Source organism: Desulfoconvexum algidum, from assembly GCF_055382125.1.
This window is the reverse complement of record NZ_AP042394.1, coordinates 4,322,057-4,379,727: the sequence shown is the minus strand read 5'-3', so window position 1 is coordinate 4,379,727 and position 57,671 is coordinate 4,322,057. Positions and strand designations below refer to the sequence as shown.

General features: G+C 44.9%; 47 protein-coding genes, 1 tRNA gene, 1 other RNA gene and 1 pseudogene (1 of these 50 cut by a window edge). 28 read left to right on the top strand and 22 right to left on the bottom strand.

Features of this window, described 5'->3' with window-relative positions; translation table 11 throughout:
- Positions 1-671 precede the first annotated feature (671 nt).
- The 3 genes from ACZ45G_RS19835 to ACZ45G_RS19825 all read left to right on the top strand — a co-directional run bounded on the left by ACZ45G_RS19835 (position 672) and on the right by ACZ45G_RS19825 (position 3,982).
- On the top strand, positions 672-1,553 hold the full coding sequence (locus ACZ45G_RS19835) for a hypothetical protein (RefSeq protein WP_464172231.1): 882 nt from the start codon (positions 672-674) through the stop codon (positions 1,551-1,553).
- A gap of 53 nt (positions 1,554-1,606) precedes the next feature.
- On the top strand, positions 1,607-2,200 hold the full coding sequence (locus ACZ45G_RS19830) for a TIGR02594 family protein (RefSeq protein WP_464172230.1): 594 nt from the start codon (positions 1,607-1,609) through the stop codon (positions 2,198-2,200).
- A 291-nt stretch (positions 2,201-2,491) separates the two neighbouring features.
- Entirely contained in the window at positions 2,492-3,982 is a 1,491-nt protein-coding gene (locus ACZ45G_RS19825; RefSeq protein ID WP_464172229.1) for a DUF445 domain-containing protein, read from the top strand.
- 1,340 nt (positions 3,983-5,322) lie between these two features.
- On the opposite strand, the gene ACZ45G_RS19820 is transcribed toward ACZ45G_RS19825, so the two are convergent.
- The 10 genes from ACZ45G_RS19820 to ACZ45G_RS19775 form a co-directional block, all read right to left on the bottom strand.
- Positions 5,323-5,691 (bottom strand): LysE family translocator, encoded by a 369-nt coding sequence (locus ACZ45G_RS19820; RefSeq protein ID WP_464172228.1) that lies wholly within the window; start codon positions 5,689-5,691, stop codon positions 5,323-5,325.
- A gap of 85 nt (positions 5,692-5,776) precedes the next feature.
- Entirely contained in the window at positions 5,777-6,919 is a 1,143-nt protein-coding gene (locus ACZ45G_RS19815; RefSeq protein WP_464172227.1) for an MFS transporter, read from the bottom strand.
- A gap of 2 nt (positions 6,920-6,921) precedes the next feature.
- Entirely contained in the window at positions 6,922-10,638 is a 3,717-nt protein-coding gene (locus ACZ45G_RS19810; RefSeq protein WP_464172226.1) for an SIS domain-containing protein, read from the bottom strand.
- Positions 10,639-10,669: 31 nt separating this feature from the next.
- Positions 10,670-12,061, bottom strand: coding sequence for a penicillin-binding transpeptidase domain-containing protein (locus ACZ45G_RS19805; protein ID WP_464172225.1), 1,392 nt, complete (start codon positions 12,059-12,061; stop codon positions 10,670-10,672).
- Positions 12,062-12,150: 89 nt separating this feature from the next.
- Complete coding sequence (gene metG / locus ACZ45G_RS19800; protein WP_464172224.1) at positions 12,151-14,079, bottom strand: methionine--tRNA ligase; 1,929 nt, start codon at positions 14,077-14,079, stop codon at positions 12,151-12,153.
- A gap of 16 nt (positions 14,080-14,095) precedes the next feature.
- The gene (locus ACZ45G_RS19795) at positions 14,096-14,887 is read right to left on the bottom strand and encodes a PSP1 domain-containing protein (RefSeq protein ID WP_464172223.1); all 792 of its coding nucleotides are present in this window, start codon (positions 14,885-14,887) and stop codon (positions 14,096-14,098) included.
- 12 nt (positions 14,888-14,899) lie between these two features.
- Complete coding sequence (locus tag ACZ45G_RS19790; protein WP_464172222.1) at positions 14,900-15,940, bottom strand: DNA polymerase III subunit; 1,041 nt, start codon at positions 15,938-15,940, stop codon at positions 14,900-14,902.
- Positions 15,941-15,943: 3 nt separating this feature from the next.
- Positions 15,944-16,219: an HU family DNA-binding protein gene (locus ACZ45G_RS19785; RefSeq protein WP_464172221.1), complete on the bottom strand. Its 276-nt coding sequence runs from the start codon at positions 16,217-16,219 to the stop codon at positions 15,944-15,946.
- Positions 16,220-16,296: 77 nt separating this feature from the next.
- On the bottom strand, positions 16,297-16,821 hold the full coding sequence (locus ACZ45G_RS19780; RefSeq protein ID WP_464172220.1) for a UpxY family transcription antiterminator: 525 nt from the start codon (positions 16,819-16,821) through the stop codon (positions 16,297-16,299).
- Entirely contained in the window at positions 16,818-19,040 is a 2,223-nt protein-coding gene (locus ACZ45G_RS19775) for an LPS-assembly protein LptD (protein WP_464172219.1), read from the bottom strand. The genes ACZ45G_RS19780 and ACZ45G_RS19775 overlap by 4 nt, the downstream gene beginning before the upstream one ends.
- 155 nt (positions 19,041-19,195) lie before the next feature.
- Between ACZ45G_RS19775 and ACZ45G_RS19770 the strand changes: the two genes are divergently transcribed.
- The 3 genes from ACZ45G_RS19770 (at position 19,196) to ACZ45G_RS19760 (ending at position 22,827) form a co-directional block, all read left to right on the top strand.
- On the top strand, positions 19,196-21,523 hold the full coding sequence (locus ACZ45G_RS19770) for a cysteine synthase (protein WP_464172218.1): 2,328 nt from the start codon (positions 19,196-19,198) through the stop codon (positions 21,521-21,523).
- A gap of 32 nt (positions 21,524-21,555) precedes the next feature.
- Positions 21,556-22,530, top strand: coding sequence for a hypothetical protein (locus ACZ45G_RS19765; protein ID WP_464172217.1), 975 nt, complete (start codon positions 21,556-21,558; stop codon positions 22,528-22,530).
- A 108-nt stretch (positions 22,531-22,638) separates the two neighbouring features.
- Positions 22,639-22,827 carry a 4Fe-4S binding protein gene (locus ACZ45G_RS19760; RefSeq protein ID WP_464172216.1) on the top strand — a complete coding sequence of 63 codons (189 nt, stop codon included), beginning with the start codon at positions 22,639-22,641 and terminating at the stop codon, positions 22,825-22,827.
- Positions 22,828-22,921: 94 nt separating this feature from the next.
- Here ACZ45G_RS19760 and ACZ45G_RS19755 read toward each other — a convergent pair whose 3' ends face one another.
- Positions 22,922-23,683 carry a dimethylarginine dimethylaminohydrolase family protein gene (locus ACZ45G_RS19755; protein ID WP_464172215.1) on the bottom strand — a complete coding sequence of 254 codons (762 nt, stop codon included), beginning with the start codon at positions 23,681-23,683 and terminating at the stop codon, positions 22,922-22,924.
- A 14-nt stretch (positions 23,684-23,697) separates the two neighbouring features.
- Positions 23,698-24,594: a DMT family transporter gene (locus tag ACZ45G_RS19750; protein WP_464172214.1), complete on the bottom strand. Its 897-nt coding sequence runs from the start codon at positions 24,592-24,594 to the stop codon at positions 23,698-23,700.
- A gap of 178 nt (positions 24,595-24,772) precedes the next feature.
- Between ACZ45G_RS19750 and ACZ45G_RS19745 the strand changes: the two genes are divergently transcribed.
- The 8 genes from ACZ45G_RS19745 to ACZ45G_RS19710 all read left to right on the top strand — a co-directional run bounded on the left by ACZ45G_RS19745 (position 24,773) and on the right by ACZ45G_RS19710 (position 31,982).
- Positions 24,773-25,561 carry an outer membrane lipoprotein-sorting protein gene (locus tag ACZ45G_RS19745; RefSeq protein WP_464172213.1) on the top strand — a complete coding sequence of 263 codons (789 nt, stop codon included), beginning with the start codon at positions 24,773-24,775 and terminating at the stop codon, positions 25,559-25,561.
- Between the two features lie 41 nt (positions 25,562-25,602).
- Positions 25,603-28,377, top strand: a complete 2,775-nt coding sequence (locus ACZ45G_RS19740) for an MMPL family transporter (protein ID WP_464172212.1) — start codon at positions 25,603-25,605, stop codon at positions 28,375-28,377.
- A 35-nt stretch (positions 28,378-28,412) separates the two neighbouring features.
- On the top strand, positions 28,413-29,864 hold the full coding sequence (locus ACZ45G_RS19735; protein ID WP_464172211.1) for a hypothetical protein: 1,452 nt from the start codon (positions 28,413-28,415) through the stop codon (positions 29,862-29,864).
- Positions 29,852-30,220, top strand: a complete 369-nt coding sequence (locus tag ACZ45G_RS19730) for a histidine phosphatase family protein (RefSeq protein WP_464172210.1) — start codon at positions 29,852-29,854, stop codon at positions 30,218-30,220. The genes ACZ45G_RS19735 and ACZ45G_RS19730 overlap by 13 nt, the downstream gene beginning before the upstream one ends.
- Before the next feature lie 38 nt (positions 30,221-30,258).
- Positions 30,259-30,330, top strand: a complete 72-nt coding sequence (locus ACZ45G_RS19725; protein ID WP_464179977.1) for a hypothetical protein — start codon at positions 30,259-30,261, stop codon at positions 30,328-30,330.
- A gap of 201 nt (positions 30,331-30,531) precedes the next feature.
- Positions 30,532-30,738, top strand: a complete 207-nt coding sequence (locus ACZ45G_RS19720; RefSeq protein ID WP_464172209.1) for a dodecin family protein — start codon at positions 30,532-30,534, stop codon at positions 30,736-30,738.
- A gap of 53 nt (positions 30,739-30,791) precedes the next feature.
- Positions 30,792-30,977, top strand: a non-coding RNA gene (ssrS, locus tag ACZ45G_RS19715) — 6S RNA.
- A gap of 606 nt (positions 30,978-31,583) precedes the next feature.
- Positions 31,584-31,982 (top strand): hypothetical protein, encoded by a 399-nt coding sequence (locus ACZ45G_RS19710; protein WP_464172208.1) that lies wholly within the window; start codon positions 31,584-31,586, stop codon positions 31,980-31,982.
- A 246-nt stretch (positions 31,983-32,228) separates the two neighbouring features.
- On the opposite strand, the gene ACZ45G_RS19705 is transcribed toward ACZ45G_RS19710, so the two are convergent.
- From ACZ45G_RS19705 to ACZ45G_RS19685, 5 genes are all read right to left on the bottom strand, one after another.
- Positions 32,229-32,438 carry a rubredoxin gene (locus ACZ45G_RS19705; RefSeq protein WP_464172207.1) on the bottom strand — a complete coding sequence of 70 codons (210 nt, stop codon included), beginning with the start codon at positions 32,436-32,438 and terminating at the stop codon, positions 32,229-32,231.
- A gap of 802 nt (positions 32,439-33,240) precedes the next feature.
- Positions 33,241-33,317, bottom strand: a tRNA-Arg gene (locus tag ACZ45G_RS19700).
- Positions 33,318-33,705: 388 nt separating this feature from the next.
- Positions 33,706-33,876, bottom strand: coding sequence for a bacterioferritin-associated ferredoxin (locus tag ACZ45G_RS19695; RefSeq protein ID WP_464172206.1), 171 nt, complete (start codon positions 33,874-33,876; stop codon positions 33,706-33,708).
- Positions 33,877-33,880: 4 nt separating this feature from the next.
- Positions 33,881-34,051 carry a ribbon-helix-helix domain-containing protein gene (locus ACZ45G_RS19690; RefSeq protein WP_464172205.1) on the bottom strand — a complete coding sequence of 57 codons (171 nt, stop codon included), beginning with the start codon at positions 34,049-34,051 and terminating at the stop codon, positions 33,881-33,883.
- 613 nt (positions 34,052-34,664) lie between these two features.
- Positions 34,665-36,299: a hypothetical protein gene (locus ACZ45G_RS19685; protein WP_464172204.1), complete on the bottom strand. Its 1,635-nt coding sequence runs from the start codon at positions 36,297-36,299 to the stop codon at positions 34,665-34,667.
- A 394-nt stretch (positions 36,300-36,693) separates the two neighbouring features.
- Here ACZ45G_RS19685 and ACZ45G_RS19680 point away from each other — a divergent pair, with 394 nt between their 5' ends.
- A complete protein-coding gene (locus ACZ45G_RS19680; protein WP_464172203.1) occupies positions 36,694-37,983 on the top strand; it encodes an IS701 family transposase in 1,290 nt (429 codons plus the stop codon).
- A 772-nt stretch (positions 37,984-38,755) separates the two neighbouring features.
- Here ACZ45G_RS19680 and ACZ45G_RS19675 read toward each other — a convergent pair.
- The 3 genes and pseudogenes from ACZ45G_RS19675 to ACZ45G_RS19665 form a co-directional block, all read right to left on the bottom strand.
- On the bottom strand, positions 38,756-38,878 hold the full coding sequence (locus tag ACZ45G_RS19675) for a hypothetical protein (protein ID WP_464180063.1): 123 nt from the start codon (positions 38,876-38,878) through the stop codon (positions 38,756-38,758).
- Between the two features lie 36 nt (positions 38,879-38,914).
- Positions 38,915-39,172: pseudogene (locus tag ACZ45G_RS19670) on the bottom strand (HU family DNA-binding protein); the annotation flags it as partial.
- A 146-nt stretch (positions 39,173-39,318) separates the two neighbouring features.
- Positions 39,319-39,675 carry a hypothetical protein gene (locus ACZ45G_RS19665; protein WP_464172202.1) on the bottom strand — a complete coding sequence of 119 codons (357 nt, stop codon included), beginning with the start codon at positions 39,673-39,675 and terminating at the stop codon, positions 39,319-39,321.
- 51 nt (positions 39,676-39,726) lie between these two features.
- Here ACZ45G_RS19665 and ACZ45G_RS19660 point away from each other — a divergent pair.
- The 6 genes from ACZ45G_RS19660 (at position 39,727) to prxU (ending at position 46,500) form a co-directional block, all read left to right on the top strand.
- A protein-coding gene (locus ACZ45G_RS19660; protein ID WP_464172201.1) for an IS3 family transposase occupies positions 39,727-40,865 on the top strand; the annotation gives its coding sequence in 2 pieces (ribosomal slippage) (positions 39,727-40,002 and positions 40,005-40,865; 1,137 coding nt in all).
- Between the two features lie 674 nt (positions 40,866-41,539).
- Positions 41,540-43,135 carry an arylsulfatase gene (locus tag ACZ45G_RS19655; protein WP_464172200.1) on the top strand — a complete coding sequence of 532 codons (1,596 nt, stop codon included), beginning with the start codon at positions 41,540-41,542 and terminating at the stop codon, positions 43,133-43,135.
- A gap of 62 nt (positions 43,136-43,197) precedes the next feature.
- Positions 43,198-43,437, top strand: a complete 240-nt coding sequence (locus ACZ45G_RS19650) for a hypothetical protein (RefSeq protein ID WP_464172199.1) — start codon at positions 43,198-43,200, stop codon at positions 43,435-43,437.
- Between the two features lie 3 nt (positions 43,438-43,440).
- A complete protein-coding gene (locus ACZ45G_RS19645; RefSeq protein ID WP_464172198.1) occupies positions 43,441-43,719 on the top strand; it encodes a hypothetical protein in 279 nt (92 codons plus the stop codon).
- A gap of 634 nt (positions 43,720-44,353) precedes the next feature.
- Positions 44,354-45,736, top strand: coding sequence for an MBL fold metallo-hydrolase (locus tag ACZ45G_RS19640; protein ID WP_464172197.1), 1,383 nt, complete (start codon positions 44,354-44,356; stop codon positions 45,734-45,736).
- 38 nt (positions 45,737-45,774) lie between these two features.
- Positions 45,775-46,500: a thioredoxin-dependent peroxiredoxin gene (gene prxU, locus ACZ45G_RS19635; RefSeq protein WP_464172196.1), complete on the top strand. Its 726-nt coding sequence runs from the start codon at positions 45,775-45,777 to the stop codon at positions 46,498-46,500.
- 83 nt (positions 46,501-46,583) lie between these two features.
- Here the strand turns inward: prxU and ACZ45G_RS19630 are convergent, their stop codons facing one another.
- Positions 46,584-46,787, bottom strand: coding sequence for a hypothetical protein (locus tag ACZ45G_RS19630; protein ID WP_464172195.1), 204 nt, complete (start codon positions 46,785-46,787; stop codon positions 46,584-46,586).
- Positions 46,788-47,055: 268 nt separating this feature from the next.
- Positions 47,056-47,295, bottom strand: coding sequence for a hypothetical protein (locus ACZ45G_RS19625; RefSeq protein WP_464172194.1), 240 nt, complete (start codon positions 47,293-47,295; stop codon positions 47,056-47,058).
- Positions 47,296-47,486: 191 nt separating this feature from the next.
- Between ACZ45G_RS19625 and ACZ45G_RS19620 the strand changes: the two genes are divergently transcribed.
- The 7 genes from ACZ45G_RS19620 to bamA form a co-directional block, all read left to right on the top strand.
- On the top strand, positions 47,487-48,320 hold the full coding sequence (locus ACZ45G_RS19620; RefSeq protein WP_464172193.1) for an SDR family NAD(P)-dependent oxidoreductase: 834 nt from the start codon (positions 47,487-47,489) through the stop codon (positions 48,318-48,320).
- A 48-nt stretch (positions 48,321-48,368) separates the two neighbouring features.
- Positions 48,369-50,063 (top strand): thiamine pyrophosphate-binding protein, encoded by a 1,695-nt coding sequence (locus tag ACZ45G_RS19615; RefSeq protein WP_464172191.1) that lies wholly within the window; start codon positions 48,369-48,371, stop codon positions 50,061-50,063.
- Between the two features lie 81 nt (positions 50,064-50,144).
- Positions 50,145-51,071, top strand: a complete 927-nt coding sequence (locus tag ACZ45G_RS19610; protein ID WP_464172190.1) for a bile acid:sodium symporter family protein — start codon at positions 50,145-50,147, stop codon at positions 51,069-51,071.
- A 117-nt stretch (positions 51,072-51,188) separates the two neighbouring features.
- Entirely contained in the window at positions 51,189-52,964 is a 1,776-nt protein-coding gene (gene xsc / locus ACZ45G_RS19605; RefSeq protein ID WP_464172189.1) for a sulfoacetaldehyde acetyltransferase, read from the top strand.
- Between the two features lie 205 nt (positions 52,965-53,169).
- Positions 53,170-53,568 carry a PGPGW domain-containing protein gene (locus ACZ45G_RS19600; RefSeq protein ID WP_464172188.1) on the top strand — a complete coding sequence of 133 codons (399 nt, stop codon included), beginning with the start codon at positions 53,170-53,172 and terminating at the stop codon, positions 53,566-53,568.
- A gap of 61 nt (positions 53,569-53,629) precedes the next feature.
- Entirely contained in the window at positions 53,630-57,667 is a 4,038-nt protein-coding gene (locus ACZ45G_RS19595) for a translocation/assembly module TamB domain-containing protein (protein ID WP_464172187.1), read from the top strand.
- A protein-coding gene (gene bamA / locus ACZ45G_RS19590) for an outer membrane protein assembly factor BamA (protein WP_464172186.1) crosses the window boundary here: on the top strand, positions 57,664-57,671 show its 5' end (the start). It continues 2,872 nt past the right edge of the window; 8 of the gene's 2,880 nt are visible here — the first part of the coding sequence; it begins with the start codon at positions 57,664-57,666; its stop codon lies off the right edge, out of view. The genes ACZ45G_RS19595 and bamA overlap by 4 nt, the downstream gene beginning before the upstream one ends.

The window sequence follows — 57,671 nt, the reverse complement described above, 5'->3', positions numbered from 1 at the left end:
TATGTGTCTGTCCAAAAAGGAAGCGTAGTGGCAAAGAAAAAGTTAAACACCATTAAAGAAATCTTGTTTTGGTCGTATATTAATCTTGCCATGGCCCATACTGAAGTTGACAGAAAACAAAATAAGTATGCTCCTTTTAATTAGATGATTAGGGCAAAATATTCAAAGGTCTCAACGAAGGGTCAATGAATATCCGAACACTTTTCGGTCGCTAATGATACTAAGACGCTATTCGAAATTAGTGGCCCTCTGTGTAAGGATAGATGTCGCCTCAATTAAAAATTGAACTGGGGCATTGAGGTGATAAATATGATATATCCTACCCGTTGTTCCATAGTCTCATTGTATCCATGTTAGGCTGGGTGCATGTTTCAGTTTTTTAAATTTTTTTCATATTTCAATTGACAAAAAGCGACTTTCTATCTATTAATTGAAGAATATATCCTCATTGTTCACATAAAAAGCCCATATGTATACTCAGTTACTTGCTCTTATTTCTGTGATATTCTTACGGCATATCAGTACTCACTAACATAAAAGAGTATTCCTGTTGAAGTTTTTTTGAGTTCCTTAGAAGGCGATTACTTCTCACCAATTAGAAACATCGCCTGGTCATTTACGGAAAATATTTACTATTGCGTGCTACTTTTTAATTATTTGGAGGAACATAATTGAAAAAATATGAGAAGACTATTTTTAGCCAACACTTATTCATATTTAGAAGATTTGGTGTCGTTTTGGTGTTAGTTTGCCTTCTGGCTGGTTGTTCCTCATTTTCCGGCTATCCTGATAGAGCGGTATCACAGGATCAGCTTATTAAAGAAGCGACACCACTACTCACTCGCGTGAAAATTGAAGAATGTATGGATAGTGAGACGGTGGTCTGCAGAAATAAAATTATTTCGACGGGCATCCTGGTTGTGGACACGAATTTCTCTTTGTTTGAAAAGGCTCTATTTACGGAGGCCCGAGGTTCCTCTTTCCTTGCAACTGTTACTACGCTTGGACTCAATGTAGCCGGAGCTGTTAATCCTTCCGCCACGATTTCTGCTATATCTGGGGGGATAATAGGCGCCAAGGCTGCTTTTGATAAAGAAGTTCTCTTCGATCAAGCCGTTCTGGCGATTCACACTCAGATGAGAGCTGAGCGTAACAAGGTGGTCCTGCGCTTGCGCAGCGGTATGAGAAAAAAAATCGAAGTATATCCTCTGGGCATAGCTCTTGCCGACCTTGAAGTATATTACGAAGCTGGCACACTGCTCAGTGGATTCATTGGCATTGCCGAGTCGGCAGGTGTCGAGTCCAAGGCGGCTGAAGTGGCGTTACAGAAGGAGCTTAGTTTTTCCCTCTTGGATAGTGCTGGGAGTAAGTTTGAGCAAGCGATTTGTCGTGGCGAAGCAAATTGTCCCAAGCCTGATGTGACAAAGTTTGCCGAAATTAAATCTTGTTGGCCAAAAGCCAATGTTCCGGCAGAAACATTGATGATAGATTTTATACTTCAAGAAAAATTTGCAGAGCAGAGAGCCATGGTTGCTATCTGCATGGGACTGTAAACTTTCACTTTTTTGTGTTTGTGCTGCAAAATCAAAGAGAAGGGGGATTGAAAATGAGTATCACACGAATAATTACCAATATCCCTCCGGAGCGGGTCAATTTCGTAATCGCGCTGATCCGTGCTGACGGTGGGACTTTCGAGCAGGAAGTTGAGCCAGATGGAGAGATAACTATCATCGCAACTTATTCAGCTAACTCTGAATTCGAGCAAGAAAATGCGACGATAGCATCGCCGGAGTTCAAGTGGATGGAAGTCGCTCGCGCTGAACTCGGACAGACCGAGGGCGGTGCAAGCGGCAGCAATCCCCGCATCGAGGAGTATCACGCGACCACAAGGGGTGGAGTGGCACCAGATTCTGTTCCTTGGTGCTCCTCTTTCGTTAACTTCTGCGTAGAGAAAGCAGACATACAGGGAACTAAGTCCAAGGCGGCACGCTCATGGTTGGATTGGGGAATCGAAGCGGATGATTTCGTTCCTGGTTGCATTGTTGTGCTCAAACGAGGCCAGCCTCCTAGCGGTCACGTTGGGTTTTATGTTGGTCGTGAAAGTGGTCGCATTGTTCTTATGGGGGGGAATCAGCGTAATAAGGTTGACATCGCCAGCTTCGATGTCGATCGTGTCATAGCTCGGCGTGTAGTAGCTTGAATCTGTGAGAGGGGTGAGGTGAGACGTTGAGGCTGCAAAACAAAATTGCCAAATAAGATTCGGAATAAAATTTAGACAAAAAACGACGCTAAACCAATGTAAAACGATTCTAATCATAAGAAATTGCAATATTTTTAAAAAAATAGAATTCAAAACCTCTGACCGAAATTAAAATTTTGGATAGGCGGAAAGGAATTTTAAATTTTTTAATTATAGACCTTGATACTGAGACAACATTATTAACGTTGACTTACGAGCAAATTCTATTCCGAGGCCATTTAAAGGAGTTCTATGGCAAATAATGATCCAACCGGCCATGCGTCTGGAAATACATGGGATACCCTGCACAAATTTTTTACTGCGGGATTGGCCTTGGCCACTATGCTGCTCGGATTTTGGCAATTTATTGCGAACAATAAATTAACCGCAGTAAAGCTGGATATGGAAAAAAATAAGACCGAATTCACGCAACAGCTAGAAAAAAAACAAGCCGCACTCAAACAGCAGGTTGAAAAAACCACACTGGTTGATCAAATGCTGAATCGAATTGAAGGGTATATTGAAAAGCAACCGACTCTGAGTGAAGAAGAAAGCATTGATAAAAAAAAACGGGGTTTGACTGCAACAGATAAAATGCAGATCCTCATATCACTGCTAAAAATAAAAACCGAGGTCCATTTACAACAGACAGGCCAGCTTGAAAAAGATGAGCAAAAAGACCTGGTCAAGGCCATCCCGCTCTACTTTGCTCTTCTCTCGGAAAACGACGAAATGCTCGTCACCATAGGTTCAAAGCTCGAAGATCTTGCCCTGTGGGTACCCTTGGCTAGGGCGACTGCAGATCCAGGCGTAAAAGAAACTGCTGCCCGGGGCCTAGAGAGAATCGCCGCCTTGACAACCGATAATAAAGTCCGTGCCTTCATCATTGAATCGCTATTGGAATTAACCGTAGACTGGCAGGTTCCAGAGCTGATCAACCCGATTGCAAAAGCCTTAGGCAGTGTTTTGACAAGAATTGTCGAGGAAGACCGGGAAGACTCACCTGAACTTGCTGAAGCATTCAAAAAAGCAAATGAAAAGTGGGACTTGTTCAGGGTCGCACAAAAAACAGTTCCTGGCACACCCGGCTCATCAGAAAAAATAATCCCAAAGGATGTAAAACCTGAAATTGTTGAGCAGGTCAGTCAGGTTTTTCAGGAATATCAGGCACCTTTACAGGCTGATCCGAAAATCCAAAAATTGATTGATCGGCTTGAGTCGAAGGATAAAAATGTCCGGCGTTCAGCCCGGAGCGAACTGGGGAACGCGGCCGAAAAAGCCGTACCAGAATTGTTAAATATTCTCAAAACCGACAGAGGCAAAGTGTATCGAATTCGCCTGGGTGTGATCACGGCCTTTTTACTCATGGATCAACCGGTAGAAATCCCAGCCGACAGAATTTATCTGCTCACCGACTTACTCAAAGACAAAGACAGCACGATCCGGAAAAACACCGCCAGTTTTCTGATCGCTTATATAGAATCGCTTGGCAAACGACCACCCAAAGACAGCACCCTGTCCATAGAGAGCACAATTGCCGATCTGTTCAGAAACCTGGGCGATCGTAATAACAAAAACGGGGTCTACAATTCCATTGTAGTATTGGGAGAAGTAAAAAACAAATTACCAGACAATTCCCCCGAAATGATCAAGAACCAGCTAAAGAAGACAAAAGAGGATCTGACAAATGACCCACAGGACTGGCGCAAGACCATTTCTCTGATTAATCGACACATAAAGTAGGGAAACCAGAAAATTTGATTGCAATTGGTCAAATATAATTAAGATTCCATTCAGCATAATTGGAGAAAGACCATCGTTTTGGGGAGGACATCCTGAGCTTCTGGAATTAAAATCCAGAAGTTAACAAAAGTATACATCTATTGGGGTTCGTTTCTTAAAACCATTTTGTGCAGCTCTTTTTTACCCTCTGGTATCTTTGTTCCTGTACTCAGGCCCCCGTGGAGAGGTCAACACCCATTCCAAAAAATATCTCTGCGTTTGCATGGTGTGCTAGCTCGGGTCTCAGCACCGCAAGATTCCTGCTTTATCATCAGTTTTTATGTGTATACTTCATATGGTTGCTCCAAATGTTAAGTTTTGTAAGGTTCTCATGAGGCTTGTAGGGCTCAGACCACGGCCCGGACTAAATCATTTTTAATTACTCCACAACTTGTGACTAAAACTGTGATCCGTTTCTATTAGACCGGATTTTATCCAGTCCTCACATCAGTAAAACACCGAATTCTCACGCATGTGTAGACTTCAAAAAAGCCCTGTTTTGTCACCTTATCGTCACCCTTTTATGACCAAATATTCACAGTTGAACATTCTCCCAAGACAAGCTTACACCAGTTCATTTGTGTGGTTAGTCATCTACGAACCTAACACTCGACCCGGTTAACTTGTTCTCAAGGACTGGTTGGAAGGTTTTGGCAAACGATAGGTTTTATAACACAAGGCGTTCATGGCGGCTGAGCCGCATTACACTATATGGGCCAGACCCAGCATCGAAAGTCATTCTTTCAGATTAAAGTGTATAATATAAAAAATTTACTGAGGAAGGTATTAATTCATGTGCTATGAATTATCGTCAGGGTATCTTTTTAAAATATCCAACCACAATATCAGGAAATTTGCAAAGGGAGAGGCAGTGGAGGGGGGCAGGTTCCTATCGGATTTGAATGGCAGCGTGCCCCACGGACGGGGCCAAGCGCCATTCATCTCGGAGCCGGACAGGACGTTCGGTGAGAATGAAGCGAAGAGCCTTACCCCCTCCGTCGCCGGCACTTGTTGGAATCCTTTAGGGGTTATGGCAAGTATCGAAATGTCTTTTGTTATTTTCCAATTGGCTCAGATATTGGATAGGTATCTGTTTTTGTTTTTGTTTTTGTTTTTGTTTTTTTATCCCGATATGTCCTTAATTTGAAGCCACGATACCGATTCCCAGGAAAATAAAAGACCCGCCAACGATTTTATTAAAATAGTTTCCTGTGGTGGGTCGGGTAAAAGTGTCTGTAATCCTCGCCCCGCCCAGGGCATAAATCATCATACAAGCAAAGGCAATGGTGCTTAGGGGACAATTAGAACCAGGTATTGGGCGAGGGGGAAACCGTGGGATCGATAAACTGGGGAAACAGAGCGGAGAAAAAGACAATGGCTTTGGGGTTGGCTGTCACATAAAATCCCTGGGAAAACCGTTTGGAAAAGGAAGAGCCCGCAATTGAATTCCCGTGATGGGAAGGTTCGAGGGGCATGGGTTTAGAACGCCAGATACTCAGTTCCAAATAGATGAGATATGTGGTGCCAACATATTTGAGTGTGAGGAACAGAGGGCGTGATGCCGTTAAAACAGCTTCCAGCCCTGCAATGGAAATACTGGCCTGGATTATGCTGGCACAGGTGTTGCCAAGGGCGGTTGCCATGTTTTTTTGTGCCGTATTTAACCCCATGGGTCAGGGCCAGGATCATGCTGGGGCCCGGAATGATGGATGCCACAAAAACTATTGTCATATAAATCACAAAAAAATTCCATTCTTATCCCTTTTTGGGGTGGGAGGGAATGAATTGTACGAGACACAGGGAGATGAAACTGAAAACCGCCCCTGCCAAAAAGGGAATTTTATAATTCACCATCCATAACACACCGCCAACAACCGGGAGAATAACCGCGGCAATATGGTTGATGGTAAAACCGACGGCGGCACTGGCCGCAATATCCCTGGGATCGGCAATCTTGTGAAAATAGGTTTTAATGCCCATGGCAAAGCTGAAAAATATATGGTCCAGGACATAGAGGAAACCTGCGAGCATCTTTGATTCCACAAAGGCATAGGCAATAAAGACCAGGATGAGGACCAGGTATTCCATGGACAAAAGTTTGCGTTCACCAAACCGGAGGATAAATCGTCCGATCATGGGGTTGATAAAAAATTTAATCACATTGTTGATCAGGAACAAGATGGTAACATCCTGGACGGAAAAATCAAACCGTTTTACCAGCAAGAATACGGCAAATGCCATAAAAATCTGACGCCTTGCCCCGGCCATAAAGGTTAGAAAATAATAGAGCCAATATTTTTTCTTGATCACCATCCTTTTTTTTTGGGGGACAATTGTCTGTTTAGATGGTTTTTTTGTAAAGGCCCAGATACCACAGCCACTGATGAGGCATCCAAAGAGAATAAACATGGCTTGATAGCTTAAAAAAGGGGCCATAAGAAAGATAGCGATTCCCACAAGAATACTGGCAACAGCTGCAAATTGCTGCTGCTCGGCAAATACGATGGGAGATGTCTGCTTGTCAAAGTATTGGAGGGTCAGCGACTGGCTGCAGGTTTCATAATAGTGAAACCCGAAACTCATGATCATGGTGGTGATGGCAAGGCCTGCAAAACTGGGCAAAAAACCGGTAAGAAAGATCCCGGCCCCCAGGAAGAGTATGGAAAGGGCGGCCAGGCGATGTTCTTTAATCACCAGCAGCACATAGGTCACCAACAGTGCCAGAAATCCGGGGATTTCCCGGATGGATTGCAAAATTCCGACATGGTGACCGTCAAGCCCCACCACGTTGACGCCAAAATTATCAAACAGTGTCCGCCAGCATTGGAGGCCAACAGTGGAGCAGATGGTCAGAACGATGAGATAGGAATACATCTGCTCTTTTCTATGGGTAGCCATGGTTATTTTATTTTTTTAAGAATGGTTTCCACTACTTGTTCAGCCGTGTCGCCAAACAAGGTTTCAACGGCAACCAGATTTAAGAAGTTATCATCCCACTGGATGTTTTCACTTTCAAGAACCCAATCTTTTAGCCGGGTATATTTTCCCCCCAGGGCCTTTATCTTTTTCAAAAGAGAAACTTGTCCGGGTGTTTTAAAGGCCACATTCAACGATAGAATATATTCAATGATGTTCGGAGTTGAGGGTGATTTGGAGATGACCGGAATCACCAATATGCTTTTATTGTCCTTTCTTCCCTTTCCAATATAGACATTGCCTTCCCTGACAATGATATTTTTGGTCCCCTTCAGCCGGGGGTCACTTTCCACCCGGGAGGTTTCCTGGGTGAGAGAACCGGTTTTGCCGATAACCTTGATTTTTGTTTCCGGGGTGACCTCTCCCAAGAGGCTGAGCCCTGAGATCTGGTATAAAAGGCCTCCCTTAACCGTTGAGATCACTTCCTGGAGGTTTTTGATGACCAATACATTCTTGTTGGTCAACTGGGATATCTGAATATCATTGGCGTTAAGTTCATCAAATATGGTGCCTTCAAATACTTCAGAGATTCGGCTGGTACCCACGGTAACGGTTTTTGCCTGGTGTTTGATGGCATCCACCGGTCTTGCCAGGGTATTAATGGCCGTTCCCATATTATCAAAAAAGGTGTTGAGCATGTTGGAGGGGGTCCCCTTTATCTCAAAGTCAATTTCAAAATCAGAAACCGGTAACCTGCCGGACAGGTATTTTAACAACAGGGTGAGATTGGCCACCGTATCAAGGCCCATGGAACTAGGGAAAAATTTCTCCCGCCTTTTTTTAGAGAATTTATTGTAAACAATGGCTATTTTCTCACGGAAATTTTTTTCCAGCAACACCTCGTATTCATCGTGGCCTATGGCCGTATGTTCATCCAGAACATCCTGGATTTCCGCCCTGCAGGTGTACAAAAATCTTGAGCCTTCATTAATGGTAAGGGCGGCATAATATCCCCAGAGATGACCCACCAGGGTGTTGAGCACCGGGGCCAGGTGTTCGCTGATTTCCGGGATTTTAAAGACATCTTTTGCATAAAGGTCAAACCGGTCTTCTCCAACCGTCGTGATCACCACGGGCCAGGCTTTATGGGCATGGAAAATAGCGCAGTCTTTGATGATATCACCCAATACACTTTCCCGGGTACCGGCGGCACAGACAATGATCAAGGGTTCAGAGGAAAGGTCAATGTGTTTTTTGTCTTCCACAAAATCAGACGAAATCGTTTTATAGCAAAGCTCTGATAATTTGATTCTGATCTCATCGGCTGATGTTTTGTTGGCGCCGGACCCCACGGTTGCCCAATAGTTTTTGGCGACTGCCAGGCGGGAGGCAGAGGTCTTGATTTCTTCTCGCATGTTAAGGATGGTCTGCATCTTTTCAGGCAGGCAGATCAGTTCTTGTATGCTTTGGGTAATAAATTCACTGGACCTTGCCCCCAAAATTTTTGAAAGATGGAGGCCTAGGATGGCGCCTGCTGTCAGCTGGGAATAGAAAGCCTTGGTGGAGGCCACGGACATTTCAATATCCCTGCCGGAACTGGTATACAGAACACCGTCGGTTTTAAAGGTCAGGTCGGAATCTCTTCGGTTGACAATGGCAATGGTTCTGGCACCGTAGCCTTTTACCATGTCAACGGTGCGGTTGGTATCTGTGGTGGTGCCGGACTGGCTCATGGCAACCACCAGGGTATTGGCCATGGCATTTTTATCCGCTCCATTGTCAAGAATACTGAACCCGGACAATTCCGATGATTTGAGTGCCCTGATGGTAAGTTCTTTGTCTCCCAGGTAATGGGTTAAAAGGGTGGCACATCCCTGGGCAGCTATTCCGGCGGTTCCCTGGCCGATGAAATAGATTTTTTTAATCGTTCCTTGTTTCAATTGTGTTTCAAGGTCTGCTGGAATCACCTGTTCTCCCAGGTTGGTTTCAAAGAAACCAGTGTCGGGGATCAGGGTAAATTTGTTTTCAAGGGTCTTTGCAACGGACAGGGGCGATTCTGAAATTTCCTTGAGGAAATAATGGGGAAAGTCCTGACGGTCAATGTCCCGGGAGGTGATCTGGCTTGTCAATACATCGGCGGCATCCAGCAAAATGGGCCGGCTGTCATAATAAAAAGAACGAATTCCCTCCACCCCACCGGATGAGTTCTGGTCAAGGACAACAATCTGGCCGTTTTCTTCTCCATTGAGTTTGATATAATCCTGGGTCTCTTCAACAACCCCATAGAGCTCCGAGGCGGCTATATAATGGTCCGGGGCAATCCCCACAAAAATGGCCTGACCGCTGCCTCTCTGGGCAAGAAACAGTTTTCCGGGGGCGAGGTCCGTGTGCATGCTGATGGCATGGGAACCCTCGAAATCATTGACGGCAAGCCTGAAGGCCTCTTCAATGGGAGCGCCTTGCTTTAAGTGGTGTTCAATCTGAAGGGGAATGAGCTTTGTATCGGTATTGATGGATTTATGGATCTTATCGTACCGGGCCTCATATTCTGTTTTCAGTTCAAGATAATTGTCAATATCTCCGTTGAGGCACACATGGATGATACCGGTTTTTTCGATTTCTTTGTCCGTGGGGGTGTTGTCAACCGGGTGGCAGTTGGCAACCGAGATATCCCCCACTGAAGCCCACCTTGTATGGGCGGAAACTGAGTTGGATCTTACCGTGTAATTGGCCAGCAGCTGGAGCAGATGGTCATTTTTTATCTGGCTTCTGATAAAGGCGATGTTATCACCCAAAGCGCCAATCTCTGCTGCAAATTTATATGCAAAGGAAATGCTGACCAGATGATCTCCGGTGATTTCTTCGACGGTATCATTGATATTGATGCTGTTGTTGGACAGGACCAGGTGATTGGTCCTGGTTTTCAGACTATCGGAAAGTCCCGCGTGGACGAGTCCTGTGCGGAAATTTTCAAATTCAGCTTTTGTAAGGGTAAGGACAACAGAGATTCCGGCAGAGTCCCTTCCCCGTACTTCAAGCCGGTCAATGCTGTTTAGAACCGAGTTGATCCGTTTGAAAATGATCAATCCTTGGGGGTTGGCATCCGGGGTTATTCCCCTGGATAGTTTTTTTACGGCACTTATATTGTCCAGAACTTCATTTTTCAGGCACCAGAAAATATCCTTGAGCTTTTCGATGCGCATGGAAATGATCTCCACATCCGAAGAAGTGAGAAGGGGCCCTGTTCGTTTAAATTCCTTTTCCTGGTCTGCTATGGTTTGACGTAAAGAATCAATGATGTCGGTGAGCTGGGCAAGTTTATCATCTCTGAAAAACAGGGTGCTGAAAACAGATTCTAATTTTAAAGTCTGGGCTGTTTTAAATAATTGCTCAAGCACCTGATCCCCGCCAAGATATTCATTTATAATGGAGGGGGAAACGGTTTCCGGGTTTGTTCCTGTTGGCAAAAGAATCTTTTGCTGCAATTTTGATATCTCTTTTGAAAACTGAACCAGATCAAAACTTATCTCTTTTTTTCCACCCTTAAAGGCCACAAAGGCTGAAATGCCGCAGGATAAAACCGTTGGGTGGTATGGAAATAAAATAAGGCTGTTTGTTTTTGCCCTGGCGAGCGATTTTCCAACTTCAATGTGGGCCAAAGCCCTGTGGATTAGATTGAAAAGACCTTTTATTGCCGACATTTATTTTCCTCCACCAAGCGTTTTTTTTAGGTTAATCCTTATCTGCTTTGTCCAATTGTGCTGTCCTTACGGGTATTTTTTTGAAATAGGTTTTCAGAATTGTCCTGGCATAGCTACTGGCCCGGGTTCCGATATATTTTTTGTGACCCACAACAATGGCAACCGCCAGCGCTTTTTCTCCGGTTTTTTCTTTGCCAAATCCGATGAACCAGTCATATTTAACAGTCCTTTTCCGGTTATACAGGGAACCGGTTTTTCCGCCAATGACAAGCTTTGACAACACTTTGTCCCGTGTGAATCCCCGGAAAGATTTTTTGGCAGTTCCCCTGGTAACGGTTTTTTCCATGAGCCGGATCATTGTGGTTGCTGTTTTGGGCGTTATGGCAGTTTTATAGTCTTCTTTTTTCCCTTTGTAAATGATTTGTCCATTGCTGGTTGTAACCTGGTTGACAATACGGGGGACAAGGGAAGTCCCTGAGTTTAGAATGGTGGTCACGAGCATGGCCCCGAATATGGGCGAGATCATGGTGTCTCTGTTAAATCCGCAGCCAAGTTCCGCCAGATGGTAATCACTTTCTGTAACGCTGAACCTGCCGGATTCAAAGGCCAGTTCCGAGTCCGGCTCCTGGTTAAATCCAAAGGCATGGGCATAGGTGGAAAGTCTTGTTCGTCCCAGATAGTTTTTTCCGATTTTACCAAAAATAGGATTTATGGACTCTGCAAAAGCTCTGGAAAAGGAGATTTTTGACGTATATTTGTTTCTAGTCTCAGCGAGCTGGCGTTTGTAGAGGGTATACTTGTTTCCGTTAAAATACAGGGGGGTCTGGGCCGTGTACCCTAAAGAATCGATGGCTGCAGATGCGGTGATGATTTTGAATATACTGGCTGCCGGATAATCCGATACCATACAGGGATTGGCATCTAAATTGTCCAGGTCAAAGCCTGCCATTGCCTTCAGGCTTCCATTGGAAGGGTCCATGGCAACTATGGCAATTCGTTGGGGTTTTCCCCTGTTAAGGGTTTTTAGCCGGGTCATGGCTGCTGCAAGTGTTTTTTGCAGCCTTGTGTCCAGGCTGGTGGTAAGGGTGTAGCTTTTATCTGGGGTGTCCACAAAAAATACGTCTCGATCGGCATTGAGAAACACGGTTTCTTGAATCAACCCTTTTAAATCAGTTTTGGACAGGGTTATTTTGGGTGGGGCCTGTTCTTTTACCGGGTATGATGCTGAAGCGGTTTGTGGGTGCTCTTGTTTGAACAAGGGTTCCAAATCTAAAAAATGCCAGGCGCCAAGGATTAAAAGACTGGGTATGGAAAGCATTATTGCGAGTCGGACATATTTTTGGAGCAATCGTTTCTTTTGCCGTTTTAAAATAAACGCAGATTGATGAACTTGCCAGGTGTTTTCTTTTTTATGGGTATACAAATAATTGTCCGAAGGGCTTTAGCCCGGAAGAATAACCTTCCAGGCAGGTTTTTTTTGTGAATAGGGATACAATTTTATCGGTTGCAGCACTATTTGACGGAATTCCCTGGTAAAAGATCCTTTTCAAATCCAGACAAAATCAACTCTTTTTTATGGCTTGCGGCAAGCACCATGCCCTGGGAGAGTTCTCCCATGATCTGGGCTTCTTTCAAATTGGCCACCACAATGACCTGCTTGCCCACCAACTCCTGGGGGGTGTAGCTTTTTCCTATGCCCGCAATCACCTGACGGGTTTGCGCTCCCAGGTCGACCACAAGTTTCACCAGCTTATTGGAGGTTTCAATTTTTTCAGCCGATAGAATCGTTGCCGCCCGTAAATCTATTTTAGAGAAATCCTCAATGGAGATTTCTTCTTTTAATGCCGGTTTAAAGGCCTTTGCCTTTTTAACCGGTGCATTTTTAGGGGACGCGCTTTTCTTGATGTCAATGCGGGGAAACAAAATTTCCGGTTTATCAAGGGACGCTCCTTTTTTTATTTGGGCCCAGGGTAAAATCTGGTCCAGGGCAAAAAAACCTTTGGTCGGGATTTCTAAACCAAGTGCCCGCTGCATTTTATGACTGGTTGCCGGCATCACAGGATAGATGAGGCAGGAAACCACCCGGACTCCTTCTATCAGGTTATATAACACCGTCCCGAGTGCAGATTCTTTTGAGGGGTCCTTGGCCAGGGACCAGGGTTCATTTGTGTCGATATATTTGTTCATGGTGCTGATAAATGCCCAGATGGATGCCAACCCCTTGTGAAATTGACAGCGTTCCATGGCCTCTTTAAACCCGTCAATGGCCGTTATTGCATTGGCTTCAAGACTAAATTGTGCCGCAAGCGCTGGATCCTGCCCCATTATCTCGCCCTTAAAGTATCGAGTGTTCATGGAAAGAATCCGTGAAAACAGATTGCCCAGGTCATTGGCAAGATCTGCGTTAATGCGTGCTACAATGGCATCTTCCGTGAAATTGGCATCCAGTCCAAAGACCATCTCCCGCATGAGAAAATACCGGAAGGGGTCCACCCCGAATTCCTTTGTCACTTCAATGGGATCGGTCACATTACCGATGCTCTTGGACATCTTGCTGCCTTTTACATTCCAGAACCCGTGGACATTGAGACCCTCATAGATATCGATTCCTGCTGCCTTGAGCATGATGGGCCAGTAAATCCCATGGGGTTTGATGATATCTTTTGCTACAAAATGCCGTGTTGTGGGCCAGAAGCGCTTGAACTTATCCCCATCGGGATAGCCCAGGGCCGAGACATAATTTACCAGGGCATCAAACCAGACATAGGTCACATAGTCCGGGTCAAAGGGCAGGGTGATCCCCCAGGTAAGACGGGTCTTGGGCCGGGAAATACATAAATCCTCCAGGGGCTCTTTTAAAAACGAAAGAATTTCATTTTTATATTGATCGGGCTGTATGAAATTTTCGTGGGTGTTGATGTGATCAATGAGCCACTCCTGGTATTTGCTCATTTTAAAGAAATAATTGGATTCCTTTATTTTCTCCGGGGCCACGCCATGGTCGGGACACTTTCCGTCCACCAATTCGCGTTCCTGGTAAAACCGTTCACACCCAAAACAATACAGGCCTTCATAACTTGCAAAATAAATATCTCCGGAATCATGAATTTTGGTTAAAATAGCGGTTACCACCTGTATATGCTCCGGGTCGGTGGTCCGGATAAACTGATCATTTTTAATCTGGAGCAGGGGTAAAATATCCTGGAAGAGTTGGCTGATTTGATCGGCATAGGCCTTGGGCGAGGTGTTTTGTTTCTCTGCGGCCTGGACAATTTTATCCCCGTGTTCATCCGTGCCGGTTAAAAAATAGGTTTCCTGGTTATCCATTTGTTTGAACCTTGTTGCCACGTCGGCGGCAATGGAGGTATAGGCATGTCCCAGGTGGGGTTTTGCATTGACATAGTAGATGGGGGTTGTAAAAAACTGACGCTTTTTTTCCATGGGGTCGTGTCCTGTCCTATATATTTTTCAATTCACTGATTTTTTTTTCAATTTCCGTTCTGTCTTCCAGGCGTAGGGTAATACTTCCTTTGAGCACATTCTGCCTTACCACTTTCCCCAGGCCTTCTTCAACGGTAATGATCTTGCCCAATTTGGGCATTTTCCTTTTCAAATACTTGTAGGTACTGTTTTCAAAGGTCAGACAGCACATGAGTCTGCCGCACACCCCGGATATCTTGGTGGGATTCAAGGAAAGCCCCTGCTCCTTGGCCATTTTTATGGAGACGGGTTCAAAGGTATGCATGAAGGATGAACAGCAGATCTCTCTTCCGCATTTACCCAGTCCACCGCAATGCTTTGACAGATTTCGGATACCCACCTGGCGCATTTCAATGCGAATGCTGTATTCTTTGACCAGTAATTTGATGAGTTCTCTGAAATCGATTCGGCCATCGGCTGTATAGAAAAAGGTCAGCTTGTTCCTGTCAAAGGTACTTTCAACACTGAACAGGTTCATTAAAAGGCCCAGGTCATTTATGCACCGGGCACAAAATTCCTGTGCCCTGATTTCAAGCTGTTCGAGTTCTTCTCTTTTGATGAAATCTTCTTGGGTGGCCACCCGGACAATCTGCTTGAGTTTTTTTTCAATTTTTTCTATTTCAACCGGTGGCCTGGCAATGGTTCCAAAGCCAAGTCCCTGTTCGGTTTCAACAATGACGTGGTCCCCCTGCTTCAGGACAAAGGCATCACTTTTGAAATCATATATTTTTCCTGCGGTCTTAAATTTTACACCGGCTACTTTAATCATATATATAGGTTCCTATACCATTGATAATTTCAGGAAAAAGCGATCCAGAGTCAACCGGATTGAACTGTTTGATGCCAGTCGTCGTTCGGTTTCATGAAAATCTTTTACCCATCCAAGAAATGTATTGTAAACATGCATTTGACTAATATCTTTAAATGCGTCAAAAAAATCAAGGTTAACTATTTTTTCAGGGCTGTATTTAAATACACAAAGATCCCTGAGAACCATATTAATGATGGTCATGGCTTCTAAAATTATGTCGGGATCCATACTCAGTTTTTGTGCGAGCATAAGTCCCCTGTGGATTTTGGATTCATTTTGAGAGGTAACAAGGCCAATGATTTCTTCAATAATCCAGGTGCGCTGTTTTTGCCAGTCTCTTTCGATTATTTGCTTTCCATCTGCGTCCAGGTTCAAAAACATAAGGGCTTTTTTCAGGTCTGACCCTGCTGTCTGGGAGAAAATGTAGGCTTTTTTCGGGACAATCCCATACTGGTGGACGAGTGTCTCCTGAATCTCATGGCAGGAAGGGGGACAGAACCTAAATTGTCGGCATCTTGAAAGAATGGTGGGTAAAAGAGTGGGGGTATGGGTTGCCGTCAGGATAAAAAAAGTATTTTCCGGTGGTTCTTCCAACATTTTGAGCAATGCGTTTTGGGCCTGGACATTCATTTTGTCTGCATCCTCGATCAGGACCATGCGCTTTCGTGCTTCATTTGGCTTTGCAGTCAATAACAGCCCAATTTCCCGGATCTGGGAAATTGAGATTGCTTTTTTTTTTTCGGACAGAGAAACCTGGAGGATATCCGGGTGCATGCCTGCATTTATTTTTTTGCAGGGCAGGCAATCGTTGCACGGTCTGAGGGTGTCAGCTATACAATTACAGGTTTTTGCAAATTCAAATGCCCTTTTAATTTTTCCGGTATTTTTTTCCCCGGAGAAGAGAAGGGCATTGGGAATTTTGTCTGCCTGAATGATATACGCTAATTCAGAACCTATCTGGGAGATGTCGGTTTTTTGATCAAACGCCGACATCCCTTGATCAATGGACATCGGTTAGTAATCTACCCGCTCCTTCAACTCTTTCCCACATTTGAAAAAGGGCAGTCGTTTGGGGGGAATTTGAACCTTTTGTCCGGTTTTGGGATTCCTACCGGTATAGCTTTTGTATTCCTTGATATGAAAGCTGCACAAGCCTCTTATCTCAACCCTCTCCCCATTGACAAACGCGTCTGCCAGGGAATCAAAAAAAAGTTTAATCACTTCTGCGGCTTCGGCCTTGGTCAGGTTCGCCCTTTCCTTTAACGTGGAAATCAATTCAAGTTTATTCATAAATCCTCAATATGCAATTAAAAAACGTGTTTCATTTTGTCTGACTTTTATTGAATATTTAATAAAAAGTCAAGGGGTTATGATAGGAAGTCGGGAATTTTTTCAACATTTTCTCCATCCATCTCCACACCGGCATATTGACCGAGAAGATCAATTTTAATGATGACACGTCCCCTTCCCTTGTGCCGGGTAAACTCTCCTTTTATGCCTGCCATGGGACCCTCTAAAATCATCACAGGATCCCCTTTTTGAAGTAAAGTGGAGCTTCCTGTAATGAGATCCACATTGGCAGCAGTCATAAGCTGCAAGGATTTTATCTGGGAATCGGGAATGGGAACCGGTCCCTGGGTATTTCCCAACAGCCGGACAGCACCAAGTGTCTTAAGAATATTGAGCTGGGCCGATGGCGCTAGGGTGGATTTGACAAACAAATACCCAGGGAATAAAGGGACCTCAATCATTAGTTTCCGGTCTTTTCTTTTGCTTTTTTTCCTTGTTCTGGGTAAAAAAGCATCTATTTTTTTTCCGGTAATAGCATTGTAGACGGTCTGCTCAAAATTGCTTCGGGTCAAAAGAGCAAACCAGTTTAAGCATGTGTTCATTGGGTGCCAAATCCTCCAATTCCGTTAAGGGTGACCAGAAAGGAGATACTAGTGTCCGCAGAGGTATCTTTAAATTCCATTCCTATTCCCCAGCAGTCTTGTTTAATGGTAAACCCCACAATGCTTTCAACGTTTTCGTTTGTCATTAAATTGGCTTCATATGAACAATAGGCCACCAGGGAATCGGTAAGCGTCACATTCAGCCGGGTGTACCAGGTTTCCAAAGAGTCTTCAGTATACTGGTAGCTGGTACGGATGGAATCCCCCCGGTTGTCACTTATGTTTGCTCCCACCTCGGTTTCTGTGAAGTTATTGTCGTAGGGAGACCAGTCAACATCTGCGGTTATGGAAAAATATTGAACAGGGTTGAATTCACTTTCAAAGGAGAGGTCCGTCCAGGGACTTGAGTCGCGATCCGTAATGCTATAGCTTTGGGATAATTTTATCCAGAGAATTTCCTTATACTTATTTGACTGGGTTCCATCCTTGTTTTCAACAGCGTTTCGGGTGATAAAGCTGTTGGTCAGGGACCAGGTAACAAGATTTTCCTCATCAAGGCTGTCAATGGTGTCAAAATAGGGCAAATCGTCCTGATCTACATTGGGCTGATAGGCATATTCAAGCTTTGGCACCAGGGAATGCTTGATTTTTTCTGCAAACCCATTGTTCAGGGTGAAAATTTTGTTGATGGTGGTGGACAGCTGGGCCCCGACGTCGTATATGGCACGGGTCCTGAAGGTTTCGTCATTGCCATCATCATCGGTATAGTCGTCCGTTGTATAGGCTGTTCCCCGGGTGCCGATATAGGGCTCAAAGAAAAAGGATTTGCCCAGCTGGGTGGGAAGGTAGAACTTGGGGTATATGTCAAGTCGTTGGCCGTTCACAAGGGGCGTGCTTGCATCCGGGTCGGTGTCCTGCCGGTAAAAGGATCGAAATTCCGAGTCCAGATTATAATAGACACTGGATGCCCCGATCTGCTGTTTGGACGCATCAAATTCAAAGCTGGGAAGGGTTTGCAAGGTGGTGTCATCTGTGTCGTCCTGGCGTGCCTCAACATCGTCATACCAAAGGGCCTGGGCATTAAAGCTATAGGTGGACCAGTTCTTACTGACGACCAGGCTGTTTTTTCGGGTGGTGTCATCATATTCATCCAGGCTTCTGCCAAAGGCGGTTCCAAAATACTCATTGGTCTCATCATATCCGGTAAACCCGCTCTGGAATTCCTGGAGATAATCGGCATCGCTGACAACATCTATATCCAGTTTCGCTGTGAACCCGTTGGTCAAATCCTGGTTATGTTTCATTCGAAACCAGTACCGGTCAGTGTTGGTCCGATCGGCCGTGCTGTCATAGCTGTAATTTTCGTTTGCCTCTGTGCTGTCACCTATTTTTGAGTCATCCAGATAGTCCATAAACATGGCACCTTTGGAGGCGCTATCCAGAACATACCTGAATTCACCGGCAACTTTTGTGCCCCGGTCCGACATATAATCGGCATAAATGCTGGCATCCATATTTTTTGAAATGGCAATAAACAGGGACTGCTCGTATTCATACCCTTTTCTGTCTGAACTGGTTACCCTTGGGATTAAAAGTCCTGTCTGGCGTTTGACCTTTACGGGAAAGGAAAGATAGGGAGAATAGAGGGTGGGGATTTTTTTTGCCCACAGGATCGTATGGTTGGCACTGCCATACCCTTCAATCGTTACCTTGATGTTTTTACCGGTGATTTTCCAGTCCGGGGTATCTCCTTTACAGGAGGTGATGGACCCCTTGTCTGCACTATAGGAAAATTGCCCTGTTTTTTTGATGTTTTCGCCACTGATATAAAAATTATTTTCCTGGATAAAAATGGTCCCTTTGTTGATGGTCCCTTTTTCTGTCAAAAGATTGATCTGCATGGCATTGCAGGTGATGGAATCCTGGCCGGAAATAAGTAGGACATTGCCCTGGGCAAAGGCATCCTTTGTGATGTTTGAAAATTCCACATAATCTGCTTCCAGTCGTGTTGTTCCGCCGGTGATCACCACATCATCTTCAGCAATATAGAGTTTGCGTTCATCGTCATAGGTCACCATGAGAGCGGAAATATGCCAGGAGATCTCCTTGGGGTTTTCAGGTAGCGGTCCGGCAATGACTCCCCTGGCTGAAACCAGACAACAAAAAAAAGCAACTGCCCCCATCAGCGACAGTCTTCTTTGTAAAAATAAACAAAACATGGCGATCCAGTAATAAATTGCACATCAATTAAAATTACTGTATAAAGCCATTTTATAGTGCAAAAGTCAAGTCAGAATAAGCTTGGAAAGATCCGGCAAGACATATTAAATTGACCCGGTAATGGATATGGATTGCCGGGGTTGAAAGGACATTTATGACCACATCCATCATAGCCTCTATCGGCAATACCCCCATGGTTGAAATCAAGAGGTTAAATCCGGTTCCCGGCGTGAAAATTTTTGCCAAACTGGAATATATGAATCCGGGCGGATCCATTAAAGACAGGTCGGCCCTGTATATGATCACGGCAGCCGAGGCGGCCGGTCACCTTTCTTCGGAAAAAACCGTGATTGAAGCCACCAGCGGTAATACCGGGATCGGGCTTGCCATGATCTGTGCGGTAAAGGGCTATAAGCTTGCCTTGACAATGGCGGAAAATGCCAGTGAGGAAAGAAAGCGAATATTGCGGGCCCGGGGTGCCCGGATTATTTTAACCCCCCAGCACCTGGGATCTGACGGTGCCATTGAAGAGGCCTACCGCCTTGCCAGGGAAAATCCGGATCAGTATTATCTCGCGGACCAATATAATAATGAAGCAAACTGGAAAGCCCATTATCATACCACAGGCCCTGAGATCCTTGCCCAGGTCAAGGACCAGAATCAGGGCCGGGTATCCAGTGTTGTGGCAGCCATCGGCACCTCGGGAACCCTCATGGGTCTCGCCCGGTATTTTAAAGAGGTTGATCCAAGCATCAAGATTGTTTGTGCTGAACCCTATCTGGGGCACAAGATCCAGGGGTTGAAAAATATGAAGGAATCCTATACCCCCGGGATTTTTGATAAAAGACTATTGGATACCACCATCCGTGTGGCCGATGACAAGGCCTTTGAAACGGCCCGTCAATTGGCCCGTCATGAGGGCTTGTTTGTGGGTATGAGCAGCGGGGCGGCCATGGCTGTCGCCATTGAGGAAGCCCATAATATCCAAACGGGGGTGGTGGTGGTCATCTTTCCCGATAGCGGGGAACGATACCTTTCCACCTCTCTTTTTTGTGTGGAAAAAAAGATTGACCTTCGGGTGCACAACACTCTGACCCGGCAAAAAGAGCAGTTTGTACCCATTGAACGGGACAAAATAGGCATCTACACCTGTGGCCCCACCGTTGACCGGCGTCTGCATGTCGGGTTGCTTCGGCGCTTTGCCTTTACTGATTTATTGGTTCGGTATCTTGAGTTTCATAAATTTACCGTCAACCATGTCATTAATATAACCGATTATGATGACAAGACCATTAAGGGATCGGGGGCGGCAGGCCAGTCCCTTGATGCCTTTGTCCTCCCCTACATAGAGGCCTTTAAATCAGATCTGGCCCGTTTGGATATACGACCGGCCCAGGCCTATCCCAGGGTGTCTGAGCATTTTACGGAGATGACGGATCTGTCACGGACCCTGCTTGCCCGTAACCATGCCTATGAGAAATTGCACTCGGTCTATTTTGATATTGCCAGCCAGCCCGAGTATGGTGATTTCTCAAAGGTGGACCTCAATAAGATTAAACTTGGTGCCACCGTTGACCTGGATGAGTATGAGAAACTCAATCCCAGGGATTTTACCCTGTTAAAGCGGGTGAGCCTTTCAGAGCTGAAACGGGGGGTGGGGATAAAGACGGAGTGGGGGAATGTTCGGCCATCTCTTCATTTACAATGTTCGGCCATTGCCATGCGCTATCTGGGCAAGCAGTTTGATATCCACACCGGTAGCCGGGAGCTTTTGTTTCCCCACCATGAAAATGAGATTGCCATTGCCAGGGCAGCCGTAGGATCCACCCTTGCCAATGTGTGGATGCATTGTGATCCCACCCAATATGACGGTTCCCTGGACGAAGAGAAGTTGGAAGAAATAACCCTTGATACCCTTGCCCAACAGGGGTGGGATATGAAAACCATTCGATTCTGGCTGATTTTCAGTCATTATAGGAAACAGTTGATCCTGTCTGCCCAGGCCTTGCGGGATGCAAAATTTACCTTGGCCAAAATGAACAGATGCATTGAAACCCTGGGTGCCATCACCCGTTCGGACAGGGGTGGCGGGACAGATCAATCTGAAAATGCTAGTGATTTGGAAAATAATGATCAATTGATTTATGACCTTCGTCAGGGCGTCCTGTCGGCAATGGCAGATGACCTGAAGGTCTCCAATGTAATTTCCTGCCTTCTTTCGGGGGTCAAAAAAATAAACCGTCTGATTAACCTGGACCAGATCACTCCCTTTTTTGCCAAACAATTGCTCAATTGTTTCAAGGAAGTGGACGCCATGTTAAAAATATTTGATTTTAACACAAAAATGGAATATTCCAATACTGCCCAAGAGCTCATCGAGGAACGTGATGAGGCCAGGCTTAAAAATGACTGGGTTCTGGCGGACAAGATGCGGGATGAGCTTGTGACCATGGGGGTTTATGTCCATGATAAAAAGGTGTGACCTCCTCTATGAATAAAAATAGGAATAAAAATATGCCAGAAAATATGCTAAAAACGATGTTTTTCCCTTTTGCCCATATCTCTAAAACTCAACTGACCAGTGTCACCACATTTTTTCAGAACATGGGCCTTTTACCCCTGGTCCCGGATTTTGCCTCTGATCCCCTGCGGGCCGCCTTGACTGAAAAAGGAATTTTGCAACCCCTCTTTTCTTCGGCCCAGGAGCTTTTGGGGGTAGAAAAACAGGTGCAATCCTATCTGGACTGGGCCAAACTTCACAGGGGAAATGAACGAAACCTGAAATCATTGCTCAAAGATGAGCCCTATTTTATGGATGCTACCGGGCTTTCCAGTATTCAATCCCAGATCAAAAGGGGGGTAAAAGAGACCGGCGCTGACCCGAAAAAAGAGGTGCAAAATCCCTTGTTGTTATTGAAATTTGCACAATTATTGGATGCCCAGAATGAAGGGATTGATGATGAGTTAAGGGTTTTGGAAAATAGTAAAAACTCACTTTTTTCAGAATTAACAGGAGAAAATTCGGAAAAAAACTTTGAAACCTTTGCCAGGCTTCTGGAAGACTCAGCCTACACTGATCCCGGCAGGATAATGACCAAAGAAAGAGTTTTGTCATGGTTCAGATATGCCGGTGAGAAAAAGATTTTTAATCAGCCGGGCGCTCCTCTTTTAGTAACCACAAGCCCTGCTGTATTGGATTTTATGGTGTCCCGGTGTGAAGGGGTGATAAATGCCCTTGACATTGATTCCATAAAAGTGCATGAGAATGATTGTGAAAAGAAATGCAGTTGGCAGCAGAGCTTTTCTCAATTTTTAAAAGAAACAATTGCAGGAAAAAAATCTTTCGGAAGTGTTCAGCCGGAAGCAGATGACAGATGTCGTTTGTCGGGCCGAATTAAATTGTGTCTTTTCCCGGAAGGTGGTATGAAGGCGTTTTTAAATATACCGGATCAGTCGATTGCCGTCTGTCTGGTACAACTAAAATCATAAAGAACTTGATTTTATCAAATGACATGTTATAAAAGCGGTTTTTAAGCGCAAGGTTATATTTAAAAAGTGATTTTATAATACTATTAATTTATTAAGGAGACTATTAAGATGGCATTTAATCCTATTGTTGATGAAACAAAATGCGTTGGTTGTGAAGAATGTGTAGACGTATGCCCCGTAGAAGTATTTGAGATGCAAGATGGAAAATCAGTTCCTGTCAATGCAGAAGAGTGCATGGGCTGTGAAAGCTGTGTAGAAGTTTGTGAAGAAAACGCGATTGTAGTTGAAGAAGACTGATTTCAACGTTTTCTGTTTGATAAAAATGCCGGGTCTGTCCAACAGATACCGGCATTTTGTTTTATCAGGTTTACCCCCCCCCATTGGGGGGAGATCAAAACCTCAAGGAGAGACAGCTTAACCCGCCATCCAGTTTTCTAAACTCGGAAGCATCCACTTCAATTGTGGTATATCCCTTTTCTTCAATCAGGTGCTTTGTCTCGGGAAATCCCATGGGCACCAGCACCCTGTCATTAATCCAGACACAATTGGCAGCATATGCCTCTCGTTCATCAACGGGCAGAAGGGTAAAACTTTGAAATTCAGGTTTGTTTAAAAATTCACCAGCCGCAAGAAGGGTGTTGTTTTCCAGATAGGATATCCCTGTTTTTAAATGAAGCACCGTGGTAAGGGGGACAGCCGCGGCGGTCATTCCGTATTTTCTCAAGAGGGATGACAATTGCTCAAATCCGTTCTTGTTTGTGCGCAGGGACAGCCCTACTAAAAAATGGGACCCCACCATCATGATATCACCGGCATCAAGAGTTCCGGGTGCCTGAATGGCTTCCACGGTCAGGCCGAGGGCTTCCATGGCCTTTTTTACCGATGAAATTTCTCCTCTTCTCGTCTCTGCCCCGGGATTGGTGATGATGGCACAATGGGGTGTCACAAGGCAGGTATCCTCAATAAAGGTGGAATCGGGATAATTTTCATCTGCTGCCAGTACCACAACTTCCAGGCCACAGGCTTCAAGGGCCTCCCTATACCGGGTATGCTGGGCCAAGGCCAAAGAATAATCAGGTTTCCCCAAGTTTGCGTTGCTGATGCCGTTGACCAGGTTTTTGCACGGTATTTTGACCATAGCTGTCGTAAACATAGCTTGCTCCTTTTCTATCTGTCAGGACTCGGACTTGTCCGGAATCCTGAAAAATTGGTTAAATAAACGCCTGCAGTTACCAGTACGGCACCTGCCAGAATCTCTCGTGTGATGGGTTCCTTAAGAATAAAATAGGAGAGAACAATGGCAGAGACCGGTACGAAATTAATAAATACGCCTGCCTTCATGGGACCGAGCGTTTGTATCCCTTCATAATACCAGAAAAATCCCAAAACCGTTCCAAAAAATCCCAGATAAAAGAGACTGATCCAGTCCATGGCCCCATAACTAGGGATATTGGAAAAAAGGCCATGGCTTAAGGCCGGGAAAAAAAGCATCAGGGTGCCGGCGATGGCTGAATAACAAACCGCTGCCATGGGGGACAACGTTTGCATGAGGGGCTTGCCCATGAGCGAATAAGAGACCCATGAGACCACACAGCCGAAAATAGCCAATTCTCCTTTTCCCATACCTGTTTTAAAAATATCGGTTATGTGGCCCGAGGAAATAACCAGCAATGCACCGGTTACAGATAAACAAAGGCCGGCTATCTTTAAGCGGGACAATCTATCTTTGAACAGCAATACCGAGAACAGACTGATAAAAATAGGATTGGTGGCAATAATCAGGGATGCCCGGTTGGCATTGATCAGGGAAAGCCCGGTAAAAAAGAAAATATTATAGGCAAATATACCGGTAAGCCCGAGGAAAAGGATATTGACGGCCTGACCCCAATTGATACCGGGCAGGCGGCCTTCTGTTCTTCGGGTCAAAAAAATCAAAAATGCCGAGGCGATGGCAAATCTTAAAAAAGCTGCAGAATAGGGGTCTACACTGCCGGCAATCCCTTTTCCGGCAATAAAGGTTCCCCCCCATAAAAACGCGGTCAAAAATAGTTTGAAATAGGTCATTTAGGCTTCCCTATCTTTTTGGTTTGCAATAAAAAATTTGTATTTGTACAGACACGCCGTGAAAAGTCAAGGCGGATCTTCACATTGAATCCCGGGAATTTTATGGCATTTAGTATGAAATTGTGTTTTACTACCCGCCATCTTAACCGCATAATTAAAAATTAATAAAGGACCAAATATGAAAAAATGGACAATTATATCTTTTATGGTGTTATTGTGGACTATCCCGTCCTCCTGGGCGTTGGATGGCAGAAAAATCATTGAGATCCAGCGGGATCGGCATGAGGTTGAAAGTGCTCAGGACCACTCGGTCATGCTGCTCATTGATAAAAAAGGTAAGCGCAATGTCAGGGAGATCAAACGCTATGGCAAAAAACTTGAAAATGGATTGCGTCGCAGTATGCTTGTTTTTACCCTGCCAAAGGATTTAAAGGGTACGGCCCTTTTGACCTGGGAAATTGCCCCGGGTGAATATAAGCAATGGCTCTGTCTGCCTGACAAAAAATCACTCCAGCGAATTTCTTCCCACTCCAATCGGACGCCTTTTATGGGAAGTGATTTCACCTACGAGGACATGCAGCCGGATACATTGGATAATTATTTATTTTCATCACCTGACACACAGGTCTTGGATGGCAAGGAGTGCTTTGTCATTGACATCACACCGGCCACACGGGAAATCGGGAAAAAAAGTGCCTATGGAAAACGCAGGGTATGGATTCGAAAAGATATTTATTTTACCGTTAAAATCCAATTTTTTGATCGCAGGAACAATCTTTTGAAAACCCAGACAAGCCACAGCCTGAAAAACTCCCACGGTACGGTCTGGTATGCGGAAAAAGTGCTCATGGATAATCACCGTAAAAATCATAAAACCCTTATGGGAGTCAAAACCAAACAGGTAAATATTGATATTGCTGATGATTTTTTTACTGAAAAAACTATCCTAGGCGGAAAACATTTATAGCCATAATATTCATGGCTTTCTGCGCAACAGGTAAATAAACCATGCAAAAATTAATGTTGTTTAGTCATCGGCATCCCCTTGTCACCTTTCTTGTTTTAATTTGTATCTCACTTGTGGCAGCCATGCAATTGCCTATGCTCAAGATTGATCCTTCCCTGGACGGATTGAGAACCGGTGACAAGGCGGCAAAAAACAGATACCAGGATGCCGTGGAAACTTTTGGATCGGACAAGATTAATATTATCTACATAAAAGATCCCCATTTGTTTTCTCCTGAAAAGCTCTTGTTGGTGGACGAACTGGTATACGGCCTGGGAAATATTCCCGGCATCCTCAAGGTTGAAAGCCTGTTCTCAACAAATAATTTTAAAAACAGTGAAGGGTCTCTGGTCACAGGTCCTTTAACCGGCTGGGTGCCGGAAACCAAAGAAGAGGCCGGGCAATTGCTGGACAATGCCCGGGCAAACCCCATCATCAATGGGAATCTGGTGTCTGAAACCGGATCGAGCATTGCCGTCAACCTGTTTGTAGACGCAAACGATCAGAACCCCAATTTTTATCGAAACCTGACCCTGGATATTGACCGGTTGATTGAGCCGGTTCAGGATCAATTCCAGGAAATTTTTCAAATCGGAGACCCATATCTTCGGTATGAAATCTCTGAAATGATGCTCACAGATCAAAAGAGCATTACCCCTTTTTCCATACTGATTTTGTTTCTTACCCTGGTGGTTGTCACTCGGTCCCTTGGTTGTGCTGCTCTGCCCATGCTGACATCCTCTACCAGTATACTGTGGATTGGCGGGTTTATGGCCTATACGGGAATCCCCGTGAATATTCTGACCGTTCTTATCCCCTCCCTGGTGATTGTCATTGGTTCAACAGAAGATGTGCATTTGCTGCTGGAATATGAAGAGGGCATCCATGTAAAGGGAATAAAATCTTTGGCCATTGACCGGATGATCAATAGAATGGGCGTGGTCATCCTGGTGACCTCCCTGTCCACCTTTCTGGGATTTCTTTCCATCTGCCTGAACAATGTCATCATTTTAAAGCAATTTGGTATGATCGCATCCTTCGGCCTTTTTGTGAATCCGCTGATTACCTGCCTGATCACCCCCATATACCTGCGCCTGTTCGGAAGCAATAAATCCCGCCAAAGCAAGGTTCCCGGTAACACAGCATTAAATCCACCCCAAAAGAACTGGCTTGATTTTTTTGCTGATTTTATCGTTGCCCATAAAAAAAAAGTGCTCATCGGTTTTCTGGTGGTTACCCTGGGCATCGGCCTGTTCGGATTCCGGGTAAAATTAGAGAATGACTACGTTGCCATGTTTAAAAAAGGGGCGCCGGTTCTTACCCGGTTGGATGCCCTGACATCAGATTTTCCCGGCATGCAGACTTTTTTTATTCGTATCAGCGGCGGTCACAAAGATATATTCAAAGATCCCGAAAATCTTAAACAAATTGCGGATATCCAGTCGTATATGCGCAATGGCAATTTTTTTGATAAAACCATTTCCCTGGTGGATTTTTTAACACTCATCCATCGGGAAATGAACCAGGGCGATCCTGAAATGCACATCTTGCCGCCCACAAAAGAGCGGGTGGCTCAGTATCTTGCCTTTACAGAGGATGATGACATTAACCGGTATGTGAATGACGATTTTTCTGATGTCAATATCATGGTCCGGCATAACCTTAATTCTTCCCATGATTTGAAAAAAGCATTGAAAGACCTGGAAAAACAGATTCGTCTTGTGCTGAACCCCCACTTTACATTTGGTTTTACCGGGGACAACATCCTTACCCTTGAAGGGGCGGATGCCATTGCAGACGGGCAGGCCAAGTCGATTTTTCTGATGCTGTTTATCATTTTTGTCCTGATGTCGATTATTTTTACCAATATCAAGGCCGGATTTTTATCCCTTGTACCCAATATAATTCCAGTGGTGGTTAATTTCGGCATCATGGGCATATTTTCAATTCCTTTGAATGTGGGCACGGCAATGGTGTCCGTAATTGCCATTGGTATTGCCGTGGATGACACCCTTCATTTTATGACCCGCTACAATGATGAAATGCACCAGGTCAAAAACCAGGATGAGGCCATGAAACGGTGTATTCGATCGGAATTTAAAGTGGTAGCTGCCACCTCCATTGCACTGAGCCTTGGGTTTGGGGTGCTGGCCTTTTCTCAATTTATGCCCATTGTCCAGTTTGGCATACTGTCGGCCGTTGTCATGTTGGTTGCCTTTCTTTGTGATATCATTGTCACGCCGGTGCTTCTTTCCAGCACCCGATTACTGACCATGTGGGATATTCTGAGTTTGAAGTTAAGACGGGAGGCAATTGAGCAGTCTGAATTTTTCAGGGATTTGAAAATGTGGCAGATTAAAAAAATTGTGCTTTTGTCCAGGATCGTCACCAAATTGAAAGGAGAGATGATCTACCGGGAAAATGAAAACTGGGGGGCAGAAGAAGGGCGATCCCAAAGCATGTACCTGCTTTTGGAAGGAAATGTCCGGCGTTACCACCTCCAGTCAGACACCGGTAAAGAAGTGCCGGTGGGATTTTATTCCCCGGGTGATATTTTCGGCTATATTGCAATCTTGGACAATAATTCGTCAAGATCTGCCAGCACCCGGGCCTTGAGCGATATCAAATACGTTGAGATCAACAAAGAAAGCCTGGATCGACTTCACAAAATGTATCCCCATATATGGGGAAAACTATATCGGAACCTGGCCCGCATACTGGGAGACCAACTGGTTGTCTGGCAGGGAATTTTTTCAGAAAGAGGGGGCCTAAAGTGAAATTTTTCTTCCATTGTCTTTTGGTAATTTGTTGTTTGGGAACATTCTCACCGGGGTTTGCCGCTGACGACCTGCTTGATGAACTTGATGCTTTGATGGAAACCCTCCCAGAGGTGGAAGCAAGGGATACTGCCGGTGATAAATCCCCCTTTTTTAAACAATTATCAGATCACCTGGATCTTAATTTGAATATCAGCTATTTCCATTATCTAACCTCGCTTGACAACCATGACAGCAATGAAGGTGAGGCCCAGCTAAAATTTAAGACCTGGGGGGGAGTGGAGAAACATTCCTTTCATCTTGAAGGGTGGCTTGAATATGGCACCCAGGACAATACCTATGCAGGAGTAACTCCTTTGTGGAAAGATCAGGACCGGGAACGCCGGATTCTTGAAATAAGTCAGGTCTACGGGCTTTTCGATTTAAACGGGATCGGGGTGACCGTGGGGAAAAAGATTATTCCCAACAACACCAACAGCATTTATCCCCTGTCTCAGGTATATCATCCCCTTGATTTGAATGAGCCTAGTGATCCCAGAACCTATGGGGTCTGGCAGCTGAGTGTTGACAAGGTTTTTGGTGATGATACCCTGGTGAGAGCATCTGTCTATCCCGTATTCCAAGATCCCAAGGTGCCAAGCGCAACCTCCCGATGGATGACGGTACAGCCGGATTCGGATTATTGGTATTCTGACGAATTTGATCTTTCAAGTTTGGATGCCATGACCTCTTTTATCCTCTATTATTTTGGCGGTTTTCTTCAAGATAACGATTTTTTAAAATTTTTTCTGGATACAAAAACGGTTGTGGTTGAAAATGACGGGCCCGGCGCAGGATTGGAGGATATGGGATATTCAGGGCTCATCAAAACCATGGTGGGAGACCTGGACCTTTTCGGGTCTGTTTTCCATGGTCCCAACCCCTTTCCCGTCGTCTATTTTGAAGACAGGGGAAGTGAAGTTGCATTGATTAAAAGAAACCCCAATGTTTTACGGCTGGCCACGGGCGGTACCTTTACCTGGCAGAATTTTGAATTTCACACTGAACTTTTATACAACCATGCCAAAGATAATACTGACGACAGTTATATCAGCTATACCGGTGGGGCCACCATTACAGATGCTCTGACTGCCACCTTGTTCAATATTGACCAGGTACACTGGCGAATTGACTATGCCGGGGAAAGCGTTGTTCACCGGCAGGATGCTCAAGGATATTATTTAAGCTCGGAATATATCAGACCCTTTACCAAGGATATCCTGCTTCAGCTGCTGTTGCAGGTCAATTCTGATACCAATCTATATTATCATATGGATCTGGATATTGGCCGCGATGCTCAATATCACAGGATCGGCGGTACCTATCGGTTTTATCCTGGTATGGTGCTGGAAGTGTATACAGAATTATTCGATGGCGATGACACTTCTTTTATCGGATTATGGCGTGATAATGACAGGCTTGGCTGCCAGCTAAAATGGTCATTTTAAACATCTTTTTTAAAAATTTTGACATCCTGTTTTTTTTTATCCAGAAAATTTCGGTCTGGAATTCACCCTATACGAGAACCCAGCAGACATCGGAGACAGTCTTATCTCAAATTGAAAATGCACACATCAAGATCAAAGAAGATCCAAGATTAAGAGAACAGGAATGGGGCAATTTTTATACCCTTGATCAGGCTGCCAAAGAAAACGAAGAACGGAAAAGACACAGTTATTTTTTTTATCGAATAAAAGATGGTGAATCCGGTGCTGATGTGTATGACCGGATTTCCACCTTTCTGGAAACCCTTCTAAAATACAAAGACTCACTCTTTGAATCTTTTCAATTTCAAACCAAGTAGCGTCTCGCCAGGGAAGGAATCCAGCCATAGAAGAGGACATGATGCTGGGTGGGAGGAGAGTTGTTAGGTTTAAATGTGCTGGGAGTTTGCAGAATCGGGCTAATGAATAACGAATTAATTCGCATCCAAATAACGTATTGATTTTTTAGCTATTATCCCGATAAAATATCAAAAATAAAAATATAAAACAAGTATACAAAAAAAAATAATATCTGTATCATTGATTATCGGGCTTAAGAATTCTCTGCTCTCATTTAAAATCATAGTAAGCCCATATTTAAAACCATTTTAACCTTTGAAAGGAGATTACCATGGAATCAAGCGTTTACAAAATTGTTGAAATTGTAGGGTTTTCTGAAACTTCTTGGGAAGAGGCTGCTAAATCTGCCGTTGCAGCTGTTGACAAATCTGTTCGAGACATGCGTATAGCTGAAGTTGTCAAGATGGATATGCGTTTGGAGGATAACAGAATTGTTGGTTACCGTACCAAATTAAAAGTCTCCTTTAAATTGGAATAGACAATTAATTTAAAAGTGATATTCAAAATAGTGCTTCCTAACTTGAATTAATTTTGCCCCTGGAGTGTGCGTGATTGTCTGATTATCTTTGTCCTAATGCATAATAAATGGGAGTCCACATTTTTACCGGCGCCCAAGTTCCAGATGGTATGGAAAAGCCAGAAGGTAATATTGGACACCCACCTTTTGAACTAAGGGTTCAAATCCTAAACAAGCAACACGGCATTTTTGGGGGACTTATAACATAGGTACAAGGAATATTGTGAAATTGGAAATTAATGATATGGGGTTAGAATCGTCTGAAGATCTTGATGGTTAAATTTTGAATCCATTTCCCGCTATAAAAATCAATTTTTCCCCAAACCTTAAAACTCGACTTATTTCATTTAATGCTCTGTGCACGTGAGGAATAGAACAGAGAGTATCGGTATCAATACGGTATCTACAGAGTTTTTTTTCAATGGAATTTCTTCTCCTGGCAAACCAATAAACTCAACATCAAATGGAATTTCCTCCGCTTTATATCCACAATAGCATTTGACCTTAATTCTTAAAATATTCAGACGCCTCTATTCTCAGACGGTTCTGTTTTAAAAACGTTTCTTATAATCCCAGATCTTCATTTATTAATACAATGTTATTTCTACCAGTAAGAACCAGGATATTTTTTTGGACCTGTTCCCTAAAACGTCATGGAACCGCCCTATGATATATTCTTGATATCTATTACCGGTATTATATTTTCTAAAAAAAATTTGAAGCATAACTGAATTGTCAGCAATAAATACTTCAAAGTTAATGGAGATGGCATACAGGTTAGTTTCCTGGATGGAGAAAATTACAGAATGTGGTTGCAAATCAAAATTGCATTCATATATTTAGGTTCTGCAAACACTAATATTTTAATGGGAGATCAAATGCAAAACACATGGACATACAAAAATTATGAGATCGAAGAAGGGCTAAAACCTGGAAGTAAAACTTTTCGTTATTTTTTTAAGATTCTCGAAAGTGGTGGGAAAAAATGTAATTGCTGTGTTTGGATTGCTGATGAAGCCCTTAGCCAATTCGATCCGGCCAAAAAATTTGATGTTATTGTCGCTTCCCAAAAAGACACCTGGCACCATTGGATAAAGGGAAAAATAGACGAGGGTGATTTTCGGAATCGAGCTTTAAAAATAGAACAACAAGGTCAACTTGAAATCAATCTGTCGGACATGTCGGATCATATCAAGCCTGAATAAAAATATTGCGTTGACCTTGTTGTTCCAAATCTTAATTGTGTCTTCCGTTTTTGCTCTCGCTGTTGCTCAAATTGATGCTCTTCATGATGCTGATAAACTTGGGTTGGGTAGCTTGCTACTTGGCCCACTTCTCGGTGACTATTCTTAAGTTTTAAAGAAATTACCGTCCACCGTCAAAATCCTTCATTTAGGCCCTTTTATAAACCGTTTTATTATGTTTATTTTGGGCATAAGCAAAGATATGAATCATTTGCCCTCAGCTAATGTTGACCCCGGTCCGGCTAAAGGTCTAAAGGTCTTTTTTGATGACCCACAGAAGGGACATTCCCAATCATCCGGAAGATCTTGAAAAGTTGTCCCCGGAGGGGTGTTTGTCTTTGGTTCTCCTTTGTCAGGGTCATAAACATATCCGCAATTGTGTATTTGACATTGATACATATTTTTTGGATCTGCCATTTTAATTCTCCTTTTCTAAGTAAATTAATTTAATGTTAAACGATCAAAGCGGGGTATGTCGTAACCCACTTCATAGATGACATGAACCGTCCCATTTGCTATAGATGAGAGAATGAAACACAACCGCCATGAAAAAGGAGGCGACTCATGAAATCAATTATAAACAGATTCTCAACTCTGGTCAAGGGAACTGTTGCTGAATTTGATCGTATCATCCGAAAATCAGGATAATTGGAGAATAACATTCCTGGATGAAAAATATCAAGAGGAAGCTTTATAAATAAGCCACTCGTGCAACTTCGTTGCCAAACAATCTGCCATCATAATTTTATAAAAATATAGAGTAAATGTGTGTGTAGGTTACTATATATATCCTGGATATATCTCTACCTGGAGGCACTTGGACCCTATAGTTGATTGCCACACTATATTGGCTTAAATTTTTTGATTATTTTAAACTGATTTTGCTATTCCTACTTTATTTTGAAACCCAATTATTGGTCGCGTTGCTCCCATAATTGGGTTTTTAAAGGTAAGGACAGCTTGAATAATAAGAAAAGGGGAAGCAAAATTTATCTGCTTCCCCCTGGTTTTTCTGTCAAATTGTGTACCACACTTAGAACACTTAGAAACCCCTATTTTTATTGAGGATTTACAGGACATATTTAGTAGGTTTATGGGCATTCTGGTCTCTCCCATTGGTGTCAAAAGGTGTCAACATTGTATCAAACTTTGGTGTTTTAATGGGAAATGAGAAAATAAAAAAGGATCTTAGAAAAATCCTAAGCCCCTTTACTGTAGATGGTGCGCCCGGCAGGATTCGAACCTGCGACCTATGGATTCGAAGTCCAGCGCTCTATCCAGCTGAGCTACGGGCGCACAAGGTGATGAAGTTCATATTAAATAGCATAGTCAGGGGCTTTATGCAAGATCTGAAGAGCCTTTTCTGGCTTGATTTTTCACTTCTGAGTCATGATAGTTCAATCTATCGTGATTGTGACTTTGAACCATTTGTTTTTATTGATTTTTCAAACAATTATTAACAATTTTACTTTTGGTTTCGTTTGGAATCGTTTGTAACTGTTTGACCTTGACGGGAACAATTTGGGCACAACCCGAAGCAGGGTAGGGTAGGGGGATAATAGTTCCTTCTACCCTATTGTTTTTTATATGACACGGGGACAAAGTATCCCCGTGTTTGAATTCTTCAGTAAAGAATCACCTTACCAAGAATCCTATCCGCCACCTGGCGAACATCAGAAATACATCACCTACCTTTGGGGTTCTTTTCAGAGCAATTGCATCCTCCGGTTTTTTTCTCTGCGGCAATCTTTTCCAGGATCAGGGAGCGAGAATTGGCTACGGCATCAGATTCAATGTCAGCAACTGTATATCCGAAGCAGTAACAGATCAGTTCATCTTTTTTCTTTGATACCATAAAATCATCTCTGCATTCTCAAGAAATTATCCAAGGCCTCTATCATAACACCTGCCACCGTTGCTCCATTCTCTTTGGCATATCTTTCAATCCTTTCAACCATCTGACAAGGTAACTCAATGGATAAGGTCTGAGTAGGATCTGAACATTCATCTGCAATGGATTCTTCTGTCATCGTGTTCCTTTTTTTAAATCGTTGTCCCAGATTCTTCCATATTTGCTGTTTTTATACAATAGAAATTAAATGTGTGTGGCCGGGTGCCTGGGAAGTGTAATACGGTATGTGCTGAAGGGCGATAGCTGGAGCATGGCAACTTCTCTAAAATTCTGTAATCCCTCTATTTACAACTATTACAGCCGATAAAGGCCTCCCAAATAAAAAAACAATCTGTCCATAATAGAAAAATATTGCACTGATTGGGTGATTGTATAGTTTCTATGGGGTTTAAATTGTATTAAAATTAGTTTTTGGCAGGTTTTAAAATGCATGACCCGATCCATAAAGAAAAAGCAACAGTCCACTTATTATCTTGGGTTTTGAAAAATTTGGGAGGAAACTGAGACTCCAATAAAGGTCAATGGCATTTTGATTTAATTGATCCTTTCTTATTCCATATATTTGAATATTTCTTTACAAAATGTTTGAAACATTGATACTGATTTGTAGATCACTTTTCTATCGTTTCAGGTCGGATAACATTACAAGTTACATGATATCCAGATTTGCACAATAACTTGTTACATTAGACGTGGACGATGGATAAGGCAGTTTCAAACACTCGGTTATGTTAGGATTTACATATAGCTTTACGGCGGATCTCCCTGGAAAGTTTAAAAAAGTCGAGATATCTTTCTGCATTGCGCTGAGCATATTTGTCACGCAGGTATTTGATGGGCGGAAATCTCTTGGAGAAGTCATCTATCATCCACTGTATCTCCTTGTAGCCGCTGGAGGTTTGTGAGCTGCGCAAGACACCGCGCTTCCTTGCGGTTTTGCCCGCAAGAAATAATATGTCCTGGAGGGTCCGGAATTGCCGTGCTTTATGGGACAGCCGCCAGTAAGTGAGGCTAAGACACATCAGGGAGGCATTTTCCGGCATTACACGGATATCACCGGGCTTGATTTTAACCTTCCGGCCCCCGCCGCCACGCACCTTCCATTCATAGTCGACAAGCTTGTTCCGTATGGCAAGCAGCAGGGCCTCGGTGGCCATTATCATCTCCTCTGTGCCAAAAATTTTTCCTACTTCATCAATACTGTTCAGCGCTGCTGTATACACTGGTTCTTCATCGAACAAATCACCGTAGCGTTCGGATTTTACTTGATGCGGAAAGTCTTCCTTGACGCGGGACCAGATCATGCGCTGGAACGAATTCGAGATATTAGTCTCCAGGGTCTTTCGTTCCTTTGCGACCAATACACAAAAATCCAGATCCGTGCATGCCGTCTCAAAAAAACTATTTTTGTTTTCCTTAAGCTTTTTCAGGATATAACGTGTCTTGACGGGCAGGGTCTTGTGAGCTGCTCGCTGGGCGATCTTTTCCATCAGATCATCGGTGGTAAAAACGATCTTGGCAATGGCACGGTGCTTGGCCATCTCCAGTCTGTCATAACGATCCTGGCCAAGGTGCTTGAAAAAACTGAGCAGCCGCCCGTCATACAGAGACAGCGCTGCGGGTTGATATTTCAGGCTGCGGATAAAGGCGTTGTCAAACAGGCCCAGCAGAAACTGCATGATGATAGAGTCCATGTAAGCCGGCTGCAGCTTGTAGGTACGTTTGGTCCGCCACCAGATCTGTTTGCGCTTCTTTTTGGTACGGGTGTCCACTCCGTCTTGGTCAAGATCTGCATCCGTAGGCGGGGGGAAATACTTTATTGGGGCCAGTTTTTTGATACGGCTATCCTTGGATATCCGCAAGGAGTTAAAGGATTGACCATGGTCAATCTTGATGAATCGGTCATACCGCTCTTCGGTTTCCGTGGGCTGATTGGCCAGTGCAAGACCGTAATTTTGTGAAGAAAGATCGTTTTCCTCAAGTAATATGGACGACCACAGCACCAGCATGAAGCCTTCGGGATTATTGATAAAAGCCTCCCTGAACCGCTTGACATTGACCTTGTGCTTTGGAACTTCCAAGATGTCCCGCACTGCGCGATAGGGTACGAATTCTGACAGCAGATTATTCTCATCTCCGGTGCGGATTTTGGGCTGGCGATTTCCGATGATGTAACGGTATATTTCCCCTGTCATACACTCAATAAGCACTTCCTGCTTGCTCGACAGTTTCTTTAAAACCCATTCTTTCAGCTTTCCGTTTTTCCGTTGTAGGGTGCCAAGCTTTGTGGAATTGGCGCTTTGTGTCATGGCGCCGTCATCTTTCTTTGCTTTGAACGTTTTGATGCTCTTGTTGCCTGTACCCATCGTCTGTCTCCAATTAAAATTTGTATCCGGGTTAGAGCGCCGTGGCTATTTATCTTACTCGGCGCAGCTGATTTTACCCCGCAACGTTAAAGGTCAAATTAAGTAATTTAAATAAATGTTAATTGTATGTCAATTTCTTTTTCTTTGCATCCAGGGCAATGGATTTAAAATTAACAGAGGCAAATATGATTAACCTGTGGTTTGTCAGAAAAAAAATAAGAGAAAAATGTATGATAATTTGACTTTGAACTATTGTGCATATCAGTTCTAATTTTTTGGAACTGGTCAAATTTTAACCCTATAACGCTACTTAGATGAAATTAAACTTGAAATATTTGCATAGTCTGATATACTCCGAGCATTACCGTTAATTTTATTAATAGGAGCAACAGCCATGCTATCAGAACACCGCGCTTACGAACGCCATTTTCCAGTGCCTAAATATGATCTTAAAGAAAATGATATAGATGATTTTATGCATGAATTAAGTGGGTTCCATGCAATATTTCATGATTGTTTTCAAAGGAGTGAATCAAGAGAACATTTTTTTAAATACATGTCCGGGCAATTCAGCGAACTTGAAAGAAAATCAATTGAGCCGATAGCACTCAATATAGAAGGCTCTAATGTAAGGGCTATGCAACGATTTGTGAGTGATGCGACATGGGATGAAGAAAATATGATGGTTAAGTATCGTAATATTGTAAATGAGGATATGGGAAATTCTGATGCCGCTCTTCTTTTTGATGAGTCTTCCTTCTCTAAAAAAGGGAACAACTCTGTGGGAGTGGCCAGACAATATTGTGGTTCTGTTGGGAAGGTTGATAATTGTCAAGTTGGTGTCTTTGCTGCCTATGCATCTCCTCATGGTTATGCCTTGGTCGATAAAAAAATATTTATCCCGGAAAAATGGTTTGATGATGATCATAAGGATCGGCGTGACAAGTGTAAAATGCCGGATGATTTATCCTTTAAAACAAAACCACAATTAGCGGTGGATATGTTCGAAACTATTTATCAAGAAAAATGCCTTCCTTTTAAATATGTGTTGGCAGATTCATTGTACGGAACGAGCCCTGAATTTTTAAAGGCTGTCGATGAATGTGTCGGACTAACTTATTTTGTATCCATCCATTCAGATACCTTGTGCTGGTTAGGAAGACCAATTATAATGGAAAAAACCTATAAGTATAAAGGCGAATTTCGAACAAAAAAAATATTGGAGAGTACTGAAAAAAAGCCTATATCAGTTAAAGCTTTTGCTCAAAACACAAATGACTTTTTTTGGTATAGAAGAAAGGTCTCCGAGGGGACAAAAGGACCTATCGAATACGAATTTACAAAACGGCGTGTGGTTTTGCACAAGGATGGCTTACCCGATAAGGCCGTCTGGCTCATAGTCAAAAGAACTATAGGCGATAATCCTGAATATTCGTACTATATAAGCAACGCCTCGACCAGCACCAGGCTTAAAACTTTTGTTTGGTTGTCCGGTTTGCGCTGGGCGATTGAACAATGTTTTCGGGAGTGTAAAAATGAACTTGGAATGGACCATTATGAAGTAAGAAAATACAACGGGTGGCACCATCACATGCTCACCTGCATACTTGCACACTTTTTTCTTTGGCACATTAAAATCAAATTGGGAAAAAAAAACACCGTCCATTACTTTGTCGCAGATTAGGGTTTTGATGGAAATTGTTTTACCAATAAGGCGATACAATAAAAAATTACTCATCGAATTGATTTTCTGGGTTCAGAAAAAAAATCACAGTGCTTATCTTTCACACCGAAAAAAAAATAAAAAATGGTTGTAGAGATACATAAGTTACGTTGTAGGGTTATATATCTTTGATATCTTCTTTTTTTCGAGGAAGGTCCCATAAGCAAATCCTTATTACAGTTTTTAGGGGGGTAGATTATACTTCAGTTAGCCGAATAAATATAAAAGATCAAGCGAAAATGTATCAAACACAACGTCGTGTACCCTATGAACAATGAAGATGAATGCTTATATAGAGCACATTTTAGCAGATTCTTGGATTATGTTTTTCGGGATCTATCCCAAAGTCCGGTTATTGTCTATTATTATGGGGTAAGGCTCTTTATTGAAAAGGCGTTGATTTCTTTTGGCAGTAGTGACTGCAATCAAAACCCGACCGGAGGGTACTTGTATTCATAGGGCTCAGTCCTGACAAAATTTGGTCAACCCCATATATGACCTTTTCATCTTTGAAATTTCAATTCAATTTGTGGATCAGCGGGCAAGAAGCCTTAAAATAGTTTACTTTAATTGAGGAGGTGGGTATACAGAACTTGTTTGCAATGAACATGTTCTCGGGAATAGTGGTCTTGATAATGATAGAGGTAAAGAAACCAGTGCTCAATCAGCAGCATATTTACAAACAAGAGTTCATCCAGTGCTTATCCACCTATCGTTTTCAGTGATAACAAGACTATTCCACACCTGTGATTTTACACTTTTTTAATTCTGGACACTCAATTTCTATTGCTTCTCCTTTGTGGAAAATAACCGTATGCTCTTCTTTCCCTAAACGAACCTTTTTATTCTTACTCATTTTTTTCATATCCCGGACTGTATTTTCAAAAAAATGTAATTCCTTCCCACACTTAAAAAATGGAAGTTTCTTGGCTGGTATCGGAACCTTTTCCCCTGTTTTGGGATTTCTTCCGGTATAGGGCTCGTAATCTTTGATAAAAAAAGAACACAGCCCCCTGATTTCAACTCACTCACCTTTAATAAAGGCTTTGGCCATTTCTCCAAAAAATACTTCAACGACTTTGGAAGCTTCATTTCTGGTCAAGTCAGCTTTCTTTTTAAGTTCCTGAATCAGTTCAAGTTTGTTTAATATTTCTTCCCTCAATCACAATATGGTTTGGCTTAAGAAATAACATGTACCTGCCAGGACAAAATATTTCAAGGTTAAAAGAACTCAATAGGTTTTCATTCGCCAAGACCAAATTAAATGCAGCGGTTGGAGAGTAAAATATACCTGGGTCAGATCCTTTTATTCTTCATAAACAATGCCATCAGTTTCAGCACCAGATCAGAAAGGGTGTGTAATAGGGTAAATCTGGCCATCCGCCGTTTGATTTCGTCTGTTCTTTCGACATTCGGCCCCACGGCCATGCCCATGCCATGTTCAAAGATTCCGTCCGGGGTCCACATCCCGTCAAAATGTTTCCGGGAAGACCGGAGCGTCCCGTCTTTTTGCAGGGATAGATGGGCGTTGAACCAGGCGGTGAAATCGGACCGCGGGTCATTCTGGTATTGAAAACTAAATTCGTTCTTCAACCGGATCAGGTTATCCCTGGCCAGGCTGAACAGTGCGCTTGCCCCCGATTTTGAGACCACTTGCTTAAGTGGAATTTGCGTCCTGAACATGGTAAGAAAGGACGTATGAAAATGAAATGTAAAAGAAGACAATTTTCGGACAAATTCAAGGCCAAAGTGGCGGTCGAAGCTATCAAGGGGATGAAGACCTTAGCCGAACTATCAACGGTTTTTAAGATTCATCCAAATCAAATATCGGCGTGGAAAAGACAACTGCTTTCAAATGCCCCGGAGCTTTTTTCATCAGGAAAAAAACGGCAGTCAAAGAGCGAGGATGAGATCACGGCACCACTTTACGAGGAGATCGGGCGACTAAAGATGGACATCAAGTGGCTCGAAAAAAAGTTATGAGCCTGCCGGTTTCAACGCGTCGGAGTTGGGTGAAATCTGATTCCATTTATTCGATCCGACGTCAATGTAAGTTGGCAGGCGTACCTCGTTCAGGCATCTATTATAAACCCGTTTCAGAAACAGATGAGAACCTTCTGCTGATGCGTCTGATTGACGAGCAGTACATGAGGCATCCAGAATTCGGCTATCCGCGCATCACGGACTGGCTCCGTGATCAAGGATACTGCACCAACCGAAAACGAGTGGCTCGTCTAATGCAGCGCATGGGGCTTCAGGCCATCACGCCGGGACCACACACGAGCAAGCCTGCTCCGGGTCATAAAGTATATCCGTATTTGCTTCGTAATGTTAAGATTGAACGTGTCAACCAGGCTTGGAGTACCGACATCACCTACATCCCGATGAAGCACGGGTTCATGTATCTGAGTGCTGTAATCGACTGGTATAGCCGCTACGTTCTTTCATGGGAGCTATCGAACTCATTGGACAGTCTTTTCTGCATTGCAGCGCTGGAACAGGCTTTGGAACAAGGCACTCCGGAGATATTCAACACAGACCAAGGTTCGCAATTCACCTCGGACGCCTTCACCAGGGTATTGTTGGACAAACAGATCGCCCTGAGCATGGATGGGCGTGGACGAGCTTTAGACAACGTATTCATCGAGCGCCTCTGGTGGACACTCAAGTATGAAAACGTTTATCCCAAGGCCTACAGCGATGGACATTCGTTGTATCGAGGGCTGGATGCCTATTTCAGCTATTATAATTGTGAGCGGAAGCATTCTGCACTGGACAAGCAGACCCCGGCTGAGGTATTCATGAACGGTACGGTCAAAAAGGAGGTTCATAAAGAATCGTGAACAAATATGACTCCGGCAGCCCTACGGGGTATATTCTCCGCGCTAAGGCGCGGGGATTTAACGCATTAAAGACAGAAACATGGAAGAAAGGACGGCATACATTTGACCGTATACCGCCCCATGTCTCCGTCACCAGTCATGGCGCTCAGGTTGCTTCCCAGCATTGCCCTATCCTCCAGGCTGGTGACAGGATGATACCATGGTGTCATGAAATAACAAGAGGAACTGGCATAAACGTATCCAAACGGGCGGCTCGTAGGTCGCCTAAATCACGAAACAAAGGAGCGCAGTTTCCACTTAAGAAATCCAGTTTCGTGGTCTAAGATTGGGGGTAGGCCCACAGTTCCCTCTCCCTTTTTCCGCGCTGGATGATATATTCATGGAGCTGGTCATGAAATTGTCCAAGAAGGGGCCTGATAAATTTACTTGTGCTGGCCCTGGTTAAATGATAAATGTGACAAAATTTAGGACTTCAAGGACATCAAAAATACCAAGAAGAGTTCAAACAATTATTTTTTTGTCTTTTCTATTACGATGCATGCGAAATTGCTTTCAAAGTTTTTTGAATCTGTTAAAAAGGGACCACTTTCCCCACCTCCTGATGCTGTGCTTTTTCGGACAAGAAATAAACAGGTATTATTCAGCTTTAACCATAAATTAAAAGGAGAAATGCCATGAAAAGTTCAATCAGGGGTATCTTTACGCTTCTAATCTTATGCATTGGATTGTATACCGGTTTTGCGCATGCAGCAGAAAAACCCAACATCGTCGTGATCTGGGGCGATGACATCGGTGAATCCAATATCAGTGCCTACAACTTCGGATTGATGGGGTACAAGACGCCGAATATCGACCGCCTCGCCAAAGATGGTATGATGTTTACAGACTTTTACGCGGATCAGAGCTGTACCGCCGGACGTTCGTCCTTCATCACCGGCCAGTTCACCGTCCGCACAGGACTGAGCAAGGTTGGCATGCCCGGCGCGCCCGAGGGTCTTCAGGTCGGGGACGTGACCATTGCAACGCTTCTGAAAAAAGAGGGCTATTCCACGGGCCAGTTTGGTAAAAATCACCTGGGGGACCGCAATGAGCATTTGCCTACTGTACACGGTTTTGACGAGTTCTATGGTGCCCTCTATCATCTCAACGCATCCGAGGAACCCGAACTGCCCGACTACCCGAAGAACCCAGAATTCCTTAAAAAATATGGCCCGCGCGGTGTGATCCACACCTTTGCGACGGATAAGGACGATACAACCGAAGACCCCCGCTTTGGAAAGGTCGGCATGCAGACCATAAAAGACACCGGTCCGCTGACCAAAAAACGCATGGAAACCATCGATGACGAAATCGCAGAAAAGGCGATTGATTATATCAAGCGTCAGGTCAAAGAGGGCACGCCCTTCTTCACATGGATCAACTACACCCATATGCATTTCAGAACCCACACAAAACCTGATAGCTTGGGACAGGCCGGTGAAGCGCAAAGCCCCTATCATGACACCATGATTGACCACGACAAGAACGTGGGACAGATTCTGGACCTGCTAGATGAACTCGGCATCACCGACAACACCATTGTCATCTACAGCACAGACAACGGTCCCCACCGCAATACCTGGCCCGATGGCGGCATGACAAAGTTCCGCAGTGAGAAGAATACCGGCTGGGAAGGCGCCTTCCGTGTCCCCCAGATCGTGCGCTGGCCTGGCAAGATCAAGCCGTCCTCAGTTTCAAACGAGATTATGTCGCAGCTCGACTGGCTCCCGACCCTGCTCGCCGCAGCCGGAAACACCGAGATCAAGGATAAATTACTCAAAGGATATGCGGCAAACGGCAGGACCTACAAGAACCATCTGGACGGTTACAACTTCCTTCCCCATCTGACTGGTCGCGATGAGAAAGGTCCCCGTCAGGCTTTCTTCTATTTTTCTGATGAAGGAGATTTACTGGCGTTGCGCTACAACAACTGGAAAGTTCATTTTATGGTTCAGGATTCGGCCGGCACTCTGGAAATCTGGCAGCGCGAGTTCCGGGGCCTGCGCCTTCCATACATTTACAACCTGCGCACGGACCCCTACGAATCCGCCACGGTTACATCCAATACATATTGGGACTGGGTCCTTGATCACGCGTGGATTCTCTACCCGATGGGGGACGTGGTCGGACCGGTCCTGAAATCATTCAATGAATTTCCTCCCAGTCAGAAGCCCGGTTCGTTTACGGTTGGCAACGCCTTCAAGGTGCTCCAGGCGGTACCGCAACAGTAGAAGTTGAGCCATTGAGTTAGCGGCCAGAAAATCGAATAAAACAGGAAAGGAGATGTGTGCATATGAAAAGCACAATGCTGAAGACTCTCGCCGGGATGTTGTTTGCTTCGCTGATCTTCACCATAACCATTGCAATCGCAGGTTCTTCTCCCCCCCACCTGCCCTCATGGAACGACGGCCAGACGAAACAGTCCATCCTGGACTTTGTTGCCAAAGTCACCACTCCTGGCTCTCCGGATTTTGTGCCGATCGCCCAGCGCATCGCAACCTTTGATAACGATGGCTGCCTCTGGGCTGAGTAGCCCATGTATTTTCAGCTGTTCTTTGCGATCGACCGCGTGAAGGCGCTTGCACCCCGGCATCCGGAGTGGAAGACTCAGGAGCCCTTCGCCTCGCTGCTTAAGGGTGACCTGAAAAGCGCACTGATCGGCGGAGAAAAAGCGTTGCTCGAAATTGTTATGAAGACCCATTCCGGTATGACCACCGAGGCGTTCGAGAAGATTGTGACCGAGATTCGCACATCGGGAAACTTGACAAGGGTCTTGTCGAAGCACAGGCCAAAGGCTGGACAGTTGTGGACATGAAAAAGGACCGGAAGGTCATCTTCCCGCTGGAAAAAGAGTAACCGGCAGGTCATGACCTCAATTCTCTGCACCAGTAGTCAAGGGATTATCGTCTGTTGATGACGTGTGACAAACTGATCTCCATCGAGTAGGAGGAGGAGGGCTTGGGCCCTCCGTCCTCTCACACCACCGTACGTACGGTTCCGTATACGGCGGTTCGTGAATTTTTTACCATTGCATTTTCTCCAGAATTAGAATTTGGATAAAATATAATTTGGTTTGAGCCGGTGGGATAGTGGCGGGGTGGGCGGGGTATTACAGCGGGGTGATTCCCCATTGATCCATCACAGTATTTGAATCTTAACACCCACTACAAAAAAACATCCTGGATATTCTTGAGATCCCCATGGATTGCTCCAGCTTTGAGTACCTGTTCAACACTGTTTGATGGAATATAATCCGACAAGAGCATTGACTAAAGCATCCCATCTGAGTATTGAATGGGAATAGACCTTTCTTTGTTTTTAAAATAAACACATGGCTTGATACTTGCAGTATTAAATCCATGGAATTTTTTAAAAATTAAATTTATGAGGTTTAGTATCCGTTTGAAATATTTTCTAACATTAAAAATGTCATTAAAAGAGGTGAATTGATGTATTTTAACCAAATTTCTGTGCCCGGGCTCGGGTGTCAGTCCTATTGCATCGGGTGTCCTGCCGCAAAAGCGATGATGGTAGTGGACCCAAAAAGAGATATCCAAGATTATCTGGAGATTTCCCTTCAGGAAGGCATGAATATTACTCATATTGTCAATACCCATCTGCATGCCGATCATATTAGCGGTGATCAAGAATTAAGTGCGGCAACAGGTGCAGATATCTATATTAATGACAGTGTAGAGATTACCTATCCCCATAAAAAGATTGAACATGGTGACATCCTTACTTTGGGTGCGGCTAAATTTGAGGTGTTGCACACGCCTGGACATACCCCAAATTCAATTTCCCTCGTTGTGACGGATACATCCCGCTCCAGTGAGCCCCAGATGATCCTCACTGGAGATTTGCTTTTTGTTGGCGATGTCGGACGGCCGGACCTCCCTGGTGCTGAGAGCCTGGATGAACAGGTAAAAAATCTCTATAACAGCCTGTATAAAACATTGGCCAGCTATCCGGATTATTTGGAAGTCTATCCTGCCCATGGGGAAGGTTCGTTGTGCGGTAGAGGCATGAGTGCAAAGAAAAGTTCCACCCTTGGGTATGAAAGAAATGCCAATCATATGCTTCGTTTTAATTCTTTTGAGGAATTTAAAAAGGATATCACATCCGCGTTTCCCGCAAGGCCGAAAAGTTTTTCTCACATTATTGCCACCAACCGGAAGGGTGCTGACCTGCTGGATGCATGCTCCATGGATAAAAGATTGACCCCGGGTCAGTTCCAGGAATTAATGGAAGATAACAGCACTTTGGTAATGGATACGCGGGGTAGTGCTGCATACGGAGGATTCCACATTCCCGGCAGTGTCAATATTGGTTTTGAGAAACAACTGGCCAACTGGGTGGGCATGGTTATTGATCCAAAATCAGAGCTTCTTTTGGTGGTGGATGACCGGGAAGCCTATGACCGGATGACCACAGAGCTTCACCGCATTGGCTATGATGCGATTCTGGGCTATTTGTCAGGGGGCATTAATGCCTGGCTGATGAGCGGGCGTCCTGTGGAGCAATTGAGTCAAATTTCACCTTTGCAACTGCAGCGTCTGCTTGGCCCGAATTGCCCCAAAATTTTGGATGTTCGCACCCCTGCAGAATGGAATATTGCCCATATACACCAGGCCAAACACCTGCCTTTGACCGAGATTTTAGAGGGAAATATACCTGATATGGATAAAAATCAGGAAATCATTTTACAATGCGGCAGTGGTTATCGGTCCAACATTGCAGCCAGTTTTTTTAAAGAAGCAGGGTTTACCAACTTGAAGTCTTTGGCCGGCGGAATATTTGCCTGGTCCAATGCCAATCTTCCATTGGTGTAACCCCGAATAATTTGACCATAACAAGAAGGAGGAAAAGAATGGTATCAGCCGGGTGTGATCGCCCAACAGGCGGTTTGGTTAAACAAGAAGAAACAAAAGAAACAAAAGAAACGGAAACAAAAGAACAAAAAATTAAAAAAGGAGTCCCCAGCATGGTTAGAGTCGGACAAAAAGCCCCGGATTTTGAAGCCCCAGCCTATTATAAAGGCGAATTTACTTCTGTAAAATTATCTGATTACCTTGGCAAGTGGGTTGCACTTTGTTTTTATCCCGGTGATTTCACCTTTGTCTGAGCAACTGAAATCTCGGCGGTCGCCGAGAAAAATGAAGAATTTGAAAAATTGGGTGCACAGGTTCTCTCAATGAGTACAGATTCAATGTTTGTTCACAAAATGTGGGTGGACAATGAATTGTCAAAGATGACCAGTTCAGGCACTATCCCCTATCCCATGATGTCAGATGGCGGTGGGAAAATAGGGGAGGTATATGGCGTATATGATGAAAACGCCGGTGTGGATGTCCGGGGACGTTTTCTCATTGATCCCGATGGCGTTGTACAAGGGTTTGAAGTGCTGACACCGCCCGTGGGCCGGAATGTTTCAGAAAGCCTTCGTCAAATTCAGGCCTTCCAAGTGGTTCGCAACTCAAAAGGAGCTGAAGCCACACCATCTGGATGGAGACCTGGAAAGGATACGCTTAAACCAGGACCCGAACTTGTTGGAAAAGTTTGGGAGGCATGGACGGTAGATAAAGCGTTTGATTAATTCCTGATTTTTTGTAAATAAATGCTTTTTGTTGTGCTTGAGGGATGGGAGGATTTGCTCCCCCCATCCCTTTTTTCAGGCCTTTATTTTAACGTTTCGAACTTTCCATGCCAGGCGCATTTATCGCAAAAGGTTTCAATCTCAGCGGTTATTTCAGGAATATTTTGTGTTTCAGGCGTTGCATCAAATTCAATTTTCCCGTTCACGGCCGTGAATTCATAAAGTTCATATTCATCATCGGTATCTTTAATATAAAATTTTTCGCATCCACATGTTGGGCATTTCATAATTCCTCCTTCCAGATTTTTATGGATTAACAGCATTTTTTTTTTCGTTTGATTTTAATGGAGATTCTTACAAGATATATGCCACGCATTTTTAATATGCTTATTTTAAAGTGAATCTCTGTAACCATCGCGAGAATAACCGATGTGAGGCAGATTGATTGACACATAAATGTATCAAATGGTTTCGAGTATTCAACTCATGATACACAATCGTTTTCCAACAGAACACCTCTGGCGGGATCGCCTGTCTTTTTTTTTGGGGTGTTGGTTACAGGGTGACCGCTTTTTGGCGATAGTTGTATCTGGGAATCTGAAGCTTTGCTGGGCAGTGAATTACCGGACAGGTCCTGATCAGGTCGTTTTTGGGGAGTCTGGGACGTTTTTTCAGAAGAGTTTGGTCTTGAATCCACTTTTTTGCCATTTTTTCAGTTTCTACTTCACCTAGCACCAGCACTTTTTTCCCACAGCAATGAATATATTCACAATACAATTCAAATTGAGCCGTCATTCAAATGTCCTTTTTTTAGTATTTTCGAACACCATTCAACAACTGAACCATAAATCAAATAATTGGGCTTTGTCAAGCAGGAAAAAAGGGGTTTGAATATGTTTTTCCTTGACAAGATTAAATAATAGAATGTATGTCATATATAGAATAGCGTTCTAAAAACAAATATACCTCAATCTAAAGGAGGAAGTTTGAATTCATTGGAAAAGAAGATTGCATTGATTACCGGTTCAGGAAAGAAGTCAGGCATCGGATATGCCATGGCCAGAAAGATGGCTTCCATGGGTGCCCATATTATTATTGCAGATTTTGGAAATGCCCAGGGGTTTAATGCTGATGTGGGAACAGGTTCCATGTCTGAAATGGATACGATTGCCACAGAACTTGCCGACGAGTTCGGCATCAAAACCCTGGCGGTGAATCTGGACGTGACAAATACGGATCTGGTTGAAGAAATGGCCAAAACGGTTAAAGAAAAATTTGGTCAGGTTGATATCCTGTGCAACAACGCCGGTGCCACATTCGGTGTGCCCAGCGGGGTCAATACCTATGATGAGACCGCCTGGATAAAAACGGTAGATGTAAACCTCCACGGGGTTTTTCGTGTATCCAAAGCCATTATCCCGCTGATGTCTGAAAAGGGAGGCAGTATTATCAACACCGCATCCAGAGCCGGCAAAGTAGCGCCTTTATTTAACGGGGCCTATGCCGTGTCCAAGGCCGGTGTCATCATGCTCACCAAGGTCATGGCCAAGGAATTGTCCGGATTTAAGATCCGGGTGAACGCCATCTGTCCCGGCCAGATCATGACCGACCTAGAAAAATGGCGGTTCGGTCTGGAAGCCCAGTTTCTCAATACCACTGTGGCGGAACAGGAAGAAAAAATGTGCCAGACGATTCCCCTGGGACGGATTGGCACCCCTTCCGAGGTGGCTGATATGGCTGTTTTTCTGGCATCAGATGCCTCAAGTTATGTCACAGGGCAGGCTTTGAATATCTGTGGTGGACAGCTTATGGAGCTCTAATAAAAAAATCAAACGATACAAGGGTTAAACATAAAAAAAGGAGTGGGTATGGAAACGATTACAGGTGCAGAACTGGTAGCACAGGCATTAATTGACAGAAAAATAAAGCATATTTTTTCCCTGAGCGGTGGGCATATTACCCCCATCTATCAATATCTGGAAGGCTCTGATGTAAAAATTTACGATACCCGCCATGAGCAGTCAGCTGTATTTATGGCAGAAGCATGGGGAAAGATGACCCGAACAGCCGGCGTTGCAATGGTGACAGCAGGTCCCGGGTTTACCAATGCATTGACCGGTGTGGCCAGTGCCCATTTTTCCAACACCCCTCTGGTATTGATCGCAGGATGTGTGGGAATGGACAACAAGGAAAAACTGGATCTCCAGGACATGCCCCAGGAGGCGGTTATCAAGCCCATGGTGAAAAAAGCCCTGGTTTGTCAGCGGCCGGAGCGGGTAATTGAATACGTGGATATGGCCTTTAGAATTGCAGAAAGTGGCAGGCCGGGACCGGTGTATCTGGAATTTCCCATTGATGTGCTCAATGCGCCGGTTGACAAGGAAAAGGTGCGGCGAACCCAGACCTGTGTTGTTTCCCACCCGTCAGATCCGGACAAAGCAAAGGAATTGATGGACATGATTCAGGCGGCCCAAAAACCCCTGGTGATCGCAGGAACCGGTGCCTGGCAATCCCATGCAGAAACTGAGCTTAAAACCTTTATTGAAGCCACGGGTATCCCCTTATTCACTTCCCTGTCCGGCAGGGGAATTTTATCGGACACCCATCCCCTTTGTTTTGAAGGGGCTTTGGCCATTCGTCCCGGCGGTGGGTTTGCCGCCTATATTGAAACGGATCTTGTCATTATCCTGGGTACCCGTATGTCCCTTTATTATATGTTCGGAGATGTTTTCAATCCAGCCGCCAAGATTGCCCAGGTGGATATTATGCCCGAAGAGATTGGCCGGAACAGGACAGTCGACCTGCCCATTGCCAGTGATATCAAGGCGTTTTTAACCCAGTGCAATGGGGTTATTGAATCAAAAAAATTAAGCAAGTCTTTGACTCAAAAATTTTCACCCTGGATAGACACATTAAATACTGCCCATGAGCAAGGCAAATCCTTTGCCCAAAATGACTGGGGCTCTGAGAATATCCCCATCCATCCCATGCGCCTTGCACGGGAGATCAATGAATTTATGGACCGAGAAGACGATGTCGTGGTAGCAGACGGCGGGGATACCACCACATGGCTTGGCATGACACGAACCTTAAAAGTTGGCGGCACCTATCTGGACTATGGAATCTTTGGATCCCTTGCGGTTGGGTTGCCCTATACCAATGCCGCCAAGTTATTGTATCCGGACAGCCGGGTTATTCTTATGACCGGAGATGGGTCTGTGGGATTTAATTTCATGGAGTTTGAAACCGCTATCCGGAAGAAAAGACCCATTGTGGTGGTCATTTCCAATGACCTTGGCTGGGGAATGATCCGCCACAGTCAGGAAATCAGAATCGGACACGCCATAGAGGGCGGCACTTTTATCGGTCGTGTTGAGTATCATAAAATGGTGGAAGCCATTGGGGGAAAAGGATACCTGGTGGAAGATCCCAAGGATATAAAACCTGCCCTGGAAGATGCCTTTGCCTCGGGCAAGGTCTGTTGCATCAATGTGATGGTGGATCCGACCACCGTGAGCCCGGCCAGTATGGCCCTTGCCAATGTCGGCGCTTATAAAGCCTAACTTTTTTAAGTTGTGAGGGGTAATTTTTTTTATTACCCCTTCACAGTTTTATTTAATCTTTGATCAGGAAAGGGGAGGTGTATGGATCCTGTCACATTGGATCAGGTGAGATTGAATTTCAACCCAACTGGAATTGCTATCATTAATGTGGCCATTGGATTAATGATGCTGGGTGTCGCCCTTGACTTGAAGCTGGAAGATTTTAAGCGGATAATCACAAACCCAAAAGCGCCATTGATCGGCCTTTTTGCCCAGTTCTTATTATTGCCGGCCTTTACTTTTCTTCTGGTGCTCATTATCAAGCCCTACCCTTCCATAGCCCTTGGCATGATGTTGGTGGCTGCCTGCCCCGGAGGGAATCTATCAAATATTGTCGTTTATTTATCCCAGGGGAACACGGCTGTTTCAATAAGCATGACGGCTATTTCAACGGTTGCCGCCATTGTCATGACGCCCTTGAATATCTCTTTTTGGGGGGGGATGACGCCTGCCACCAGTGCTATTATGAAACAGGTCAGTCTTAACCCGGCAGATGTGTTTGTAACGGTTTTTCTCATCCTTGGGATTCCCCTGATTGTGGGTATGACCCTGGGCCATTATTTTCCAGGGCTTGCCGAAAAGGTGAGAAAACCCTTTAAACTGTTTTCTCTGGTTTTTTTCATCATAATTGTCTGTGGTGCCCTGGCTGCAAATTGGCAAAATTTTCTCACCTATATCGGACTTGTGGTCTTTGCCGTCCTGATACACAATGCCCTGGCATTGAACATAGGCTATTGGTCCGCCAGAATTGTCGGGCTTCCGGAAAAAGATTGCCGGGCTGTCTGCATTGAGGTGGGGATCCAAAATTCCGCCCTGGGGTTGGTACTGGTCTTTAACTTTTTCGATGGCCTTGGTGGCATGGCCATTCTGGTTGCCTGGTGGGGAATTTGGCATATTATAGCAGGGCTCACAGCCGCCTTTATTTTTACCCGAATCAAAAAAAATAAAAATGAAGAAGCCCTTGGATAATCGAAAGAATGATAGAATAAAAACAAACTCAATAAATATTATACAAATTTAGTCTGTACGTACTGCGGGCGAATCCCTTTATATAGGGAGAAAACAATCAATGATGGAGGTAGCACAATGAAAATGACCACGGAAGAAGCCTTTGTAAAAGTTCTCCAGATGCATGGGATCGAACATGCATTCGGTATTATTGGTTCGGCGATGATGCCCATTTCCGATTTGTTCCCCAAGGCCGGCATCACTTTCTGGGATTGCGCCCATGAAGGCAATGCCGGCATGATGGCAGACGGTTACACCCGGGCTTGTGGCAAAATGTCCATGATGGTTGCCCAGAACGGCCCTGGCATCACCAACTTTGTAACCCCTGTAAAAACAGCTTATTGGAACCACACACCTCTGCTTCTGGTAACCCCCCAGGCAGCAAACATGGCCATGGGGCAGGGCGGGTTCCAGGAAGTTCCCCAGATGGCTGTTTTCGAAGACATGGTGGCTTACCAGGAAGAGGTTCGTCATCCGGCCCGCATTGCCGAAGTTCTCAACCGGGTGATCATGCACGCGAAACGCGCATCTGCTCCGGCCCAGATCAATGTACCCCGTGATTTCTGGACCCAGGTGATTGATATTGAACTGCCGGCCATTGTGGAGTTTGAACTGCCCGCCGGTGGTGAGCAAGCCATTGCCAAGGCAGCAGCGCTTTTGTCAGATGCAAAATTTCCTGTCATCCTTAATGGTGGCGGTGTTGTGATCGGTGGTGCCATCAAGGATTCAATGGCGTTGGCTGAGAAATTAGACGCACCGGTTTGCTGCGGTTACCAGCACAACGATGCCTTCCCCGGCAGCCATCCCCTGTACACGGGGACCCTGGGGTATAATGGCTCAAGAGCCAGCATGGAGCTGATTGCCAAGGCCGATGTTGTTTTGGCACTGGGAACTCGCTTAAACCCCTTTTCCACCCTGCCTGGCTACGGTCTTAACTATTGGCCGACAACTGCATCCATCATCCAGGTGGATATCAACGCCGACCGCATCGGCCTGACAAAACCGGTAACCGTAGGAATCGTTGGTGACGCCAAAAAAGTTGCCAAGGGTATCCTGGGAAAGCTGTCCGCCACTGCCGGTGATGCAGACCGCAAGGATCGCAAGGCAACCATTGAAAAAATCAAAGCCGACTGGGCCACAGACCTTGCCGGCATGGATCATGAAGCAGATGATGCCGGAACCACATGGAACGAACGTGCCCGCAAACAGGATCCTGAAAAAATCACCTCCCGCATGGCATGGCGCGCCATACAGCAGGCATTACCGGAAAACGCCATCATCTCTTCTGACATCGGAAATTCTTGTGCTCTGGGGGCTGCATATCCCACCTTTGAAGCGGGGCGCAAATATCTGGCTCCCGGTATGTTCGGGCCTTGCGGATACGGTTTTCCTGCCATCTGCGGTGCTAAAATCGCCCAGCCCGATGTTCCGGTTGTAGGCTTTGCCGGCGATGGTGCCTTTGGTATTTCAATGAATGAAATGGTTTCCTGCGGTCGCGGCGATTGGCCTGCCATAACCATGATTATCTTCCGTAACTATCATTGGGGTGCTGAAAAACGAAACACCACGCTCTGGTATTCCGACAACTTTGTTGGAACAGAGCTGAACCGGGATGTTAACTATGCAAAGATTGCAAAAGCCTGCGGTATTGAAGGTGTCCAGGTAACGTCCATGGCGGATCTGACCGAAAAACTCGCTGCAGCCGTGCGGCTCCAGATGGAAGAAGGCAAGACCACTTTTATTGAAGTGATGACCAATATGGAACTGGGCGAACCCTTCCGCCGGGACGCCATGACAGCCCCTGTTGCTGTAGCAGGAATTGACAAGGCGGACATGCGCCCCCAAAAGGGATAGCCCCAGATTGAAATAATTATAGAAAAAAACCATTATACTTTCCCGGGTTTTGACCTAGATCATTTTTAAACAAACGATTTTGTTATAACCTTAGGAAAGTATAAATGGTTTACAAAAAGAAAGCGAATCCCAAGGTAAAGTCTTTTCTTTTCATTCAGATGTTTTTCTGGCACAATACCAGGTTGTGGAATATATAATAGGCATAATGAAGGAACACCAGGCAGTTATTACGATATTGTCAGGGATTTCCATTGTCGCTTTTGTGGTGAGCCTTTTGTCGGTGCCCTGGATGATTTGCAGGATTCCGACAGACTATTTTTTAGATTCTTATTTTCAAAAGAAAAGAGAAAGGTCCATGGTCGTTCGGGGGGCGACGATCTTTGTGCGAAATATACTGGGTGCTGGATTCTTTTTGCTGGGATTTGTCCTTTTGTTTATACCGGGTCAGGGGCTTTTAACCATGCTTTTTGGATTGATACTCATGGATTTTCCCGGGAAAAAAAGGATGGTAAAACGATTTGCGGGCATTAAAAAGGTTCGGACCTCCTTGAACTGGATCCGGGAAAAAAAGCAGGTGCAGCCCCTTCGTTTCCCCATTTCCTGATTTTTTATAAGGGAGCATAAAGGGGATAGATGTAAAAAAGATTAGAAAAATCAAGGATCCTATGGGCGAGAAAAAAGAGGCGCATGTCCGGTTGAACCCGGGGAAAAAAGTTATCGTCCTGGCGGGGATATTTTGTGTGATGGTTCTGGGTTTTGTCTGGACAGCTACTTTTATCATGGAAAGTCACTATGCCCAAACGAGGGTGTTAACCCTTGTCAATGAAAAAATTCCAGGCTTTCTTTCCCTTGAAGAACTGGAGATTGATATCCTTGCCGGGCAGGTGGATATTGCAGGACTCCAGGTTCAAGGACAGGACAAACGGCTCCTGGTCCGTGTGGAAAAATTGAGCCTTGATTTGGCATGGGCACGGCTGCTGAAAGGAGAACTCTGTTTGTCTTCGGTCCGAATAGCGTCTCCTGAATTTGATCTGAGTATGGTGGAAGATGGTTCCCTGGACCTTGTTTCTGCTTTTGTCCTTCCCGACCCTCCTGATTCTTCCGGGCCTGAAAAGGAGGCTGTTCCCTCTGGATTGCCTCTGAATATTCTAATCAATGAGTTCGTTTTCACCAGGGGAACTATAGCCTTTTCCCTACCGGATAATAAGGTGAATTTATTGGTGTCAGGTCTGGAGATCTCTATCCTAGATTTCAATCTTTTTAATGAATCAGCCCGGTTCAAGATGGGATTTGAGACAGGGAAACTCACAACCCAGGGAAGGCCCATTGTGGTTAATTCCTCCCGACTTGAGGCAAGCCTTGAGGAGGGTAGTTTGTCAGGTCTTGTTATCCAGACCGGCATGGACGGGGCTGATATGAAGATTCATGGCCGTGTCAAGGATGTTTTGAGTGCGCCTTTTCTGGATATTTCCATGGAGTCCCGGGTGGAACTTGCGAGGGCAGCACTGCTGACAGGCATGGAGGCATCGGCTTTAAAAGGGGTGGTTCGGCTGGACCTGTCCGTAAAGGGAGCCCCTGAACTGGACGAAATCTCCTATGACCTGAATGCTGTCCTAGATGATACGGATTTATCAGCCCTGGCAAAAGCTGGACTTCAAACCAAAGGCCGCCTGGCCTCCCGGATAAGGGTTAAGGGCAGGGGGATTGACCCAAAAAAAATAAAGGCAGACATTACCGCACAGGTAAGGGCCACAGGGCTTTGGGTCCAGGGAATGCCGGATTCTATGGATGCCGACTTCCATGCGGACATCGGGCTTGAAAGTTTCAAAGCAGGGATACGGTCCCTCACGTTAACCACCCCGGGGATTGTAATGACCGGCCAAGGCAGTGTGGATCTCCTTGCCAGGGAAATATCCGGCCATCTTGATCTTGAGGCGGCGGATATCGGTCAGCTGGACAGGCTTACCCGTGTGCAGGGGAGGGGAAATATCAACGTGTCTGCAGAGATTGGCGGTCCTTTTACCAGTCCAAGTGTTTCCCTGTCCGCCGTTGCAGGTGCCCTGGGAATAAATGATATTTTTTTGGGAAATTTAACCTTGAATGCCGGTCTTGATCGGACGGGGCGGATTTCTTTTGATACGTTTTTCCTGGAAAATCAGACATCTTCTCTCCATGGCCGGGGATGGGCAAATTTGTTTGGCCAGGCTGTTGGGGGTGGTTCCGGCAAATCCATTCAGTTTGATCTGGATTTGGAAAATTTGGATCCTGTTCATTTTATGGCATCTTCTCCTCTGGGGGGGGATTTTAATGGGAAAATTATGATAGGGGGCAGCCTTGGCAATCCCTCGGCCATAGCTGAGATTGGGGGGCAGGATCTTTCGTTTAACCAGAAAAGGGGGGGCAATGCCAGTGTCAAACTGGGGTTTGCCACTGGGGTGCTGGATGTAGAAACCTTTCAGCTGGCCCTTGGGAAATCTTTGATCGAAGGAGCTGGCCAGGCCCGGATTCTGGACAAAAACCTTGCCCTGATCGAGGATCCTCAGATTCAACTGGCCTTGTCCGGGGCTTCTATCTTTCTGGAAGATTTCTTGCCGGACATTACCGGCCGTCTTTCCCTTGACGGACAGGTCAACGGACGCCCTTCCAATTTGGCGGGGAATTTGAATGTTGAGGGCGCTTCCTTGGGGGTTGGTGGACAGAAGATTGATGGCTTCTCTTCAAAAATACGGATCCAGGGCCAGGCGCTTGAGATTGACCAAATGGAACTCCAGGTATCCCAGGGGTCTGTGATCCGGGCCAAAGGACAGGTGACACCCATGGACCAAACCTTTGATATCCTGGTGGATTCGAAAAATTTTGATCTGACCTGTCTGAATTTGTTTGAAAAAAATGGGGGGGATGGGGGGCTCTTGTCCCTGGACCTGTCTGCCCGGGGCGGTTTTAAAGAGCCCGTGGTTAAGGGCCATCTTGGTATTCAGAAACTTGTTCTTTTACAGAAAAAACAGGCGCCCATGGATGTTTGGGTTGAGCTGAAAAATAGGCGGGTGGGGATAAATGGAAATCTGGGGCCGGTGGTTGAGGGGGCATATCACCTGGATACCAAGGCGTTTACCGCAGCCCTTGATATGGAGGGGTTTAACCTGGCTCCCTATTTTATTCTTCTGGGGCAGCCCGGGCTTACTGGCGCCATCACCGGCAGTATCCGGGCAGAGGGGCAGGCAGATCAGCTGGCGAATACGAGGGCATCTGCGAAATTTTCCAAAATAGAAATTGCCTTTGAAGACAAGCCCTTTATCCGGCTGGCAGATGCAAAGTTGACCATTGATAAAGGCCTGCTTCACCTTCCTCCTGTTCAGATTGAGGTGCTGGAAAAAGGTCGCCTTAGGGTAAAAGGGGATGGGAATCTTAACGGGGATCTTGATTTTGAGGCCCAGGGAGAAGTCCCTCTGGAGGTTATCAATCCTTTGGTGGAAGAAATTGAATCTGCCACAGGTTTGATCCGGATGACAGCTTCCCTTAAGGGCAGTCTTGCCAGCCCCCTTGTCCATGGCGATTTTCAATTCAATGGATTGGGAATGGCGGTGGATGGGATTGAGCAAAATTTCAAGAATATAGATGGTCATATTCAGATCACCCCGGACAAAATTGAGATCCTGGAACTTAAGGGGGCTCTGGATGATGGTCGATTTGATCTTGGGGGCAGGGTAGGATTGGAAGATTGGGCTGCTAAAACCATTGACTTAAAGTTCAAAGCCCACCAGCTTAATTTGGAGATACCTGATTTAATGGATCTTAATCTTAACTGCGACCTGAACCTTGTCGGCACGGATCAGGCATCTGCATTGACCGGTGAGGTGATACTGGTTGAGGGCCGATACTACAAGGATGTTGAACTCAATCTCATTGACACAGCCACCCAGCGGACCCGAAAAGAGACCCTGGTCCAAGAAAAAAAACCGCCTGGCTTTTTAGAAACCATTGGCCTGAATGTTCGTATTCATCGAAGGGAACCGCTGTTGGTGGACAATAACTTGGCCTATCTTGAGATCAGTCCTGATTTAACGATCCAGGGAACGGCGGCAACCCCCCTGTTGGCCGGCCGTGCCCAGGTGGAGTCAGGCCGCATTACCTTTCAACGGGCTGAATTTGAGGTGAAAAAAGGGGTGGTTGATTTTGTGAATCCCTATAAAATTGAACCGACCATTGACATTGAGGGGGAAACAGAAATCCGGGATTGGACTATTACCCTGGCAGTTTCCGGAACGCCTGACAACCTGGCGTTTAATTTTTCTTCCAACCCGCCGGAACAGCATGGTGATATCCTTTCTTTGATTGCCTTTGGCAAGACCACAAGGGAGCTTCGGGCGGCTGACGGGGGAGGGCGGTTCTCGGCAGAAGAGATGCTCGGGGGGATGGTGGCTGATTCCCTGGGAAAAAGCGTGCAGGATGCCACTGGCCTGGATTATCTGGAGATCGATACCCAAAACAAAGATGAGGCAGGTTCCGGCGGGGTCAATGTGACGCTCGGGGCTGATTTGTCGCGACAAATCAGCGTCAAGTACGGAGTGGATGTCAGAAACGGGGAGACGGTTCAACGGGTGACAAGTTTTTATAAGCTGCTTGAAAATTTATTGATGAGCGGATATCAGGATACGGGCGGCAGTTTTGGTGGTGAACTTAAATATCGATTGGAATTCAGATGAACCA

Coding starts and splice junctions, on each gene's coding strand:
- ACZ45G_RS19645 (WP_464172198.1), top strand. CDS start 43,441: ATGTATTTTCAGCTGTTCTTTGCGATCGACCGCGTGAAGGCGCTTGCA.
- ACZ45G_RS19795 (WP_464172223.1), bottom strand. CDS start 14,887: ATGATTAAAGTAGCCGGTGTAAAATTTAAGACCGCAGGAAAAATATAT.
- ACZ45G_RS19760 (WP_464172216.1), top strand. CDS start 22,639: ATGGCATTTAATCCTATTGTTGATGAAACAAAATGCGTTGGTTGTGAA.
- ACZ45G_RS19705 (WP_464172207.1), bottom strand. CDS start 32,438: ATGGCAGATCCAAAAAATATGTATCAATGTCAAATACACAATTGCGGA.
- ACZ45G_RS19770 (WP_464172218.1), top strand. CDS start 19,196: ATGACCACATCCATCATAGCCTCTATCGGCAATACCCCCATGGTTGAA.
- ACZ45G_RS19780 (WP_464172220.1), bottom strand. CDS start 16,821: ATGAACACATGCTTAAACTGGTTTGCTCTTTTGACCCGAAGCAATTTT.
- ACZ45G_RS19825 (WP_464172229.1), top strand. CDS start 2,492: ATGGCAAATAATGATCCAACCGGCCATGCGTCTGGAAATACATGGGAT.
- ACZ45G_RS19610 (WP_464172190.1), top strand. CDS start 50,145: ATGGATCCTGTCACATTGGATCAGGTGAGATTGAATTTCAACCCAACT.
- ACZ45G_RS19615 (WP_464172191.1), top strand. CDS start 48,369: ATGGAAACGATTACAGGTGCAGAACTGGTAGCACAGGCATTAATTGAC.
- ACZ45G_RS19675 (WP_464180063.1), bottom strand. CDS start 38,878: ATGAGTAAGAATAAAAAGGTTCGTTTAGGGAAAGAAGAGCATACGGTT.
- ACZ45G_RS19785 (WP_464172221.1), bottom strand. CDS start 16,219: ATGAATAAACTTGAATTGATTTCCACGTTAAAGGAAAGGGCGAACCTG.
- ACZ45G_RS19730 (WP_464172210.1), top strand. CDS start 29,852: ATGGTCATTTTAAACATCTTTTTTAAAAATTTTGACATCCTGTTTTTT.
- metG (WP_464172224.1), bottom strand. CDS start 14,079: ATGGAAAAAAAGCGTCAGTTTTTTACAACCCCCATCTACTATGTCAAT.
- ACZ45G_RS19680 (WP_464172203.1), top strand. CDS start 36,694: ATGCTATCAGAACACCGCGCTTACGAACGCCATTTTCCAGTGCCTAAA.
- ACZ45G_RS19810 (WP_464172226.1), bottom strand. CDS start 10,638: ATGTCGGCAATAAAAGGTCTTTTCAATCTAATCCACAGGGCTTTGGCC.
- ACZ45G_RS19695 (WP_464172206.1), bottom strand. CDS start 33,876: ATGGTATCAAAGAAAAAAGATGAACTGATCTGTTACTGCTTCGGATAT.
- ACZ45G_RS19750 (WP_464172214.1), bottom strand. CDS start 24,594: ATGACCTATTTCAAACTATTTTTGACCGCGTTTTTATGGGGGGGAACC.
- ACZ45G_RS19690 (WP_464172205.1), bottom strand. CDS start 34,051: ATGACAGAAGAATCCATTGCAGATGAATGTTCAGATCCTACTCAGACC.
- ACZ45G_RS19600 (WP_464172188.1), top strand. CDS start 53,170: ATGAAGGAACACCAGGCAGTTATTACGATATTGTCAGGGATTTCCATT.
- ACZ45G_RS19685 (WP_464172204.1), bottom strand. CDS start 36,299: ATGGGTACAGGCAACAAGAGCATCAAAACGTTCAAAGCAAAGAAAGAT.
- ACZ45G_RS19595 (WP_464172187.1), top strand. CDS start 53,630: ATGGGCGAGAAAAAAGAGGCGCATGTCCGGTTGAACCCGGGGAAAAAA.
- ACZ45G_RS19650 (WP_464172199.1), top strand. CDS start 43,198: ATGAAAAGCACAATGCTGAAGACTCTCGCCGGGATGTTGTTTGCTTCG.
- ACZ45G_RS19630 (WP_464172195.1), bottom strand. CDS start 46,787: ATGAAATGCCCAACATGTGGATGCGAAAAATTTTATATTAAAGATACC.
- ACZ45G_RS19745 (WP_464172213.1), top strand. CDS start 24,773: ATGAAAAAATGGACAATTATATCTTTTATGGTGTTATTGTGGACTATC.
- ACZ45G_RS19655 (WP_464172200.1), top strand. CDS start 41,540: ATGAAAAGTTCAATCAGGGGTATCTTTACGCTTCTAATCTTATGCATT.
- ACZ45G_RS19815 (WP_464172227.1), bottom strand. CDS start 6,919: ATGGCTACCCATAGAAAAGAGCAGATGTATTCCTATCTCATCGTTCTG.
- ACZ45G_RS19765 (WP_464172217.1), top strand. CDS start 21,556: ATGCCAGAAAATATGCTAAAAACGATGTTTTTCCCTTTTGCCCATATC.
- ACZ45G_RS19640 (WP_464172197.1), top strand. CDS start 44,354: ATGTATTTTAACCAAATTTCTGTGCCCGGGCTCGGGTGTCAGTCCTAT.
- ACZ45G_RS19790 (WP_464172222.1), bottom strand. CDS start 15,940: ATGTCCATTGATCAAGGGATGTCGGCGTTTGATCAAAAAACCGACATC.
- ACZ45G_RS19720 (WP_464172209.1), top strand. CDS start 30,532: ATGGAATCAAGCGTTTACAAAATTGTTGAAATTGTAGGGTTTTCTGAA.
- ACZ45G_RS19710 (WP_464172208.1), top strand. CDS start 31,584: ATGTGGTTGCAAATCAAAATTGCATTCATATATTTAGGTTCTGCAAAC.
- ACZ45G_RS19775 (WP_464172219.1), bottom strand. CDS start 19,040: ATGTTTTGTTTATTTTTACAAAGAAGACTGTCGCTGATGGGGGCAGTT.
- ACZ45G_RS19625 (WP_464172194.1), bottom strand. CDS start 47,295: ATGACGGCTCAATTTGAATTGTATTGTGAATATATTCATTGCTGTGGG.
- xsc (WP_464172189.1), top strand. CDS start 51,189: ATGAAAATGACCACGGAAGAAGCCTTTGTAAAAGTTCTCCAGATGCAT.
- ACZ45G_RS19755 (WP_464172215.1), bottom strand. CDS start 23,683: ATGTTTACGACAGCTATGGTCAAAATACCGTGCAAAAACCTGGTCAAC.
- ACZ45G_RS19820 (WP_464172228.1), bottom strand. CDS start 5,691: ATGGGGTTAAATACGGCACAAAAAAACATGGCAACCGCCCTTGGCAAC.
- ACZ45G_RS19830 (WP_464172230.1), top strand. CDS start 1,607: ATGAGTATCACACGAATAATTACCAATATCCCTCCGGAGCGGGTCAAT.
- ACZ45G_RS19740 (WP_464172212.1), top strand. CDS start 25,603: ATGCAAAAATTAATGTTGTTTAGTCATCGGCATCCCCTTGTCACCTTT.